Source organism: Streptomyces sp. NPDC001194, assembly GCF_042896985.1.
Lineage (GTDB): Bacteria > Actinomycetota > Actinomycetes > Streptomycetales > Streptomycetaceae > Streptomyces.
In genome coordinates this window covers 1-56,657 of the sequence record NZ_JBIAXU010000021.1, presented here as the reverse complement: position 1 = coordinate 56,657, position 56,657 = coordinate 1, and the positions used below count along the sequence as shown (strand labels likewise).

46 protein-coding genes and 4 pseudogenes are annotated in these 56,657 nt (G+C 73.1%); 20 read left to right on the top strand and 30 right to left on the bottom strand.

The features are described 5' to 3' along the window. The first annotated feature begins 60 nt into the window (after nt 1-60). A complete protein-coding gene (locus ACFY1T_RS30520) occupies nt 61-2,607 on the top strand; it encodes an ATP-binding protein (RefSeq protein WP_390791021.1) in 2,547 nt (848 codons plus the stop codon). A gap of 19 nt (nt 2,608-2,626) precedes the next feature. Here ACFY1T_RS30520 and ACFY1T_RS30515 read toward each other — a convergent pair whose 3' ends face one another. The 15 genes and pseudogenes from ACFY1T_RS30515 to ACFY1T_RS30445 all read right to left on the bottom strand — a co-directional run bounded on the left by ACFY1T_RS30515 (nt 2,627) and on the right by ACFY1T_RS30445 (nt 20,640). After that, nucleotides 2,627-2,980, bottom strand: a complete 354-nt coding sequence (locus ACFY1T_RS30515; RefSeq protein ID WP_390791020.1) for a VOC family protein — start codon at nt 2,978-2,980, stop codon at nt 2,627-2,629. A gap of 9 nt (nt 2,981-2,989) precedes the next feature. After that, a complete protein-coding gene (locus tag ACFY1T_RS30510; protein ID WP_390791019.1) occupies nt 2,990-4,195 on the bottom strand; it encodes a PP2C family protein-serine/threonine phosphatase in 1,206 nt (401 codons plus the stop codon). Nucleotides 4,196-4,313: 118 nt separating this feature from the next. Beyond that, nucleotides 4,314-7,151 (bottom strand): hypothetical protein, encoded by a 2,838-nt coding sequence (locus ACFY1T_RS30505; protein ID WP_390791018.1) that lies wholly within the window; start codon nt 7,149-7,151, stop codon nt 4,314-4,316. Continuing rightward, nucleotides 7,148-8,260, bottom strand: a complete 1,113-nt coding sequence (locus ACFY1T_RS30500; protein WP_030861054.1) for an AAA family ATPase — start codon at nt 8,258-8,260, stop codon at nt 7,148-7,150. Before ACFY1T_RS30500 ends, ACFY1T_RS30505 begins: the two co-directional genes overlap by 4 nt. Nucleotides 8,261-8,323: 63 nt before the next feature. Then, nucleotides 8,324-9,724: a VWA domain-containing protein gene (locus ACFY1T_RS30495; protein ID WP_390791017.1), complete on the bottom strand. Its 1,401-nt coding sequence runs from the start codon at nt 9,722-9,724 to the stop codon at nt 8,324-8,326. Continuing rightward, nucleotides 9,721-11,119, bottom strand: a pseudogene (locus ACFY1T_RS30490) (hypothetical protein). The gene ACFY1T_RS30495 and the pseudogene ACFY1T_RS30490 overlap by 4 nt, the downstream one beginning before the upstream one ends. Nucleotides 11,120-11,142: 23 nt before the next feature. Next, a pseudogene (locus ACFY1T_RS30485) lies at nt 11,143-11,659 on the bottom strand (hypothetical protein); the annotation flags it as partial. A 118-nt stretch (nt 11,660-11,777) separates the two neighbouring features. Then, on the bottom strand, nt 11,778-12,044 hold the full coding sequence (locus tag ACFY1T_RS30480; protein WP_030861050.1) for a hypothetical protein: 267 nt from the start codon (nt 12,042-12,044) through the stop codon (nt 11,778-11,780). A 105-nt stretch (nt 12,045-12,149) separates the two neighbouring features. After that, on the bottom strand, nt 12,150-12,488 hold the full coding sequence (locus ACFY1T_RS30475) for a helix-turn-helix transcriptional regulator (protein WP_030861048.1): 339 nt from the start codon (nt 12,486-12,488) through the stop codon (nt 12,150-12,152). 158 nt (nt 12,489-12,646) lie between these two features. Next, complete coding sequence (locus tag ACFY1T_RS30470) at nt 12,647-13,021, bottom strand: hypothetical protein (RefSeq protein ID WP_030861046.1); 375 nt, start codon at nt 13,019-13,021, stop codon at nt 12,647-12,649. 186 nt (nt 13,022-13,207) lie between these two features. Then, nucleotides 13,208-15,736 (bottom strand): aldehyde dehydrogenase family protein, encoded by a 2,529-nt coding sequence (locus tag ACFY1T_RS30465; protein ID WP_390791016.1) that lies wholly within the window; start codon nt 15,734-15,736, stop codon nt 13,208-13,210. After that, nucleotides 15,733-16,929: an acyl-protein synthase gene (locus ACFY1T_RS30460; RefSeq protein ID WP_390791015.1), complete on the bottom strand. Its 1,197-nt coding sequence runs from the start codon at nt 16,927-16,929 to the stop codon at nt 15,733-15,735. Before ACFY1T_RS30460 ends, ACFY1T_RS30465 begins: the two co-directional genes overlap by 4 nt. Continuing rightward, entirely contained in the window at nt 16,926-18,062 is a 1,137-nt protein-coding gene (locus ACFY1T_RS30455; protein ID WP_390791014.1) for a GNAT family N-acetyltransferase, read from the bottom strand. The genes ACFY1T_RS30460 and ACFY1T_RS30455 overlap by 4 nt, the downstream gene beginning before the upstream one ends. Further along, nucleotides 18,059-19,369 (bottom strand): MFS transporter, encoded by a 1,311-nt coding sequence (locus tag ACFY1T_RS30450; protein WP_390791013.1) that lies wholly within the window; start codon nt 19,367-19,369, stop codon nt 18,059-18,061. Before ACFY1T_RS30450 ends, ACFY1T_RS30455 begins: the two co-directional genes overlap by 4 nt. Continuing rightward, nucleotides 19,366-20,640, bottom strand: coding sequence for a phenylacetate--CoA ligase family protein (locus ACFY1T_RS30445; protein WP_390791012.1), 1,275 nt, complete (start codon nt 20,638-20,640; stop codon nt 19,366-19,368). The genes ACFY1T_RS30450 and ACFY1T_RS30445 overlap by 4 nt, the downstream gene beginning before the upstream one ends. A 449-nt stretch (nt 20,641-21,089) precedes the next feature. Here ACFY1T_RS30445 and ACFY1T_RS30440 point away from each other — a divergent pair, with 449 nt between their 5' ends. Next, nucleotides 21,090-21,668, top strand: coding sequence for a molybdopterin-dependent oxidoreductase (locus tag ACFY1T_RS30440; RefSeq protein WP_390791011.1), 579 nt, complete (start codon nt 21,090-21,092; stop codon nt 21,666-21,668). Nucleotides 21,669-21,743: 75 nt separating this feature from the next. Then, a complete protein-coding gene (locus ACFY1T_RS30435) occupies nt 21,744-22,076 on the top strand; it encodes a hypothetical protein (protein WP_390791010.1) in 333 nt (110 codons plus the stop codon). Nucleotides 22,077-22,098: 22 nt separating this feature from the next. On the opposite strand, the gene ACFY1T_RS30430 is transcribed toward ACFY1T_RS30435, so the two are convergent. Both ACFY1T_RS30430 and ACFY1T_RS30425 read right to left on the bottom strand, forming a co-directional pair. Then, nucleotides 22,099-23,067 carry an alpha/beta fold hydrolase gene (locus tag ACFY1T_RS30430; protein ID WP_390791106.1) on the bottom strand — a complete coding sequence of 323 codons (969 nt, stop codon included), beginning with the start codon at nt 23,065-23,067 and terminating at the stop codon, nt 22,099-22,101. 92 nt (nt 23,068-23,159) lie between these two features. Beyond that, the gene (locus tag ACFY1T_RS30425; RefSeq protein ID WP_390791009.1) at nt 23,160-24,611 is read right to left on the bottom strand and encodes an MFS transporter; all 1,452 of its coding nucleotides are present in this window, start codon (nt 24,609-24,611) and stop codon (nt 23,160-23,162) included. Between the two features lie 139 nt (nt 24,612-24,750). Between ACFY1T_RS30425 and ACFY1T_RS30420 the strand changes: the two genes are divergently transcribed. Next, the gene (locus ACFY1T_RS30420) at nt 24,751-25,572 is read left to right on the top strand and encodes a helix-turn-helix transcriptional regulator (protein ID WP_390791105.1); all 822 of its coding nucleotides are present in this window, start codon (nt 24,751-24,753) and stop codon (nt 25,570-25,572) included. 66 nt (nt 25,573-25,638) lie between these two features. On the opposite strand, the gene ACFY1T_RS30415 is transcribed toward ACFY1T_RS30420, so the two are convergent. Further along, a complete protein-coding gene (locus ACFY1T_RS30415) occupies nt 25,639-26,025 on the bottom strand; it encodes a hypothetical protein (RefSeq protein ID WP_390791008.1) in 387 nt (128 codons plus the stop codon). A gap of 334 nt (nt 26,026-26,359) precedes the next feature. Here ACFY1T_RS30415 and ACFY1T_RS30410 point away from each other — a divergent pair, with 334 nt between their 5' ends. Both ACFY1T_RS30410 and ACFY1T_RS30405 read left to right on the top strand, forming a co-directional pair. Beyond that, nucleotides 26,360-27,805: a glyceraldehyde-3-phosphate dehydrogenase gene (locus tag ACFY1T_RS30410; RefSeq protein ID WP_030159005.1), complete on the top strand. Its 1,446-nt coding sequence runs from the start codon at nt 26,360-26,362 to the stop codon at nt 27,803-27,805. Between the two features lie 141 nt (nt 27,806-27,946). Further along, complete coding sequence (locus ACFY1T_RS30405; protein WP_390791007.1) at nt 27,947-28,678, top strand: hypothetical protein; 732 nt, start codon at nt 27,947-27,949, stop codon at nt 28,676-28,678. 540 nt (nt 28,679-29,218) lie between these two features. On the opposite strand, the gene ACFY1T_RS30400 is transcribed toward ACFY1T_RS30405, so the two are convergent. Further along, complete coding sequence (locus ACFY1T_RS30400; protein WP_051805181.1) at nt 29,219-30,103, bottom strand: methylenetetrahydrofolate reductase; 885 nt, start codon at nt 30,101-30,103, stop codon at nt 29,219-29,221. Between the two features lie 112 nt (nt 30,104-30,215). On the opposite strand from ACFY1T_RS30400, the gene ACFY1T_RS30395 reads away from it, so the two are divergent. The 5 genes from ACFY1T_RS30395 (at nt 30,216) to ACFY1T_RS30375 (ending at nt 34,138) form a co-directional block, all read left to right on the top strand. Beyond that, the gene (locus tag ACFY1T_RS30395) at nt 30,216-31,145 is read left to right on the top strand and encodes a DNA-binding protein (RefSeq protein ID WP_390791006.1); all 930 of its coding nucleotides are present in this window, start codon (nt 30,216-30,218) and stop codon (nt 31,143-31,145) included. A 57-nt stretch (nt 31,146-31,202) separates the two neighbouring features. Continuing rightward, nucleotides 31,203-31,955 carry a response regulator transcription factor gene (locus tag ACFY1T_RS30390; protein ID WP_390791104.1) on the top strand — a complete coding sequence of 251 codons (753 nt, stop codon included), beginning with the start codon at nt 31,203-31,205 and terminating at the stop codon, nt 31,953-31,955. Then, nucleotides 31,952-33,397, top strand: a complete 1,446-nt coding sequence (locus tag ACFY1T_RS30385) for a sensor histidine kinase (protein WP_390791005.1) — start codon at nt 31,952-31,954, stop codon at nt 33,395-33,397. The genes ACFY1T_RS30390 and ACFY1T_RS30385 overlap by 4 nt, the downstream gene beginning before the upstream one ends. A gap of 115 nt (nt 33,398-33,512) precedes the next feature. Beyond that, on the top strand, nt 33,513-33,929 hold the full coding sequence (locus ACFY1T_RS30380; protein ID WP_390791004.1) for a hypothetical protein: 417 nt from the start codon (nt 33,513-33,515) through the stop codon (nt 33,927-33,929). Beyond that, nucleotides 33,926-34,138, top strand: coding sequence for a hypothetical protein (locus ACFY1T_RS30375; RefSeq protein ID WP_390791003.1), 213 nt, complete (start codon nt 33,926-33,928; stop codon nt 34,136-34,138). The genes ACFY1T_RS30380 and ACFY1T_RS30375 overlap by 4 nt, the downstream gene beginning before the upstream one ends. Nucleotides 34,139-34,212: 74 nt before the next feature. Here the strand turns inward: ACFY1T_RS30375 and ACFY1T_RS30370 are convergent, their stop codons facing one another. Beyond that, nucleotides 34,213-34,917, bottom strand: coding sequence for a TetR/AcrR family transcriptional regulator (locus tag ACFY1T_RS30370; protein ID WP_390791002.1), 705 nt, complete (start codon nt 34,915-34,917; stop codon nt 34,213-34,215). Nucleotides 34,918-34,992: 75 nt separating this feature from the next. Here ACFY1T_RS30370 and ACFY1T_RS30365 point away from each other — a divergent pair, with 75 nt between their 5' ends. After that, nucleotides 34,993-36,567 (top strand): monooxygenase, encoded by a 1,575-nt coding sequence (locus ACFY1T_RS30365; RefSeq protein ID WP_390791001.1) that lies wholly within the window; start codon nt 34,993-34,995, stop codon nt 36,565-36,567. Here ACFY1T_RS30365 and polX read toward each other — a convergent pair. Next, nucleotides 36,512-38,236, bottom strand: a complete 1,725-nt coding sequence (polX, locus tag ACFY1T_RS30360; RefSeq protein ID WP_390791000.1) for a DNA polymerase/3'-5' exonuclease PolX — start codon at nt 38,234-38,236, stop codon at nt 36,512-36,514. The two genes, ACFY1T_RS30365 and polX, sit on opposite strands and share 56 nt — an antisense overlap. A gap of 171 nt (nt 38,237-38,407) precedes the next feature. Here polX and ACFY1T_RS30355 point away from each other — a divergent pair, with 171 nt between their 5' ends. Both ACFY1T_RS30355 and ACFY1T_RS30350 read left to right on the top strand, forming a co-directional pair. Further along, nucleotides 38,408-39,781, top strand: coding sequence for a GH1 family beta-glucosidase (locus ACFY1T_RS30355; RefSeq protein WP_390790999.1), 1,374 nt, complete (start codon nt 38,408-38,410; stop codon nt 39,779-39,781). After that, nucleotides 39,778-41,034 (top strand): MFS transporter, encoded by a 1,257-nt coding sequence (locus ACFY1T_RS30350; protein WP_390790998.1) that lies wholly within the window; start codon nt 39,778-39,780, stop codon nt 41,032-41,034. The genes ACFY1T_RS30355 and ACFY1T_RS30350 overlap by 4 nt, the downstream gene beginning before the upstream one ends. 88 nt (nt 41,035-41,122) lie before the next feature. Here the strand turns inward: ACFY1T_RS30350 and ACFY1T_RS30345 are convergent, their stop codons facing one another. Continuing rightward, nucleotides 41,123-41,359, bottom strand: a complete 237-nt coding sequence (locus tag ACFY1T_RS30345; protein ID WP_030861001.1) for a chaplin — start codon at nt 41,357-41,359, stop codon at nt 41,123-41,125. Nucleotides 41,360-41,768: 409 nt separating this feature from the next. On the opposite strand from ACFY1T_RS30345, the gene ACFY1T_RS30340 reads away from it, so the two are divergent. The 3 genes from ACFY1T_RS30340 to ACFY1T_RS30330 all read left to right on the top strand — a co-directional run bounded on the left by ACFY1T_RS30340 (nt 41,769) and on the right by ACFY1T_RS30330 (nt 45,884). Beyond that, nucleotides 41,769-43,631 (top strand): ABC transporter ATP-binding protein, encoded by a 1,863-nt coding sequence (locus tag ACFY1T_RS30340; protein ID WP_390790997.1) that lies wholly within the window; start codon nt 41,769-41,771, stop codon nt 43,629-43,631. Further along, nucleotides 43,628-44,545, top strand: coding sequence for a serine/threonine-protein kinase (locus ACFY1T_RS30335; RefSeq protein ID WP_390790996.1), 918 nt, complete (start codon nt 43,628-43,630; stop codon nt 44,543-44,545). Before ACFY1T_RS30340 ends, ACFY1T_RS30335 begins: the two co-directional genes overlap by 4 nt. A gap of 67 nt (nt 44,546-44,612) precedes the next feature. After that, a complete protein-coding gene (locus ACFY1T_RS30330) occupies nt 44,613-45,884 on the top strand; it encodes a pyroglutamyl peptidase (protein ID WP_390790995.1) in 1,272 nt (423 codons plus the stop codon). Nucleotides 45,885-45,891: 7 nt separating this feature from the next. Here the strand turns inward: ACFY1T_RS30330 and ACFY1T_RS30325 are convergent. Further along, nucleotides 45,892-47,266 (bottom strand): annotated as a pseudogene (locus tag ACFY1T_RS30325) (DUF885 domain-containing protein). A gap of 187 nt (nt 47,267-47,453) precedes the next feature. Here ACFY1T_RS30325 and ACFY1T_RS30320 point away from each other — a divergent pair. The 3 genes from ACFY1T_RS30320 (at nt 47,454) to ACFY1T_RS30310 (ending at nt 48,882) form a co-directional block, all read left to right on the top strand. Next, a complete protein-coding gene (locus tag ACFY1T_RS30320; RefSeq protein ID WP_390790994.1) occupies nt 47,454-47,873 on the top strand; it encodes a hypothetical protein in 420 nt (139 codons plus the stop codon). A gap of 82 nt (nt 47,874-47,955) precedes the next feature. After that, a complete protein-coding gene (locus ACFY1T_RS30315; RefSeq protein WP_390790993.1) occupies nt 47,956-48,606 on the top strand; it encodes a hypothetical protein in 651 nt (216 codons plus the stop codon). 57 nt (nt 48,607-48,663) lie between these two features. Beyond that, nucleotides 48,664-48,882: a hypothetical protein gene (locus ACFY1T_RS30310; RefSeq protein WP_390790992.1), complete on the top strand. Its 219-nt coding sequence runs from the start codon at nt 48,664-48,666 to the stop codon at nt 48,880-48,882. A 21-nt stretch (nt 48,883-48,903) separates the two neighbouring features. Here ACFY1T_RS30310 and ACFY1T_RS30305 read toward each other — a convergent pair whose 3' ends face one another. The 7 genes and pseudogenes from ACFY1T_RS30305 to ACFY1T_RS30275 form a co-directional block, all read right to left on the bottom strand. Further along, nucleotides 48,904-49,332, bottom strand: coding sequence for a hypothetical protein (locus tag ACFY1T_RS30305; RefSeq protein ID WP_390790991.1), 429 nt, complete (start codon nt 49,330-49,332; stop codon nt 48,904-48,906). A gap of 91 nt (nt 49,333-49,423) precedes the next feature. After that, nucleotides 49,424-50,719: an MFS transporter gene (locus ACFY1T_RS30300; RefSeq protein WP_390790990.1), complete on the bottom strand. Its 1,296-nt coding sequence runs from the start codon at nt 50,717-50,719 to the stop codon at nt 49,424-49,426. Nucleotides 50,720-50,805: 86 nt separating this feature from the next. Then, entirely contained in the window at nt 50,806-52,830 is a 2,025-nt protein-coding gene (locus tag ACFY1T_RS30295) for a prolyl oligopeptidase family protein (protein WP_390790989.1), read from the bottom strand. Nucleotides 52,831-52,918: 88 nt separating this feature from the next. Next, a complete protein-coding gene (locus tag ACFY1T_RS30290) occupies nt 52,919-54,538 on the bottom strand; it encodes a glutamate synthase subunit beta (protein WP_390790988.1) in 1,620 nt (539 codons plus the stop codon). Nucleotides 54,539-54,582: 44 nt separating this feature from the next. Beyond that, complete coding sequence (locus ACFY1T_RS30285) at nt 54,583-55,449, bottom strand: alpha/beta fold hydrolase (protein WP_390790987.1); 867 nt, start codon at nt 55,447-55,449, stop codon at nt 54,583-54,585. Nucleotides 55,450-55,640: 191 nt separating this feature from the next. After that, nucleotides 55,641-56,417, bottom strand: a complete 777-nt coding sequence (locus tag ACFY1T_RS30280) for a DUF4037 domain-containing protein (protein ID WP_390791103.1) — start codon at nt 56,415-56,417, stop codon at nt 55,641-55,643. Nucleotides 56,418-56,552: 135 nt separating this feature from the next. After that, nucleotides 56,553-56,657: pseudogene (locus ACFY1T_RS30275) on the bottom strand (IS5/IS1182 family transposase); the annotation flags it as partial.

Here is a 56,657-nt window from a genome sequence, read left to right as displayed (position 1 = left end):
AGGCGGCGCATCGAAGAGAACACCGAGCGGAAATCGAGCGGAACGAGAAGTCGGCACCAGATGAGACGCGGAAAGCTCAGGATCTACCTCGGCTCGGCACCGGGCGTCGGCAAGACGTACGCCATGCTGTCCGAGGCACACCGCAGGATCGAGCGCGGGACCGACTGCGTCGTCGGCTTCGTCGAGCACCACCACCGGCCGCGCACCGAGGTGATGCTGCACGGCCTCGAGACGACCCCGCGCCGGGAGATCGCGTACCGCGACAGCACGTTCACGGAGATGGACGTGGAGGCACTGCTGGCGCGCAGGCCCGCCGTCGCGCTCGTGGACGAGCTCGCGCACACCAACGTCCCCGGCTCGCGCAACGCCAAGCGCTGGCAGGACGTCGAAGAGCTGCTGCGGGCCGGCATCGACGTCGTCACCACGGTCAACATCCAGCACCTGGAGTCGCTCGGCGACGTGGTGGAGGCGATCACCGGTGTCCGGCAGCGCGAGACCGTTCCCGACGAGGTGGTGCGGCGCGCGGACCAGATCGAGCTCGTCGACATGTCCCCGCAGGCCCTGCGCCGGCGGATGGCGCACGGCAACATCTACAAGCCCGACCGCGTCGACGCCGCCCTGTCGAACTACTTCCGGCCCGGAAACCTCACCGCGCTGCGCGAATTGGCGTTGCTGTGGGTCGCGGACCGGGTGGACGAGTACCTCCAGGAGTACCGGGGCGAGCACGACATCCGATCCACCTGGCAGGCCCGCGAGCGCATCGTCGTGGGCCTCACCGGCGGGCCGGAGGGGCGCACGCTGATCCGGCGCGCCGCCCGCCTCGCGGAGAAGGGTGCGGGCGGTGAGGTGCTCGCCGTCTACATCGCGGCCAGCGACGGCCTGTCCTCGGCCTCCCCCAAGGAACTGGCCGCCCAGCGCACCTTGGTCGAGGATCTCGGCGGGACCTTCCACCACGTCATAGGCGACGACGTGGCGCACGCCCTGCTCGAGTTCGCCCGAGGGGTCAACGCCACGCAGATCGTCCTGGGCGTCAGCCGCCGCCGGCCGTGGCAGTACGTCTTCGGGCGCGGAGTGAGCGCCACCGTGGCCGTGGAGTCGGGCCCCGACCTCGACGTGCACATGGTCACCCACGACGCCGCGGCCCGGGGGCGACGCAGCCTGCCGGTCGCGCGGGGCGCCCGGCTCGGCCGCTCCCGCCTCATCTGGGGGTGGCTGACCGGCGTCGTCGGTCCGGCGCTGCTGGCGCTGCTGCTGCACGAAGTCGTCCCCGAGCTCGGGCTCGCGAACGACATGCTGCTCTTCCTCACCTTCACCGTGGCCGCCGCGCTGCTCGGCGGGCTGCTTCCCGCCCTCGCGTCGGCGGCGTTCGGCTCCCTGTTGCTGAACTACTTCTTCACGCCGCCGCTCTACCAGCTGACGATCTCCGACCCGCGCAACATCGTCGCCATCTCGATCTTCGTCGGCGTCGCCGTGTCCGTGGCCTCCGTCGTGGACCTGGCCGCCCGCCGCACCCACCAGGCCGCCCGCCTGCGCGCCGAGTCCGAGATCCTCTCCTTCCTGGCCGGAAGCGTCCTGCGCGGTGAGAACTCGCTCGAAGCCCTGCTGGAGCGGCTGAGGGAGACCTTCTCGATGCAGTCGGTGACGCTGCTCGAGCGCGCGGACGAGGTGGCGCCCTGGACCACGGCCGCCTGTGTCGGCAGCCATCCCGTCAGCCGTCCCGAGGACGCCGACGTGGACATGCCGATCGGGGAGAACATGGCGCTGGCCCTGTCCGGGCGGGTCCTGCCGGCCGAGGACCGCCGCGTGCTCGGCGCCTTCGCCGCGCAGGCGGCCGTCGTGCTCGACCGCCAGCGCCTGGTCGACGAAGCGGGCCGGGCCCGGGAGCTCGCCGAGGGCAACCGGATCCGTACGGCCCTGCTCGCCGCGGTCAGCCACGACCTGCGCACCCCGCTGGCCGGCATCAAGGCGTCGGTCACCTCGCTCCGTTCCGACGACGTCGAATGGTCCGAGGAGGACAGGGCCGAACTCCTCGAGGGCATCGAAGAGGGCGCCGACCGCCTCGCCGCGCTCATCGGCAACCTCCTCGACATGTCCCGCCTGAACACCGGTGTGGTGGTACCCCTGATCCGGGAGACCGACCTCGACGAGGTCGTCCCGATGGCGCTGGGCGGCGTACCCGACGGCAGCGTCGAGCTCGACATCCCCGAGACCCTCCCGATGGTCGCCGTCGACCGCGGTCTCCTCGAACGGGTCGTGGCCAACATCGTCGAGAACGCCGTCAAGTACAGCCCGCACGGCCAGCCCGTCCACGTCTCCGCGAGCTCCTTGCCCGACCGCGTGGAGCTGCGGGTGGTGGACCGCGGGCCCGGTGTGCCGGACGAGGCCAAGGACCGGATCTTCGAACCCTTCCAGCGCCACGGCGACGCACCCCGCGGCGCCGGGGTCGGCCTCGGCCTCGCGGTGGCCCGCGGCTTCACCGAGGCCATCGGCGGCACGCTGACCGCGGAGGACACCCCGGGCGGCGGGCTCACCATGGTGCTCACCCTCCCCCCGGCCGCCGACGCCCCGTCCCCCACCCCGGAGCTCCCGGCCTCGGCGGTCACCTGAGACCGGCCGAAGAGACCCTCTAGCGGCGGGAGGAGAGGACGCAGAACTCGTTGTCCTCGGGGTCGGACAGGACGACCCAGGTGACGTCCTCGCCCTGGCCGATGTCGGCGGGGCGGGCTCCGTGGGCGAGGAGGCGGGCGACCTCCGCCGCCTGGTCGTCCGGGCGGAAGTCCAGGTGCAGGGGGCTCTTCGCGCGCTTCGGCTCCGCCTCCCGTACGAAGAGCAGCCCGGGCGTCCGGTCCGGTTCGGGGCGGATCTCGTACTCGTCCGGCGAGTCGTCGACGACCACCCACCCCAGTGCCTGAGCCCACCAACGGCCCAGCGCGGCAGGGTCCCTGGCCTCGACGATCGTCTGTTCCCACTCCAGCGGCATGGGGGGATGCTACGGCCTGCGCGGCCGGATGCGGGCGGCGAGCACCGCCACGTCGTCCTCCGCGTGCCGGGCGTCCAGGGCCGACACCACCGCGTCCACCATCTCCTCGACCGTCTCCCCCACCGGCAGCCGCAGCCCGGCCAGCCGGGCCAGCGAGACGTCGATGTCCTCGCCGCGCCGCTCCACCAGCCCGTCGGTGAACATCAGCAGGGTCTCCTCGTCGGTGATCCGCCGGGTCACGCCCTCGTAGCCGCCCACCCCGGTGCCCAGCGGCGGACCCACCGGGACGTCGACCAGGACCGCCCTGCTGTCCGCGCCGAAGACCACCGGCGGCAGATGGCCGGCGCTGGCGAAGTCCGCGACCCCGCGCGTCGGGTCGACCCGTACGAGCAGGCAGGTGGCGGGGCGCCGGGCCGGGTCCTCGGCCACGAGCGCGTCCAGCTGGCGCAGTACGCGGTGCGGGGCCAGGTCCGTCGACGCCACCTCGCGCAGCGTGGAACGGTAGGCGTTCATGTCGACGGCGGCGTCGAGCCCGTGGCCCATCACGTCCCCGACGACCAGCAGCGTGCGGCCGAAGTGCAGCCGCACCGTCTCGAACCAGTCCCCGCCCACCAGGGCCCGGGAGCCGACCGGCAGGTACCGGCTCGCCATCTGCAGATTCGGGTGCGGCCGGCCCGGCTCCGACACCAGCGCCCGTTGCAGGTGCAGCGCCGTGTCCTCGGTGGCGGCCAGCTCACGGGCGTGGCCCAGGTGCACCGCGGCCAGCCGGGCCGTGAAGTGGACCGTCGCCGCCTCGTGGTCGCTGAAACCACCGTGGGCCCGTACGGCCAGCACCGCGCCGTGGACCCGGTTCCGGGCCAGCAGCGGAACCGAAACGAGGTGCACCCGGGTGTCGCCGGAGACCACCATCCACTCGGACAGCGGGTGTCCGCCGTCGATGGCGCGTACGGACGGCGACCCGTCGGTCCGCGCGGTCAGCAGCCCGACGGCCCCGGCCACCGCGACCCGGCGCAGTGCGCCGTCCTCGGCCCGCAGGTCCACCGCGACGGCGTCGCACAGGTTGCGGAACAGGAAGCCGGCCAGTTCCCGGCAGGTGGCGTTCTCGTCGAGCCCCGTCCCGATCTGCTCGGCCGCGGCCTCCATCGCCCGCAGCCGCGCGCGCAGCGCCTCGTACTCCCCCGGCGGCCCGGTGGACCTCCCGTCATGCTCCGACAAGACACCTCCCCGGCCCCTGACAGCCGCAGAGGCCATTCCACCAGCACCACCCGCCGCCCGCACGCGCGCCGCGCGACCGCCCGGCGGGTGACCTCCCGACGCGTGGCGCCCACCGGGTTCAGCAGGCGGCCAACAGCGCCTCCAGAGCCCGGGCGGCGTCCGGGTGGCGCGCGATCAGGGCCGCGCCCGACGGTGCCGGGGCCTGCCCGCTCCACGCACCGTCGCAGCCCAGCAGGGCGGCGACGGCGTCGCATGTCGCGGGGTGGGCCGTGAGCAGCGCGGCGGTTCCGGCCCCGCCGGCCGCCGACGGGGCCGCCGCCGGCGGCTGCTCCAGCCACGGCGGCACCCAGGTGTCCAGCGCGGCCAGCCGGCCGGGGAAGATCCGCCCGGCCTCGCGGATCAGCAGCGGGACCGACTCGGCTCCGCCGGACCGCAGCGTCGTGATCAGGGTCGGCAGCCACGGCAGCAGCACCGGATCCGGCAGCCGCGCGAACGCGTTCGACACCGCCTCCACGACGAAGTCGGCCAGCTGCGGCACCGGCTCCAGCGCGTGCAGGAATCCGCTGAGGTAGCGCGGATAGGCGGGTACGACGAGGGGGTTGCCCAGCAGTGCGTCGCACCGCGCCCGCAGTTCCGTACGGGAGAGCCGCCCGAGGTGCACCTCGGCCGCCCACAGCAGCGCCGCCTTGGCCGGCTCCTGCGGATGCGACTGCGCGAAGGCGAGCTCCAGCTGGGTCCGGTCGCATCCGAGCGACAGGGCCAGGCCCTCCATGCTGAACAGGAAGCCCAGCATCGCGCCGACCTGCCGGACGGTGGCGTCCTCGTCGGTGAACGCCGTCGGCAGCAGGGTGCAGTAGTGCGCGTAACCGGTCTTGACGAACGACTCGATCCACGCGGGCAGCGCCGGTTCGCTCGTCCGGTAGTGGCCCAGCAGCCTGCGCACCCGCCGCAGCACCTCCGGCGCTCCGTCGACGCTGCGCTCGGTCGCCAGGACCTCCAGGGCACGCGTGCCCAGTTCGTCGGCGAGGCGGCGGCTGCGCAGGTACAGCGTCGCGTCCTCCACCGCCTGGAGGACCGTCGCCGTCGTCGCCTGTGGTCCGTACGCGGTGCGCCGCAGGCGCTGCTCCAGGACCTGTTCGATGCTGACGCCCTCGTATCCGAGCTCGATCAGCGCCCGCTGGTGCGTGCCCAGCGCGAGGTCCCACGACTCCTGGATCGGCCGCTCCCCGAGCCGCCGCTCGCCCATGATCGGCCGCGCCGTGCCCGGTGGCATCAGGTGGCGCAGCATCCACAGGACGTCGGAGCACTTCTCCAGCTCGGGGCGGGAGGCCATGTCCAGCAAGGCCCGCTGCACACCGCGCTGCTGGAGCCCCAGGCCGATCGGTGCGAGCCGGTCGTGTACGTCACGGGCCAGCGGCGGCAGCGCGTCGTAGCCGACCTGGCCGATCCGGTCGCCGCCCATCATGATCTCGACGAGGCGGCGCACGTCCCGCCGGCCCGGCACCGCATCCTTCTCGATGCAGGTGATCGCCGCGTCCTGGAAGTCGTACGGTGTGGGCCTGGCCCGGTCGCGCATGCCGGCCAGCAGGATCGACGTCTCGAAGACGGCGATGGCGTCGGCGGTGGAGGCGAGGTAGCCGCTCCGGCGCGCGGCGCGCACGATCTCCACGGACCAGCCGAGCAGTTCGGCCTCGTCGAGGCGGTCGAGCACGGGCGGACGCTGCAGGAACCCGGAGAGCATGTCGGCGGCCGGATCGGACGGGTCCGGTACCGCGGCGGCCGCCACCGCCTTCCGCGGCTTCGCCGCCTTCTTCGTGCCCGCCTGCCCCGCGAGCCGGAACGGCTGGATCCGGGTCCGCTTGAGGTTCTTCGCCCATTGCGTGGCCGCGATCGACACGGAACCGGCGGCCAGGCCGAACTGCGCCTCGATCGCGGCATGGCTGGACGGGATGAGCCCGTACTGCCACGTACTGGCGCTGGGCGGGCTGATCTCGAAGGTGTCGGCGCCGTGGACGCCGAACTCGGCGACACGGCTGGCCGCGTGGAACGCTCCGCAGACGTACAGGCACTCCGCGGGATCCGTGCCGGACGCGGCGAGGTGCTGTCGCATCCTCGTCCACATGTGGCGCTCGCGGTCCTCGTCCACGCGCACCCGCGCCGGGTCCCCGGGCGCCAGCCGCCGGAACAGGCTGCCGATCAGCAGCATGACCTGGCGGTACGTGTCGTGGTCGCTGTCGCCGAGGGGCAGTTCGACGTACTGGTGCCACCACTCCGACCAGTGGCGCACCCGGCCGTGGTGGAGCAGGTGCTCCTCCAGCTCGGCGAAGCGCGGGCGCAGGTCGCCGATCTCCACCCCGACCGCGTCGCCGTGCAGCGCGGCCTCCTCCTCGGCCGGCGGCGCGTCCGGGTCGCCCGGCTCCCCGGGCGACTGCGCCCCGTCGTCCGCCTGCCACTGGAACACGTGGTCCGAGGAGCGGTCGACGAGCACCAGTTCGACGCCCGGCGTGTCCAGCGCGTACGCGATGGCCTGGTACTCGGCCGAGGCCTCCGTGATCGGTGCGACGACCGACAGCGGCGCCCATTCGGCCGGGAAGCCGTCGATCTCGCTCGCGAACGCCTGGACCGCCACCGGGAGCCGGCAGTTGCGCAGCTCGGTCAGGAGCGGCGCCATGTCCTCGCAGAGCTCCAGGTAGACCACCTTCGGCTGCTTCTCCCGCAGGCGCCGGGCCATCGCGACCGCCGAGGCCGGCGAGTGGTGGCAGACGGGGAAGACCTCCAGCGGTTCGCGTACGGCGCGGTCTACGTCGTCGACGATGCCGAGGAGGATCCCCTCCAGCGCGTCGGGTCCGTCGGCGAAGGCCGTGGCGGCTTCCTGGAGCTGCGTGCGCAGCGCGTCGAAGGTCGCGCCGTCCCGCGCGGGGGTGCCGGGTACGCGGCTCTCCTGTCCCGTGCTCATGACAGGGTGGCGATCGCGTCGCGGCCGCCCTCCAGGAACTCCGGCCAGGAGCCGCCCTCTTCCTTGCTCCGCGGCTCGACGACCCCGTGCAGGTACTTGTTGAGGATGGCCAGGTCCTCCGGCTCGCGCCGCGCCAGCGATCCGACGAGCGAGGAGGCCAGCGTGTGGGCGGTCAGGGTGCGCTCGCCGAAGAAGTTGGAGTGCAGGATCGCGTCCTCGAGCACGCCGATCTGCTCGGCGGTCGACAGCGCCGATTCCAGCTTCTCGTCGTCGCTGCCGGCCGCGGCCGCCGAGGCCCGCAGATCGGTGAAGCTCTGGAGCAGTACGTCGAGCAGGGTCGGCGGCACGTCCAGCTCGATCCGGTGCCGGCGCAGCAGCTCCTCGGTGCGGAAGCGGACGATCTCCTCCTCGCTCTTCTTGTTCGTCACCACGGGGATGCGGACGAAGTTGAAGCGGCGCTTGAGGGCGGAGGACAGGTCGTTGACCCCGCGGTCGCGGCTGTTGGCCGTGGCGATGATGGAGAAGCCGGGCTTGGCGAAGACGATGTTCTCGCTGTCCAGCTCGGGGACGGAGATGTACTTCTCCGACAGGATCGAGATCAGCGCGTCCTGGACGTCGCTCGTGGAGCGGGTGAGCTCCTCGAAGCGGCCGATCGCGCCGGTCTCCATCGCGTTCATGATCGGCGAGGGGATCATCGACTCCCGCGACTGGCCCTTGGCGATCACCATGGACACGTTCCAGGAGTACTTGATGTGGTCCTCGGTGGTGCCGGCCGTGCCCTGCACCACCAGGGTGGAGTTGCGGCAGATCGCGGCGGAGAGCAGCTCGGCCAGCCAGCTCTTGCCGGTGCCGGGGTCGCCGATCAGCAGGAGGCCGCGGTCGGAGGCCAGGGTGACGATGGAACGCTCGACGAAGCTGCGGTCGCCGTACCACTTCTGGGAGATCTCCCGGTCGAGGCCGTCGGAGCGCTCGGAGCCGAGGATGAACAGGCGGACCATCTTCGGGGAAAGGCGCCAGGAGAAGGGCTTCGGGCCGTCGTCGACGGACTCCAGCCAGGCCAGTTCCTCGGCGTACTTGATCTCGGCGGGGGCGCGCAACAGGTCGGACATGACAGGGCCTTTCTCGGGATGTCGAACGTCGTGAGGTCGTGAGGTCACGTGGGTCTTCGACGTCTAGGTGAGGAACGTCTTGAGTTCGTGGACGAGCTTGCGGATGTGGCCGGAGAGCACCGGCGTGCCGAGGTCCTTGAAGCGCTCGCGGAACCACGGATTGACGCTCCCGCGGCCGGAGCTGGTGACCGAACCGACCGGGATGAACTTGGCGCCCGAGCGGTGGATGGCGGCCATGCTCTCGAAGAGCGGCTCGGTCCGCCATTCGTAGAAGTCCGAGATCCACACCACGACGGTGTTGCGCGGTTCGGCTATCTTCGGCTGGGCCAGCGCCATCGCGACGGTGCCGTCGGTGCCGCCGCCGAGGTTGGTGCGCAGGAGGGTCTCGAACGGGTCGTGCACCCACGGGGTGAGGTCGAGCGCCTGGGTGTCGTACGCGATGAGGTGGACGTCCACCTTCGGCAGTCCGGCGAAGATCGAGGCCAGGATGGTGCAGTTGACCATCGAGTCGACCATCGAACCCGACTGGTCGACGACAACGATCAGCCGCTGGGGGGTCGTCTTGCGCGCGGTGTGCCGGTAGTAGAGGCGGTCCACGTACAACCGCTCCTCCTCCGGACTCCAGTTGGTGAGGTTCTTCCAGATCGTCCGGTCGAGGTCGAGGTTGCGGAACACCCGCTTGGGCGGGATCGAGCGGTCCAGGGCGCCGACCGTGGCCTTCTCCACCTGCGTGCGCAGCACCTCGGCGACCTCGTCGACGAAACGGCGGATCAGGGCCTTGGCGTTGGCCAGGGCCACCCCGGACAGGTTGTTCTTGTCGCGCAGCAGCTGCTCGATCAGCGACATGCTCGGGGTCAGCCGAGCGGCGAGCCCGGGGTCGGCGAGCACCTCGCGCAGGCGCATCCGCTTGACCAGGTCGGCCTCGATGGAGCCGAGTTCCGGTCCGATTCCGCCGGCCCGGGCCCCGCGCAGCTCGCCGGGCTTGCAGCCGAGCGAGCGCTCCAGCCAGCCCGCGTCGGACTGCCAGCGCGACAGCTGCCCGGCGGTGACCGTGCCGGAGCCGGTGGAGAAGACGTTGAGCAGCACCTTCGAGACGAGGGCGGCGCACCGTACTTCGGCGGCCCGATCGCGTCCGTCGTCACCGGCGCCCGCCGAACCGGAGTCCGCGCCGGACTCGGATTCGGATTCGGATACGGGCTCGGGCTCGGGCTCGGGCGGCGCCATCAGGCCGTCGAACTCGGCGGCCAGCTCCGGGTGGCGCTGCACGATCGAGTCGACGGAGGCCAGCGGGTCCAGCAGGGCGGCCGGCAGGCCGATGTCCTCGACCACGGCCAGGCTCGCCGACTCCAGCGTCGCCTGTTCCTCCGGGTCGAAGAGGCGGGAGAGGAGCCGCCAGTACAGGACCTGCCTGCGGTTGTCCTCGGGGGCGGGGAGCGCCTCGGCTCCCGGTTCCTGTCCGGTCATTTCCGCAGCAGCCTTCCGGCTCGTTCCCGCAGCACCGCCGCGGCGTCGGTGGCGGCCTTCTCGGCCTTCACCCCGGCCTTGTCCGCCGTACCGCCGGCCCACGCACCGGCGTGCACCGCGACCGCCTTCTTCCGCACGGTGGTCTCGACGGCGAGCGGCTGGACGGCGAAGGCACCGGCGTCCCAGCGGAGCAGCCCGATGCACGCGCTCGACGCGGCGACGGCTTCCGGGGTGAGCGGTCCGGCGGTGGGGATGCGGTCCGTGTCGACGGCGAAGTCGGCGCCCGCGACGGTCAGCGTCAGCGCGCCCTCATCGTCCGTACGGGTGGCATAGCCCTCCAGGAAGACGGGCGCGGCGATCCGCGCCGGGTGCCGGTCCAGCGGCGCGGTCGCGGGGGCACCGGCGGCGGGCAGAGACACCCGCGCGGCGGTGAAGGGGTCGACCGCCTCGCCCGGGCGGGCGTGGGCGTCGCTCCAGATCAGGTCGCCCCCGGCCGTGACCGGCATGTCGGCGAGGTCCATCGAGCGGCCTTCGCTGACCGCCGCCAGGAGCGACATGTGCGGGCGCAGCAGCTGCCACAGGCCTGCCCCGACGACCGTGTCGGGCTTCGGCGCCGAGACGGCGGCCCGCACCAGCCGGGGCGCGGACCCGTCCGCGGGCTCGAACACCGCGTGGACCTCGGCCTGTACGGCGGTCGCGTGCTCGTGCAGGTCGACGCCGAGCGGCAGCAGACGGCCGGTGGCCGTCCCGGTCGCGGCCGCTGCCGCGTCGGCGGCGCCGGGCAGCGTCAGCAGCAGCGCACGCGACCAGAGGTCGGCCCAGCGGCGTACGGGGACACGGTCCAGGGTGGCCCCCGGACAGGAGGCGGCCAGTTCGGCCGCGAACCCGTCGAGGAGCGTCGCCAGGCGGCGCAGCGCCGGATCGGGAAGCATCGCGGAGACGACCGGCGCCGACGCGGACACCAGGTCGTGGTCGATGCCCTGCCAGCCGGTGCGGGCGAGGTCGCAGAGCCAGGAGCGGGCGGCGACGAGCAGGTTGGGCGCCTGCGCCCCGCCGGAGGGCCCGACGCCGTCCGTTCCGTGGGGCCGGCCGGTCACCTCCTCGACGCGGGTGGTCAGGGCGTCGTGGACGGAGCCGAGCAGGGCGGTACGGGCGGCGGCGAGGGCCACGAAGTGGTCCTCGCCCGCGGCTCCGGCCACCGCCTTCTCCGCGGCTTCGGCGACCCTGGCGGCCAGCGGGCTCCCCGCGACGGCACCGGCGAACGCGGTCAGGGCGGCGGCCCGCTCGGACCGCGGCCGCAGCAGGCCGCAGACGAGGGCCTCGTCGAAGCCGTCGACGGCGGCCAGCGCTTCGTCGAGCCCCGCGACGACCTCGGCGGGCGCTTCGCCGGGCGATTCGGTGCCCTCCCCCGCGCCCGCCGCCTCCGCCCGGGTCGGCGGGAACCACTGCATCTCGGGCAACGGCGCGGTGGTCGGGGCCAGTTCCAGGTAGGCCAGATGGCGCAGGAACCGGCTGAACACGGGCGCGGCGGCGGTGCCGTCCCCCTGCGGAGGACGGGCCGCGACCATGTCGGCTGCGATGCCGGGCGCGGTCGGCTCACCGTCGGCGGCCTCGACCCGCAGGTAGCGGGCGACGCGCGGGGCGCCGTACTGGAGCACCGCCTCGTTGATCAGGGCCCGTATGTGGTTGCAGAACGAGCCCCGCGCGCCGCCGCAGGGCCGGTTGTTGTTGGTGCTGCAGGCGAAGGCGTAGGTGCCGGCCGCGACCGACGAGACGTAGACCCGCTCGATGTCGGAGCCGCTGGACACCACGCCCTGCAGGCGCCCGTCGGCAAGCTCGACGAAGGGGACCTTGGCGAGTTTGCGCGGCCGTGCGGGTGGCACCACCCGGGCCGTGCTCGACCTCTCCCAATCTGACAACGCACCCATCTCCCATGCAGCAAGGCGAGTTCCGCGCCGTTCGGCGGGACACTGCTGAACATAGGTGCGAGCACTGACAACGCCCTGGTCGCGGGCTGATCGAGGCGGTCGGGCCGCTCCGGACGCGGGCCGTCCTATCCGTCGGCGAGCTGTGCCACCCAGCCGTACGGAAGCTCCGCGCCGTCGAGCGTCACCGCCTCGACGGTGCGCGTGCGGGGGTCGATGTCGGCCTGTACTCCCTCGCCCGCGTACCGCGGATAGCCGGAGGCCCCGAATTCACCGGTGGCCTCGACCAGGGCGGTGCGGAGCACCCCCCGCCGGGCGGAATCACCGGGCTCGGCGAGCCCCGGGCGCAGGACGACGGTGTAGCTGGCGGGGTGGGACGCGGGGGTGGATTCCATGCGCCCAGGCTAGCCACCGACCGGCCGCCGGGCCGGTATCCCCGGCCTCGTGGCCCGTCCGCGTCCCCCACCGCCGCGAGCCCGGCATGATCGGCAAGACGCCCCCTAGTGCCGCGGGTCCACCTGGCGCAGTTCGGCCAGGAGTTCGCTCTGCCCCGCCAGGAGTTCGGTCAGGATGCGGCGGGCCGCGCGCAGCAGCTCGGCCACGTCGCCCCCGGCGAGGGCGTAGGTGACGGTCCCGCCGTCGCGCGTGGAGACGACGATGCCGGATCGGCGCAGGACCGCCAGCTGCTGGGACAGGTTGGACGGCTCGATGTCGATCTCGGCGAGCAGCTCGCGTACGGGTCTCGGACCGTTCTGCAGGAGCTCCAGGACACGGATCCTGACGGGGTGTCCGAGCATGCGGAAGAACTCGGCTTTCGCCTGGTACAGGGGTACCTGCATGCCCACGCACGCTCCCGCCTTCGGTTGGACCTTGCTTGCGGCTCCATCATTCCGCCCGATGGGCCCACGCACGCCCCTGCTTGACCAATTTCGGATGTGCCGGATTGAAGACTTCTTCAATTCATGGGCATGCGTGGGCCCAAGGGAGCGGACACTCCCTAGATCTCGAGTGCGGATTCGATGCGCTTCAGCTGGTGCCGGGCCATCGCCAGATTCGAGTTCGCCTTGTTCAGTACGACGTACAGGAACAGTCCGTCGTTCCCGCGACCCCTGAGCAGCCGGATGAGGTGGTATTGACTCCCCAGGGTGATCAGCAGGTCCTCGATCTCGTCTTTCAGACCCAGCATTTCCATGGTGCGCACCTTGGCCCGGATCACGTCGGTGTTTCCCGCCGCGGCGACCCCCAGGTCGAGATCCTTGCCGCCGCCGAGGGCCCCCAGGGCCATTCCACTGGTGTAGTCGACGAGCGCGACTCCCAGGGTGCCCTCGATCGAGGTCATGGTCTCCTTCAACGAGACTTCCACATTCGCCATTGGCGTCCGCTCCTCAACTCTCCGTTCGGGGCCGGCGCCCGCCTGCTTCCGCGGTACGCCTGACCTCTCGTGAGACCGACGCTACTGAGCGTGCGTGAGAACGGGAGGAGAACGGGAGATTTGACGGAAAACCTCCCATCCCTCGTCTAAGATCCGCCCGGCACGCGCGTGGTCGCGCCGACGGGGCTACCGCCTGCGGTCCACCACCGCCAGCAGCTTCCCGCTGGTCGCCGTACGGGAGAGATCCGCTCCGTCCACCGCCTCGACCGCGAAGTCGAGCAGCTTTTCCGCCACCGCCGACCGCACCTCCGGGTACGCGGAGAGGAAGGCCTCCCGGGCCCGGTCCGGATCCGGGGCGTGGGCGCTCTCCAGCCGTACGGTGAGGCCCTCTCGGGCCGCCCCGGCGGTCAGGACGGCCTGGAGCTCGCCGCCGTACCCCAGCCGCTCCCCCGCGATGGCCACGAAGCGGCGGTAGTTGAGGAAGTACGTCGCCACCCGCATCACCTCGCCCAGCCGGCCCAGCAGTTCGAAGCGCGGGGCGTGGCTGCCGCAGGGGCAGCGGCCGGGCAGCGCGCGCCCGAGGTCGCCGATCACGTACCGGTCGAGGTGCTGTCCGCGCCGGGCCCGGGTGGTGAAGACGAGCCGGCCGGTCTCCCCCGGTGCCACGGGCCGGTCCTCGTCGACGTCGACGATCTCCAGCGTGTGCAGGTCGGCGTGGAGGTGGTGGACGCTGCCGCCGCTGTGCGCGCACTGGTAGCCGAGCGGGCCGAGGTCCGTGCTGCCGTAGGTGATCGAGTGGATGACCTCGATGCCGAACGTCTCGGTGAGCGTCCTGCGCTGCTCCTCGGTGAAGTGCTCGCCGCCGTAGTAGACCTTGCGCAGGCCCCCGTACGAGCGCAGCAGGTCGGCTTCCTCGTGCAGGAGCTGCCAGAGGTAGGAGGGCATGCCGAAGAGCGTGTCCACCTCGTACGCGGCGATCATCTCCGCGGTGGCCCGGTGGTCGGCGCCGGCCGCCATCGGCATCTGGACGCCGCCGAGCCGCTCCAGGATGGAGAAGAAGCTGATGAACCCGCCGTACATGCCGCCGCAGTAGAAGAGGTTGGCCGTACGGTCGCGGGCCGGGTCGTAGCCGGCGGCGAGCAGGCCGCGGGCGGCGGCGTGCATCTGCGTGTCGTAGTCCTCGTACGTGAACAGCGACAGGGCGGGCGTACCGGTGCTTCCGCCGCTGCGGAAGTACAGCTCGGCGTCGCTCCGCTCGACCCCGCGGTTGAGGTCCTGTACGGCGGCCTTGTCGAGCAGCGGCCCCGTCGGCGCCGGGAAGGCCACCGGGCGGGCGAGGTCGTCGAGGCAGGCGGTGGCGGCGAAGCGCGCGTCGGCCTGGACCGCGACGCGGCGGCTGTAGCGCTGGAGGGCGTAGACCCCGTCGTGCGGTTCGCCGGCGTATCCCGCGGTCATGGCCCCGACGGGGGTGACACGGGTGGCGCCGGCGGCCAGCACCAGCGCGGAGAGCTCGGCGACGTCGGTGCGGCTGCCCGCGACGGCGGCCGTCTGGAGGTAGCGGCGCATGGGGCGCAGCGTGGCGATGACGTCCTTGCGGGGCAGCGGCTTGACCCAGACGCTGCGGTGCAGCGGCGAGGCGGTGAGCGCCGGGCGGGTGTCGGCAATGACGCGCCAGGTGCCGTCGGGGGCGGCCAGGACGCGGGTGAGGCCGAGGTGCTCCTCCAGACGGGCGAGGTGCTCGGTGGTGGTCAGTTCGGCGTATTCGGCCGGGTCGAGGTCGCGGGCCGGCGCGGCGGGCCCGGGCTGCGCGGCCAGGGCCGCGGCGAGGCGCTCGGCGAAGGCGTGCAGGACCTCGGTGTTCCCGGCGTCGGTGTCGAGGTAGACGACCTGGGGGCTGGAACAGGCCTGCTGCTCGAAGAGGCAGACGTCCCCGGCCAGGGCGGTCGCCGTCGCCTCGTCCGCCCAGGCGTCCTCGGTGACGTACGCGAAGGAGATCTTGTGCCCCCACTCCACCAGGCGGCAGCCGGGCGGGACATGGGCGGCGACGCCCTCGACGGCGCTCTCGCCGCCCCAGACCGCGACCGCGTCGGCGGGTGCGCACATCAGGCGCAGCCACTCCTGGCGGGAGGAGGGGAAGCGGAGCACGATGATGCGCTCGGCGAGGGCGCCGGTCGGGTCCTGCGCGGCGAGTTCGGCGAGGAGGTGCTGGGCGAGGAAGGTGTCGGCGCTGCTGGTCTTGAGGACGTTGACGTTCCCGGCGAGGAGTCCCTCGACGAGGCTGAGCGGGGCGACGGTGGCGGCGTTGCCGGGGGCTATGTGGGCGACCAGGCCGACGGGCGCCCAGGCCTCGTAGACCGTCTCCTTGGCGTCGGGGCGGTTCAGCCGCTGGGGGGCGGTGCCGCCCAGTTCGCGGCGGAGCTTGCGGGTGAGGGAGGCGCGGCCGAGGAACTCGGCCAGTTCGGCCAGGAGTTCCTCCCGCTCCGCGTCGCCGCCCTCGGGCAGGTGCGGGGCCAGCCGCTCGCGCACGCGGTGGCCGGGGGTGGTCAGGGCGCGCGACAGCGCGTCGCAGGCCGCCAGGACCGTCTCGGTGTCCAGCGGCGCGGCGAGCGCGGACTCGACGGCCGCGGGCAGGGTGGCCAGCCGGCGGGCGGCTTCCTCGTCCCCGATGAAGGTGCCCTGCCAGTAGTGGTGGTTGAGGTTGATGGTGTCGGTCACGACATTCCCTTCATCAGTTCGGCGGCGGCCACGGCGCAGCTGCGGTTGCGGCTGACCCCGGCGCGGCCGTGGATCGTGAACCACGGGGTGGTCAGCTCGCAGCCGCACTCCTCGCCCGGGTGGAGCGAGGCGAGGTCGCCCATGACGACGCTCTGCGCCGGTACGGAGGTGATGTACGGGGACACCAGGTGCAGGTAGCCGCGCTCGCCGTACGGCAGCGGTTCGAGGGTGCGGGTCGAGCGGATGAAGACGCGGGACCAGACGGGTGCGTGGAGGTTGTGGTGGGCGCACTCGATGTACGGGATGCAGTGCTCGACCGAGCCGAAGGTGTCCCGGATCCGCTCCGAGGGGACGCCCAGCTGCTCGGTGACGCGGGCGTACAGCTCGTGCTTGCCGATCTGCCGGTCGGTGTGGCCCTTCCAGCCGCCGCCGAGGATGATCAGCGAGCCTTCGGGCAGCCGCAGCGGCGGGAGGCCCATGGCCCGCATCCGCTCCAGCGTGAACCAGAGGAAGGCCGGGAAGCCGAGGATCCGGACGGGCAGGCCTTCCCCGGCGAAGCGGCGCAGCGCGGCGACGCAGCCGAAGGGGTCGAACTCGTGCCCGTTGCCGGTGTTGCGCAGGGCGTACTCGACCTGGCGGGCCGGGGCGAAGTCGCACAGGTAGTTGTCGGTGAACGAGGTGCCCAGGTTGAGGTCGCGGGCCGGCTCGTAGCTGTAGAGCAGGTAGTTGACCGGCTGGTCGGGGGTGATCCAGCCGTTGTGGTCGAAGATGCGGGCGACCATGCGCTGCGCTGAGCGGATGGTCCACTCGTCGAAGAACATCTGCGACTTCTGTCCGGTGGTGCCGGAGGAGGTCAGGTGGAGGTGGACCCGGTCCTCGGGTATGGACAGGACCTCGTGGCGTTTGAAGAAGTTGGCGTGCACCAGGGGCGCCCGGTACGGGGTGTCCGGCCGCGCGCCGTCGTCGTAGAGCCTGCGGAAGAAGGGGGAGCGGTCGCGGTGCCAGGCGTTGATCTCGGCCATGGCGGCGGTGAACAGTTCCTCCTCGGCGGGGCCGGAGGTGTAGGGCCCGGTCAGGTCGCAGAGTTCCTGCACCCGTCCGAGGGCGGCGGCGTCGGGGACGTCGACGGGGGCGAGGTGGGGTTTCGAGGGGGTCGTGGACGGGGTCACGGAAGGGGCCGTGGAAGGGGTCATGAAGCAACCTCACGTACGGGCAGATGTGTCGACGTCCAGGCCGACACGTAGGAATCGAGGAAGGGCCGCAGCGGCGGGTCGACGACCAGCCCGCGGAAATCGATGTGCTCGGCGGTCCGGGACATCACCACGTAGTCGTGGAAGCCGTCCCCGTCCCGGCGCATGGCCGGGTACAGGGCGCCGGCGATGAAGCCCTGGGCGGCGAAGGCGGAGAGCGCGGCGTGGTGTTCCAGCGGTACGAGCGCCTCCACGTAGCCCGCTCCGGCGCGGGTCAGGGTCCGGGTGACCGGCTCCAGCCAGCCGGCGGCGGCCGCCGGGTCGGGGTGGGCGGTGACCAGGGCGCAGTAGCCGCCGGTGCGGTTGAGGTAGGCGTACACCTCGAACCCGCCGTCGTCGGGGGTGAGCAGGATGTTGGGGGTGTGCAGCGGGTAGAACCAGCGGCCGGTGTCGGGGAAGTGCTCCTGGAAGCGGCGGCGGACGAAGGCCGGCGCCTCGATCATCTCCAGCCGGCGGGGGGCGGGCCCTTCGGGCACCGGGAGCGGCGGGGCCGGCCGGGCCTGCGCGTAGCTGATGCCGAGGCTGGCCTCGGCGGTGCGCAGCAGCGGCAGCAGGGAGGCGGGGACCTCGGTGACGGGGACCCGGCGGTCCAGGACACCGGGCGAGTGACGCGCGTAGAGTGCGAGGCTTTCGCGGCTGCTGAGATCCACGGCGTTGGGCAGGATGCCGAGCGGGCGGAAGCCGTTGCGGGCCACGACGCGCTGGGGTCCGGCGCTGACCGTGCGGACGGTGGCGTACACCGAGTCGAGCTTCCCGGCGTCGAGGGTGCCCGCGCACACGGCCTCGGTCAGCTGCCCGGCGAGCCCGGATCCGCGCTGGTCCGGGTGGACGGCGAGCCCTTCGAGGCGGCCGATCCGGCTGCCGGGTTCGCCGTGGACCGCGGCCGATCCGGCGAGGGCGCCGGTACGGGGGCAGCGCGCGACGAGCCAGAGCGTGTGCGGGTCCTGGATCAGCCGGGACATCTCGGCGGGGTCGGTGCCGAGGGCGGTGGGGTAGTGCGGGCCGTAGACGGCGTAGTAGAGCTGGCGGAGATCGGCGATGTCGGCCGGGGCGGCCTGCTCGATCGCTGCGGTCATCGCACGCCTCCTGCGGGGGTGGGCTCCGGGGCGGGGGCCGTTTCGGGTGCGCCCGCCGGACGGGCGTGGCCGGGCAGCAGGGCCAGGGCGAGGGCTGCGGGGACGAGTCCGGCCGCCTGGATCAGGCACAGCGTCCGGGCGCAGAGGTGGTCGCCGAGGAAGCCGAAGAGCAGCGAGGCGACGGGGAAGGTCGCTCCGAGGACGGCCTGCATGACGGCGAAGAACGCGGGCTTGTCGGCGGCCGGGACCAGCCGCTGGAACAGGGCCACGAAGCGGACGCCGATCACCCCGACGCACCAGCCGGTCAGCAGCAGGGACCCGGCGATGACCGGCCGCGCGGCGATGAGGCCGGGGACGGCGAGGGCGGCGGCCATCGCGCCCAGGCAGGCGGTGCCGACCACGGCGGGCCGGCCGGGCACCCGGGCGCCGGTGAAGGAGCCGACGAGCGTGCCCACACCGAGCGAGGCCTCCAGGAGGGCCACGGTGGCGCCGTCTCCGTGCAGTACCGAGGCGGTGTACAGCGGCATGACGACGAAGACGGCCGTGGTGAAGAGGTTGGCCGCGGTGAAGCAGAGCAGGATGCCGCGGACGTACGGCATGGAGCCCAGCAGCCGGCGCAGGGTCCGGCGCGGCGCGCCCTGCTCACCGCCGGCTCCGGCCGCGCCGGAGGGGGCGTCGCCGTCGGAGGGTGCGGCGGTGCGGAACCGTACGGTCGCGATGAGCAGGGCGGCCGTGGCGTAGGCGGCGGCGCAGCCCGTGGCGAGACCGGCCACCCCTGCGGCGTCCACGACGACGGCGCCGAGCAGGGCTCCGCCGAGGCTCGCCAGAGACTGGGTGGACAGTTCGAAGCCCGTCGCGGCCTCGATGTCCGCGTCGTCGACGAGCTCGGGCACGGAGGTGGTCAGGCAGGGGTCGAAGAAGGCCTGGCAGGTCGCCAGGGCGAGGGCGGCGCCGTAGGCCGCGGCGACGGGGAGGTCGCTCGCGCCGGCCCAGACGGCCAGCGCCGCGGCGGCCGCTCCCGCTCCCGCGGCGGCGGTGCGCAGCAGCGAGCGGTGGGCGAAGCGCGCGACGGCACGGGCGACGAGCGGGGCCAGGACGACGGCGGGCAGCGTGCTGACGGCCATGAACAGTCCGGCCGCGAGACCGCCGTCGCCGGATACGGCTTCGCTGATGAGCCACCAGGAGATGCCCACCTGGAACATCCGCACGCCGGCCTGGGCGAGGACCTGGCCGAGCCATACGGTGCCGAAGGCGCGGTTGCGCAGGACGAGGGGCAGCCGGCGGGCGGGCACGGTCGGGTTCGTCATGCCGTCGGCCTCTCGTCGAGGACGCGGACGAGCTTGCCGGTACGGGAGTTGACCACCAGGTCGCGGTGGCGGGCCCACTCGACGCGGAGCGGGTGCACGAACCCGGCGGCGACGCTGTCGGGGTAGAGCGGCCGGGCGGTGTTCAGACCGGCGACGACCTCCTCGGCGAGGACCTCCAGGCCCGCCGGGTCCTGGCCGGGGGCGGTGGCCAGGCGCAGCACGAGACCGTCGCGGCCCTCCCCGCGGCGTACGACGAGCTGCGTGCCGATGACGCGGCAGGCGGTGTCGGCCTCGGCGACGGCGTTCGTGACGTCCTGCCAGTACAGCGATACGGGGCCGACCCGTACGCCCTCCTCGGCGCGGCCGAGGATGCGGAAGGCTCCGCCTTCGGTGTCGGTCCACTCCGCGCGGTCGCCGGCGGGGTAGCGGATGACGGGCATGAGGCGGCGGTAGAGCTGCGTGACGACGACCCGTCCGGGGCGTCCCGGCTCGCGGATCGGTTCGCCGGTCGTCTCGTCGAGGATCTCGACGAGGGTGTGCGGGGCGAACGGGCGGTGCGTACGGGTGTCTTCGCCCGCGCCGGCCACCGGCCTCCCGAGGAGACCGCCGTCGACGCTGGCATAGCCGAGCGAGCGGGGCGTGGCCCGGGGGAAGGCGGCCGCGAGGAGGCGGCGCTGGTCCTCGAAGAGGGCTTCGCCGCCGAAGAACAGGAACTCCACGCCGTCCAGCCGGCGGCCGGCGGAGATCACGTGATCGGCGAGGCGGCACAGCGTGGTCGGCGTGCCGGCGAGGACGTCGGCGGCGAAGTCCTCGATCGTGGCGAGCGTCGAGTCGAGCGGCGCGCCGCCGCCTATGGGCAGGCGGACGTTGGCGACGGGGGCGTGGGCGAGCGAGTCCAGGATGAACAGGAAGCTGGCGTAGAGCTCACCGGCGTAGAAGAGGTCGGCGACGCGGTGCCCGGGCCGCAGGCCCGCGTCGACCATGCCGGAACCGAAGGTGGTGACGAACTCCCGCCATTCCTCGCGGGTGTAGCAGGAGAACCGCGGCGTGCCCGTGGTGCCGCCCGTCTTGAACACGACCGCTTCCCCGAGGGGGGCGGTAAGGACCCGGTTGTCGTGCAGGGTGTTGGCGGCCCAGAACGCGTCCTGGTCCACGACGGGCACGTCCGTGACCCGGCTCACCCGGGGTGGCAGGTCCGCGTAGAGCTCGGCATAGAAAGGGGAACGGTCGCGGGCGAAACGCACGAGGTCTGAAAACTGCTGGACGGGCATGCTGCCTTTACCTCGAAAGATGAAAGATGAAAGTTGGAATAGGGGGAAGACAGGCGGCGCGCGCGTCGGGGAGTGGTGGAACTCACACCACTCTCATCCGTTGATCAGTCAACAATGCGTACGTTGCGCACAGTTGACGAGCGCGGCGACAACCTGATGTCTGTTCACATGATGAGACAAGAGGAACGCACCGCCAAATCGATCGATGGCGGAACCACGGACTTCCGGCCCCGGGGGCCGAAACCGAACAGCCGCCGCCGCGAGTCTCCATTCGCGGGGGATTCGGCGCCATTGCAAAGAGCCGATTCCGTGGAACGCCAACGGGCGCACGCGTCGTTCCCGGCCGGTCTGCCGAACCGGAAAGCGCGGCGGGGCTGGCAGGATTCTCCCGTGGGCGGTGTCCTTGCCGCCGTGACGTTCCGCCGGCTGACGAACAGGACGACGACCTCGTGGGAACCCCACCCCTGCCTCCGGGCCAGCGCCTCGCCAAGGGCTGGCCCGTCTCCCACTACGGCCCGGTCCCGAAGTTCCGTCCCGAGCGCTGGTCCCTCCAGGTCTTCGGCGCCACCGCCACGGGCGACAAGTACACCTGGTCGTTCGACGAGTTCTCGGCGCTGCCCTGCGTCACCGTCGAGACGGACCTGCACTGCGCCTCGGGCACGACGTCCACGGACCACGAGTTCTTCGGAGTCGCCGCCCGGACCATCCTGGAGCTCGCTCCCCCGGCCCCGCAGGTCACCCACGTCATGGCCTGGGCGGAGTACGGGTACAGCGCCAACCTGCGCCTTGGCGACTTCACCTCCGGGAGGACCGTTCTGGCCACCCACCACGACGGCGAGCCCCTCACCGTCGAGCACGGGTTCCCGCTGCGCCTGGTCGTGCCGCACCTCTACGGCTACAAGGGGCCGAAGTGGCTGCGCGCGATCGAGTACATGACGGCCGACCGGCGCGGCTTCTGGGAGGAGCGCGGGTACCACAACATCGCCGACCCCTGGACGGAGCAGCGCCACTCCTACCAGGAGGAATGACCGGCCCGGTCGGGCGTTGCGCCCCGGCGCGGGGCCGTGCGTGTCCCCGCCGCCCAGCGAATCGTTTGCCCGGGCATGACGACGACGCGCTCCACGCTCACCACCACGGCGCGACACCGGGCCGCCGCGGATGACGGTGGCCGCCCCCTGTACGTCCCCACCCCACGGCAGCCGGCGCACGCGGCCGCCTCCGCCCCGCTGTTCGAGCAGCTCGCCCGGGAGTGGGCGGCGCGGGGCGCCACCGTGCCGGGGCGGCCGGATCCGGCCTGGCGGCGGCTGATCTCCTGGGAGCACTTCGAACGGGAGACCGCGGCCACCGTCCGCGACCTGCACCTGCGCGGCCCGGAGCCCGTACCCGCGCCGGTGCCCGCCTCCCCGGCGAACCCGCCCCGGTGGCAGCGGGCCTGAGCCCCGAGCGGCGGGCGGGTGGTCAGCGGCCGGCGCGGATCCGGCCCGCGACCAGGCGGACGGCGCTGATCGTCAGGTCCGGGTCGTGCACCTGCACGTAGTGGTCGCTTCCGGTGGCCAGCAGGTGCGGGGTCTGCTCCCCCAGCTCCACCAGGGCCTGCTGGACCGCGGGCCACGCGTGCTCCAGCGGTGCGAGGAGGTCCTTCGGGCTCCCCGGCGGGGCCGCGAAGGGCTCCGTCTTGCTGAGTACGGCCATCGGCACCCTCGGCAGCGGCCCGGCCGCCCGCACCGCGGCGACCGCGCCGTCGATGTCGGCCTTCTCGAATCCCGGGTCGGCGTCGAAGGGCGTACCGGGATCGTTGAGCAGTTTCACGTACGCGGGCCAGCGGGCGCCGAAGTACGGCCGCATGTTCGTCCCGAACGCGTCGACGAAGACGAGGCCGGCCGTGTTCCGCGGATGCCGCTGGGCGTACAGCCGGGTGATCATCCCGCCGAAGGAGTGGCCGACGAGCAGGTACGGACCGGGCACCCGTCCCGCCGTCAGCACCCGGTCGAGGTCGGCGGCCATGGCGGCGAGGGAGCGCGTGCCGGTCTGCGGCGTACTGCGGGTGGTGAGCGCCGGCGGCTGCGTGTGGCGGACGGTCCCGGGGCGGTCGTAGGTGCACACCCGGGCGAAGGCCGCGACGCCCGGGAAGACCGCGGGCGATGCGGGGACGGGCGGGCGGGTGTCGGTGAGGGTCCAGGTGTCGGAGGAATCGTGCAGCCCCGACTCCAGGACGACCGTGGGGCTCCCGCTCCCCCGGCAGCTCAGCCAGAGCCTGCGGCCGCCGCCCACGTCGACCTGGCGGGAGAAGTCCTGCGGGGCCCGGCTCTGCCCGGGGGCGGACGCGGCCGGGGCGCCGCGCAGGGGCGAGGGGCCGGCGCACCCGGGCAGCGCGGCCAGCGCCGTCGCCACCAGGGCGGCGCTCAGGAGCGGAACCCTCAGTCGCATCGGCACTCTCCGCTCCCTCGCTCCGCCCGTGCTCCGTGATCATCCGGTACGGGCGGCCCGGGATGCGGGATCGCCGCACGGGCCCGTCCCGGTCAGGCCTTCCTCGTACGGCCGGCGCCGAGGCCGACGCCCACCAGGACCGCCGCCGCGACCACGATCGCCGCGTCGGCCAGCAGGACCGTGCGGACCCCTCCGAACAACGAGGTCTGCGTGGTGGCGAGGACGCCGAGCAGCGGGATCCCGATCGTCAGGCCGACCTGCTGCGTGGTGGTGACCAGGCCGGTCGCCAGCCCCTGTTCCGCGTCCGGCACGCCGCTCGTCACGGTCAGCCCGTACGAGATGATCGCGCCGAGGTGGAACATGCTGGCCACCGACACGGCGACGGTCGCCACCAGCGCGCCCGAGTCGGCGCCCACGGCGAGCAGCGCCGCGGTGAACAGCCCCTGGCCGAGCAGGGAGCCGGTCAGGGTGCGGCGGGCGCCGAACCGGCCGATGACCCTCGGCGCGAACGAGCCGGCGAGGGCGGAGGCGACGCCCTGGACGCCGAAGACCAGACCGGTCCGGAACGAGGACAGCTCCAGCGTCTCCTGCAGGTACAGGGTCAGGACGAAGACGACCGTCGACATCATCGAGAAGGTCACGAGACCGGCGAAGTTGCCCCAGGCGATCGTGCGCCGCTTCAGCATCGGCAGCGAGACCAGCGGGGCCGGGGTCCTGGACTCCACCACGGCGAAGGCGACGAGCAGCGCCAGGCCGGCGAGCAGGGTGCCCCACACGTCCACGCCGCCGAAACCGCGCTGGGCCGCCGAGGACAGGGAGTAGATCAGCGCGAGCAGACCGCCGGTCACGGTGACGGCGCCGGGTACGTCCAGACGCGGCCGGTCGGGAGTGCGCGACTCCGGCAGCAGCCCGGGGGCGAGGGCGAGCACGATCACGGCGGTGACGGAGAGCAGCCCCATCGTGGAGCGCCAGCCGAGGGTGTCGGTCATGACGCCGCCCAGCACCATGCCGATGGTGAAGCCGAGGGAGAGCAGGGTGCCGGAGATGCCGACGGCCTTGTCGCGCAGCGGGCCCTCGGGGAACGTCGTGGTCAGCAGGGACATGCCGGTCGGCACGATGACGGCCGCGCCGAGGCCCTGGAGGGCGCGCCCGGCCAGGAAGGACGCCGGGTCCCAGGCCAGGGTGGCCAGCAGCGAGGCGGCGCCGAAGAGGGCGAGGCCGAGCAGGAACAGCTTCTTCCTCCCGTACAGATCGGCGATCCGGCCGAAGAGGAGGAGGAAGCCGCCGGAGGGGAGGGCGAAGGCGGTGACCGCCCACTGGAGGGCCGACCGGTTCAGGCCCAGGTCCTTGCCGAGCACCGGCAGGGCCACGTTCAGCACGGAGAAGTCGAGGGCCACCATGAACTGGGCGGCGCAGAGCACGAAGAGGACCAGCTTGGCCCGGCCGGTGAGCCGCTCGCTCCCGGGGGTCCCGGGCCGAAGGCCGTCGGCGGGTCCGGTGGTTGTGGGTGTGGGTGTCGTCGCTGTCTGGGAATCGATCGCCATGGACACACCCTCGCGGCACGGGAATGCCCGTGGAGAGTGGGAACTTATCCTGTTGGTGGCACCACCAGGCAGCCGACAGGGGGAGTGAGTGGCTACACCGATCGACAAGCACCGCCGTTCCGAGCTGCGCGAGTTCCTGATGAGCAGACGGGCGCGGGTCACCCCCGTCGAGGCGGGCCTGCCCGACGGCGGGGCCCGCCGCCGCACCCCGGGGCTGCGCCGGGAGGAGGTCGCCGTGCTCGCCGGGGTCGGGGTGTCCTGGTACCAGTGGCTGGAACAGGGCCGCGACATCACGGTGTCCCCCCAGGTCCTCGACTCGGTGGGGCGGGTCCTCAAGATGTCCAGCGCCGAGCGCCGGCACCTGTACGTACTGGCGGGGCTCAACCCGCCCGCGCTCGAAGTGGCCCCCGCCGACCGGGACATGTGCCAGGGGCTGAAGCGGCTGATCGACGCGTGGATGCCGTTCCCCGCGCACATCATGGACGTGTACTGGAACACCGTGCTCTACAACGACGCGGCCGCGCTCGTGCTCGGCATGCGCCCGGAGATCGTGCAGAACTGCCTCATCGCGTTCTTCACCGACCCGATCTACAAGGCCCGTTCGCCGCACTGGGCGGAGATCGCCTGCAACGTGGTCGCCCAGTACCGGGCCGCGAGCTCGGAATGGCCCGAGGACGAGGGGTTCCGCGCGGTCATCGAGGAGGCGCGCGCGCTCAGCCCCGAGTTCGCCGCGCTGTGGGACCAGCGGGACGTCCGGCCCGGCGGTCAGCTCCGCAAGGAGATCGAGCACCCGGTCGTGGGGACGCTGTTCGTCGAGTCGACGCAGCTGCGCGTACCGGCCCGGCCCGACCTCTCGATCGTGCTGCACACCCCGCTGCCGGCCACCGACACGGCGCAGAAGCTGGAGTGGCTGACCTCGGCGGAGGGGCGCCGGGGAAGCATGTACCCGATCGCCGGCTGACGCCGCACGCGCGTGCCCGGCCGGCCGGCCGGGCACGCGGCGGCCGGCCGGGCACGCGGCGGCCGGCTACCGCTCGCCGGACGCCACGCGCGCGAGCTCTTCCTCCACCGCGCACAGCTCTTCCCGCCGGTCCATGAGGATCAGCAGTTCCCGGTGGTTGGTCAGTGCGGTGACGAGGAGATCGCTCCAGCCGGGTTCCAGCTCGCACATGCGCCGCGCGGCGGCGACGGACTCGGCGCGCAGGGCCAGCGCGATCTCCGGCTGGTGGGCGAACTCGTAGCGGCTGTACTTCCACAGTGCGGCGGACAGCAGGGGCAGGTAGGCCAGGGGGCTGACCTGGACCAGGACGCGGTAGGCCGCGACCCGCTCGCGGACGGACGGCTTCCCCGATCCGAGGAGGGCGACCCGGGCTCGGAGGACTGCGTCGTGATTGATGTTCGCCGAGTGATTCATGACGCTGATTCTCAAAGCCGCACAGGGGCCCGAACAAGGGCAAACGACTGTGCCCTCGGTCCTACGAAAACCGCCTCTGACCTGTCATGATTGGTACGTCTTCACCCCTGCGCCCCCCGGACGGCCCGCCCGCCTCCGCGACGGGATGCCGCCCTCCCGCTCCTCCCCCGCCCTCCCCTTCCGCCCTCGTGCGCGCGCACCCGGGGCACTCGGAGGATCACCCAAGCGCAAATCAGACAGATCGCCGCGAAAGGGTGCTCCGGCGGTACCCCTTGAGTGCCCAAAGTGGCGTGGGGTTAGCATGTGAGCGCCGCCTAGCTCGAAAGATAAACCTGTGACTGTCAATGACGACTCGTTCACCAACTGGAAAAACCGCGAGGAGATCGCGGAGTCGATGATCCCGATCATCGGGAAGCTGCACCGCGAGCAGGACGTGACGATCCTGCTGCACAGCCGCTCCTTGGTGAACAAGTCGGTGGTCAGCATCCTGAAGACCCACCGATTCGCCCGTCAGATAGCCGGTGAGGAGCTCTCCGTCACGGAGACCCTGCCGTTCCTGCAGGCGCTCACCACGCTGGACCTGGGCCCCTCCCAGATCGACATCGGCATGCTCGCCGCCACCTACAAGGCCGACGACCGCGGCCTGTCCGTGGAGCGCTTCACCGCCGAGGCCGTCGCCGGTGCCACCGGCGCCAACAAGATCGAGCGCGGCGAGGGCCGCGACGTCGTCCTGTACGGCTTCGGCCGCATCGGCCGCCTCGTCGCCCGCCTGCTGATCGAGAAGGCCGGCTCCGGCAACGGGCTGCGCCTGCGCGCCGTCGTCGTCCGCGGGGGCGGCGAGGCCGACCTGGTCAAGCGTGCCTCGCTGCTGCGCCGGGACTCCATCCACGGCCAGTTCCAGGGCACGATCACGGTCGACGAGGCGAGCAGCACGATCATCGCCAACGGCAACGCGATCAAGGTGATCTACGCCAACGACCCGAGCGAGGTCGACTACACGGCGTACGGCATCAAGGACGCCATCCTCATCGACAACACCGGCAAGTGGCGCGACCGCGAGGGTCTCTCCAAGCACCTGCGCCCCGGTATCGACAAGGTCGTCCTGACCGCTCCGGGCAAGGGCGACGTCCCGAACATCGTCCACGGCGTCAACCACGACACGATCAAGCCGGACGAGCAGATCCTGTCCTGCGCCTCCTGCACCACCAACGCGATCGTCCCGCCGCTGAAGGCCATGGACGACGAGTACGGCGTGCTGCGCGGCCACGTGGAGACCGTCCACTCGTTCACCAACGACCAGAACCTGCTGGACAACTACCACAAGGCCGACCGCCGCGGCCGCTCCGCGCCGCTGAACATGGTCATCACCGAGACCGGTGCCGCCTCGGCCGTCGCCAAGGCGCTGCCGGACCTCAAGGCGCCGATCACCGGCAGCTCGATCCGCGTCCCCGTCCCGGACGTCTCGATCGCGATCCTGAGCCTGCGCCTCGGCCGTGAGACGACCCGCGAGGAAGTCCTCGACTACCTGCGCGACGTCTCGCTGAACTCCCCGCTGAAGCGCCAGATCGACTTCACCACGGCGCCCGACGCCGTGTCGATGGACTTCGTGGGCTCGCGCCACTCCTCGATCGTCGACGCCGGCGCCACCAAGGTCGACGGCGACAACGCGATCCTCTACCTCTGGTACGACAACGAGTTCGGCTACTCGTGCCAGGTCATCCGGGTCGTCCAGCACGTCTCCGGCGTCGAGTACCCGACGTACCCGTCCCCGGCGGTCTGACCTCCTCGCACCGCGCGGCACCCACGGCCCGTCCCACCGCCCGCTCCCGGGCGGCGGGGCGGGCCGCATGCGTTGCCGGGGCGGACGCGCGGCCCCGAAACCCAGGTGTGCGGTGGACTGTTGTGCTGTTACGTTCCTCGTGTGCCGAAGTTGAATCAGATCATCGCAGTGGAGAAGGGCGTCAAGTCCAAGTCTCTCCAGGAACTCACCCAAGCCCATCAGGACGTCCAGAAGCCCGCGTTGCTCGCCGGCATCTCCCGGACGTACCAGCCCAAGGACGAGGAGGGCGAGCAGCTGCCGCCCGAGTCCACGCGGGTGCAGATCAAGGCGGAGGACGTGCTGCGCGCGACGGCGGGGACGCTGACGCGACTGTTCGACGTGACGGCGACGAAGGACTGGGCGAACCGCACGGCGGCCGCGGACGTCGTCGTCGACGGCACGGTCCTGCTGCCCCAAGTGCCGGTCCCGTACCTGCTGTTCCTCGAGAAGCAGCTCACCGACCTGCACACGTTCGTACGCAAGCTCCCGGTGCTGGACGCGTCGGAGGCCTGGAACCTCGACCCGTCCACGGACGCGTGGAAGACCGACCCGGTCCGCACGATCCGCACCAGGAAGGTGCCCCGCAACCACGTCAAGGCCGAGGCCACGGAGAAGCACCCGGCCCAGGTCGAGGTGTACTACGAGGACGTCCCGGTCGGTTACTGGACGACGGTGAAGTTCTCCGGAGCACTGCCGGCCCGCCGGGTCAACGAGCTCCTCGACCGCGTCGAAAGGCTCCAGCAGGCGGTCAAGTTCGCCCGCGAGGAGGCCAACGGCACCGAGGTCACCGACCAGCGGGTCGGGGACGCGGTGTTCGGCTACCTGTTCCGGTAGCCTCAAGATCGCCCCTTGTGCGAGCGAGGGGGTGCGCGCACAGCGCGCAAAGCTGAAACTGATGTTGAAGCTGACCAAGGGGTGTCAGTTGGGGGTTCGAATCCCTCCCCCGGCACACGTGCCGGGGTGGCCCAAGCCGGAAGAGGCGGCCCCGTGAAACTCAGATTCTCGCTCCAGTCTCAGCATTCGCCGCCGAACGCCGGATCGACCGAGCGCGGACGATCATCGACGGATGGGGGTTCAAGTCCCCTCTGCGCCTCTCTCGTGGCGCGGTAGTTCAAAGGCAGAACACGTCGATCTCAGAATGATCCGCGACTCTTAAACGCCGCCGGTGTGCGCAAATGGGTGGCAAGCTGGAGCCCGGGAGCTGGATATGCTCCCGGGCTCCGTCACGTTCCGTCACGCGTAGGGGTTGAAGGGGATCGAGGCTTCGAGGCGTTCAGGGCGTCGTCGAAGCGGCCGTCGGAGATCTTGATCGTGGCCGAGCCGAATTCGGCGTTCATGAGCTTGTCGCGCAGGCCCGCCGGATAGCCGGCGTGCTCAGCCGCCGATGCGGTCCAGCATCGCGCGGCGCCAGCGCTCCGTCTCGGCGATCTGGTTGAACGTGAACAGGTGCAGGCCGGCCACCGCGGACCCGGGCGCATCGAAGGCGGGGGCGCCCCGCCGCAGCAGCCGCTCCGGGGAGTAGCCGCCGGGCGCCGCGAAGCGCAGGAACCACGAGGGGTGCCGGGTCAGGAACTTGGCCGACTCCCCCACGCCGATCTTCGTCGCCATCGACAGCAGCTTCGCGCGCTCGACGGGACCGGCGACACCGACGTGCACGGGCAGCACGATCTGCCGACTCCGTACCCGTACGAGCCACTGCCGCAGGGTCGCCGGGTCGAAGCACAGGTTGCTGACGATGTACGTCGCGTGCGGCTGCTTGTCGGCCATCGCCCGCACGGTGACCTCGTCGGGGATGAGCGGATGGCTCTCCGGGTACCCGGTGATGCCGACGTGCGCGAACGGGCTGCCCAGCTCGCCGAGGCGGCGCAGTACGGGCAGGGCCGCGTCGTACGCACCGGCCGGCGGGTCGGCGTCGCCGGCCGGTACGAAGACGTCCTCGATGCCGGCGGCGACCAGCCGGTCCACCACGTCCGCGAGGTGACCGGCGTCGGTGATCTGCCGGGCCGGGAGGTGCGGGACGACCCGGTAGCCGTGCCCGGCCAGGCGGGTGGCGAGGTCCAGGGTCGGGCCGATGCCCTTGGCCGGGGATGCGGTGACGGTGACCGGCACGTCGGCCGGGACGTGCGCCAGGACCTTGTCCTCGGTGGCCTTCGCCGGCAGGACCTCGTAGCGGACCCTGCGCAGGAGCTCCGCGAGGCCGCCCCCGGTGACCGGGGCCTGGGCGGGGCGTTCGGGATACGGCGTGGGCCGGGCGGACATGCCGCTCCTCCTGGGGTGGCGGGTGGCGCCGCATCGGCGGCTTCTCGGCCACCATCATGCCGGGTGCCCGAACGCCTCCGTCCGCCGCGTCCGAAGGGCGCAGGCTTGGACCGTGGAACACATCACCGCGCTGACCGCGCAGCTCCTCGAGACGGACCGTACGGCGGGGGCCCGCCGGGCCGCACCGGCGGCCCTGCGGGCCGTCAGATCCGTCACATCCGTCACATCCGTCGAAGCCGCCGGGCACGGCGCGGCCGGGCGGTCCGCGCTGATGGAGCTCTTACAGGTCGCCGCCTGGATCCTCTTCGACGCCGAACGGCACGGGATCTCGCGGCGGCTCAGCCTCCGCGCACTGGCCCTGGCCCCCGGCCTGCCCGAGGGGGCCGCCTCCGTCGAGCTGCTCGTCCTGTCCGTGCTGTGCCTTCAGGAGGAGCACCTCGGGCGCCCCGCCGAGTCGCTGCGCATCTCGTCGTCCGTGCTGGCCGGCCGGGACCTCCCGGCGCGGGTGGCCGCCGTCTTCCACGTACGGGAGGCACGCGCCCGCGCCCGGCTCCGGCAGGGCCGGCGCGCGCTGCGCTCCCTCGCCGCGGCCCGGGAGCTCCTCGCGGACGGGCCCGGCGAGCGCGATCCGTCCTGGACCTGGTGGTTCGACCGGTCGGAACTCGACGGCCACCACGGGCTCGCCCTCGCCGACCTGGGGGACGCGGACGGGGCCGCGGAGCTGCTCCACGCGGCGACGGCGGCGGGTGACGCGCCCGCCTACCGGTCGTTGTTCTCCACCGAGCTCGCCTGCGTTCTGGCCCGGGCCGGCGCCTGGCGCGAGACGGACGCCCGGCTGTCCGGCCTGGTCGACTCCGTCCCGGACATCGGCTCCGTCCGCGCCCTGAACGCCCTGGCGCGCACCGTCCGCACCATCGGGCGCGGCCCCCGCGTCCCCCGCGCCCTGCGCGACACGAGCGGGCACCTCGCGTCGGCCCTGCGGAAGGAGACCGGCCGGCCCCACCCCCCGCACCCCGCCTTCCGGGCGGTCCGGCGGCCGTGAGATGGTCGCCCCGGCCTCCGCGACGGGGCCGTGCGCAAGGAGGGCATCGTGACCGGCATCGGCAGTGCGTCCGGCAGTACGTCAGGCGTGACGTCCGGCAGTCCGCCCACCGGGCGGGTACTGGTGGCGGACGACGACGCCGCCATCCGCCGCTCCCTGGAGCGCGGGCTGCGGCTGAGCGGCTTCACCGTGCTGCTCGCCGAGGACGGGCCCGCCGCACTCGCGCTGCTCGCCGACCGGACCCCGGACGTCCTCGTACTGGACGTCTCCATGCCCGGCCTGACCGGCACCGAGGTCTGCCGCGGCCTGCGCGCCCGCGGCGACGAGACCCCCGTCCTGATGCTGTCGGCCCTGGACGAGGTCACGGACCGGATCGCCGGACTGCAGGCCGGCGCCGACGACTACCTGGTCAAGCCCTTCGCCCTGGAGGAGCTGGTCCTGCGCCTGCACGCCCTCCTGCGGCGCCGCCCGGTCCCCGAACCCGCCTCGGATGTCCTGCGCGCCGGCCCGCTCGTGATCGACGAGGCCCGCCGCCAGGTGCGTCACGGGGAGAGCGAACTCCACCTCACGCGGCGTGAGTTCGAGCTGCTCCTCCAGCTGGTGCGCAACGCCGGGATCGTCCTCACCCGGGACCAGCTGCTGGACCGGGTGTGGGGCTACGACTTCGAGGTCCGCAGCGACGCCGTCGACACCTTCGTCAGCTATCTGCGCCGCAAGCTGGAGGAGGGCGGCCGCCCGCGCCTGATCCACACCGTGCGCGGCGTCGGCTTCGTACTGCGCGTCCCCGGGGCCCGGGAGGACGGGTCGTGAAACTCGCCACCCGCATCGCCCTCTCGGTGACGGTGGTGGTGCCCCTGCTGGTGCTCTCCGCGGGGCTGCTGGTGCTGGGGCTGGTCAGCCGCGATCTGCACCAGCAGCAGGACACCCGGCTCCAGGACCGGGCCTCCGCCGTCCTCCCGGACGTCAAGACCCTGCTCACGGCGGACCGCAACGGGAAGCCGAAGGTGGAGCAGAACCAGCACCGCAAGGTGCTCGGCGACGTGCTCGACGCCGGCATCCGCGTCCGTACGGCGGACGGTTCCGTCGTCCTGGAGGGCGGTCCGCAGCCCGCCGACCCGGTGCGGCTGCCCGATCGGACCCCGGAGGGGCCGGTCACCGTCCGGGCCAAGGGCCGCGCCTGGCGGGTGCTGACCGTCCCGGTGGCAGGCCCCGCCCCGGGCACGCTCTGGCTGTTCACCCCGGCCTCGGCCGCCGACCCGCAGGTCGTCGCCGTACGCCGCCGGGTCCTGCTGGTGGCCCTGCTGGCCGCGCCGGTCTCCGGGCTGCTCGCGTACGGCCTGGCCGGCCGTGCCACCGCCTCCGTGCGGAGGCTGAGCCGCCGGGCCGCCGCACTCGACCCGGGCGCGGGCGCGGCCGCCTTCGCCAGTGCGCCCGTGAACATCGCCGAGGTGGATGAACTGTCCTGCGCCATCGGCCAGTTGCTGGACCGGTACGAGGAGCAGGCGGCCCGCACGGCGCAGGCGCTGGACACCGCGCGCTCGTTCTCCTCCGCCGCCTCGCACGAGCTGCGCACCCCGCTGATGAGCATGCGGACCGACCTGGACGTACTGGCCGCCCATCCCGACCTCTCCCCCGCCGAACGGGCCGAGATCGTACGGGACTTGCAGCGCGATCACGCCCGGCTGCTGGACCTGCTCACGGCCTTGCGGATGCTCGCCCGGGGCGATCTGGTGGAGGTCTCCGCCTTCTCCCCGCTCGACCTGTCCGAGCTGGTGGACACCGTGGCCGCAGAGACCGCCCGCCGCCACCCCGAGGCGCGGGTGGAGGTGGAGACCCCGTCGGAACTGGTGGTGTTCGGCTGGGATGCGGGGCTGACCATCCTGCTCGCCAACCTGCTGGGCAACGCGGTGGTGCACGGGCGGGCGCCCGACGGTCCGCCCAGGATCGCGGTGCGGCTGCACGCGGAGGGCGGGTACGCGGTGCTCAGGGTGGACGACGCGGGGCCGGGCATCCCGCCCGGCGACCGGGAGGCCGTCTTCCGGCGCTTCCACCACCGTCCGGGCAGCCCCGGCTCCGGGCTCGGGCTGACGCTGGTCGCCCAGCAGGCCGCGCTGCACCGGGGTTCCGTCGTGATCGGGACACCGCCCGGCGGCGCGGGCACCCGCTTCGAGGTACGCCTGCCCCTGTCGGCGGCGGACGCCCCGACCCTGCGGCTGCCCAAGCGGCGCGACTGGATCTCCCGGGGCGACTGAGGGCTCCGGCCGACGGCCCGCGCGGACTCACAAAGATTCCACAAAGACGATCCCTATCGTCCTGACGCGTCGGCCGCCTGTGAGCCGGCCCGTTCACACCGAAGGGGATACAGCCATGCTCCCGATCCGTAGGACCGCCGCCGCCGCGATCGGCGCCCTCGCGCTGGCCGGCGCCCTGATCTCCGCCGCTCCCGCCCAGGCCGAGTCGGCCAGTCCCGCCCCCGCCGCGCCGAAGACCGCCAAGTCCGCGCCGAAGGGCGACGGCGCCAAGGCGATCTGCAAGCGCCTGCCCAAGACGCAGAGCCGTGTCGGCACCGCCATCGACAGGCTCAAGGGCGACGCCACCGTCCTCGGCTCCGTCGCACGGCTGGAGCAGCGCGTCGCGAACGCCCAGACCGCCGGCCACACCGAGGTGCACACCTACCTCAACGACCGCCTGACCTTCCGCAAGAGCCTGCTGCCCACTCTCCAGAAGCGGCAGGACGACCTGAAGGCCGTCAGCACCTGGTGCTCCGCGCAGGAGTCCAAGTGACCCCGGTGACCGTGCCCCGCCGCGCCGCCGCGGCTCTGGCCGCGCTGGCCGCGGCGACGGCGCTGCTGCTCACCGGCTGCACGCCGGGCGCGAGCGCCAAACCGACCGGCACGGCCGACGACGCCACGGTCAAGGACATGCAGCAGAAGCTGGACGACGCCGAGAGCGCGGCAGCCCAGGCGGACACGGACGCCACGCAGAACAACTGACCCGACCCGACCCGCGCCGGCCCGCCCGCGCACGCCCGGCCCGCCCCGATCCACGGGGCGGGCCGGATCCGTTTTCAGGCGGCGGGTCCGGACCCGGCCCGGTGCAGGGCGCGCAGCCCCTGCACCAGCAGCCCCAGGCCGAACTCGAACTGGGCCGTGAAATCGGCGCCGGTCAGCACCGGCAGGGCCGCGGTCAGGTGCGGGAGGCCCGCCGCCGTCACCGCCTCCCGGAGCTGCTCGGGGTCCGCGGGTCCCCGGTCTCCGGGCTGGAGGGCGGCCTGCTCCTCCAGGGTGTGGCCGACGGTGTAGTGGACGACGGTCAGCGCGGTGCGCGCCGCCTCCCGGGGGCCGAAGCCCGCCTCGCCCAGGACCCCGATGAGGGTCTCGGCGAAGCCGAGGGTGTTCGCGCCGGTCGAGTGGGTTCCGGCGTAGACCCGCGCCCCGTCGCGATGGGCGAGGAGCGCCCTGCGCATGCGACGGGCCAGGACGGTCAGGCGTCCGCTCCAGTCGGGATCCGCGGGCGGGGCGGAGCAGCCCGCCAGCATCCGTTCGGCCATGGCGGTGAGCAGGTCCTGCTTGGTGGCGAAGTGCCGGTAGAGCGCCCCGGCCTGGACTCCCACCGCGTCGGCCAGCCGCCGCATGGTGAGCGCGTCCAGTCCGGATGCGTCCAGCAGCACCAGGGCGGCGTCGACGGTACGGGTCTGGTCCAGCCGAGGCGGCCTGCCCCGGGCCGGCGGGCGGGCGGCGTCGGCGGAGGGCGGGGTTGACGGTGAGCTCATGGGCCCCACTATAGTGAACAGCGTTCACGTGAACGCTGTTCACTAAATAGGGGACATCCCGGAAAGAGGCAGCCGATGGAGACCGATGTGATCGTCGTGGGCGCCGGGCCGACCGGCCTGATGCTCGCCTGCGAGCTCGCGCTGGCCGGCGTACGGACCCGGATCGTGGAGCGGCGGGACGCTCCGCAGCCCGATTCGCGGGCGCTGACCCTGCACCCGCGCAGCGTCGAGCTCATGGACCAGCGCGGGCTGGCCGACCGCTTCCTCGCCCTCGGCCGGACCGTTCCCGGCTGGCACTTCGCCGGCCTCGACACCCGGCTGGACTTCGGCGCCCTGGACAGCCGCCACGGGTACACCCTGTTCCTGGCCCAGGCCCGTACGGAGGCCCTGCTGGAGGAACGGGCGCGCGAGCTCGGCGTGGAGATCCACCGGGGGCGCGAGGTCACCGGGCTGCGCCAGGACCCGGACGGCGTGGAGCTCGGGGTACGCGGCCCCGACGGGCCCGAAACCGTACGCGCCTCGTACGCGGTCGGCTGCGATGGCGGCCGCAGCATCGTGCGGCAGGAGGCGGGCATCGGCTTCCCCGGCACGGACGGGACGCTGACCGGCGTCCTCGGCGACTTCGCGGTGGCCGACCCCGAGGGCCTCGGGCGGATCCGGGCCGAGGGCGCGCTGGCCGTTCCGCTGGAGGACGGCCTGACCCGGTTCGTCCTCATCGACCCGGAGCGGATGCGGACGCCGGCCGACGAGCCCGTCACCATCGAGGAGTTCCGCGAGTCCCTGATCCGGATCTGCGGGAGCGACTGCGGGGTGGACCGGCCCCGCTGGCTGTCGAGGTTCGGCAACGCCACCCGGCTCGCCGAGCGCTACCGGTCCGGCCGCGTGCTGCTGGCCGGGGACGCGGCGCACATCCACTTCCCCGCGGCCGGCCAGGGGCTCAACACCGGGCTCCAGGACGCGATGAACCTGGGCTGGAAGCTGGCCGCCGAGATCCGCGGGTGGGCGCCGCCCGGGCTCCTCGACACCTACCACGGGGAACGGCACCCGGTGGGCGCGGCGGTCACCGAGAACACCGAGGTGCAGACCCTGCTGGCGGAGCTGGCGCTCGTCCCCTCCTACCGCCGGCCCGCCACCGCCCTGCGCAGACTGTTCGACGAGCTGCTCGGCATCGAGGAGGTCAACCGCCGGCTCGCCGGACGGGTTTCCGCGCTCGCCGTCGGTTACCCGGCCGCCGATGCCGACGCCGATCCGCTGGTGGGCACGCGCATGCCGGACGTCCCGCTGAGCATCGCCGGCTCCGCCGCTTCGCGGGTGTACGAGCTGCTCCACGAGGGCCGATTCGTCCTGCTGAACCTCGCCGAGGAGCAGGGCTTCGACGTCGGGGAGGCATGGGCCGGCCGGGTCACGGCGGTCACCTCGTCCCCCACCGGCCACGCCGGCCTCGACGAAGTGGCCGAGGTCCTCGTCCGTCCCGACGGGCACGTCGCCTGGGCCACCCGTACCACCGCCGCCGCGGCCCGCCGCACCGAGCGGTACGGGGCGCTCGCCGCCTGGGCCGGCACGCCCCGAAGGGGGTCGGAGGGGGTCGAAGGGGTCAGCCCCGCTTGTCCTTCAGGAACCGCTGCAGGCGGGTCCACGGCCAGGTGTTGACGACGTCGTCCTTCGTCAGCCAGCCGCGCTGGGCCGTGCCCACCCCGTAGCGCAGGTACGGCAGGTGCGTGGTGGCGTGCGCGTCCGAGTTCACGGCGAACTTCACCCCGTGGCGCCTGGCGCGCAGGATGTCCTCGTCGCCCAGGTCGAGCCGCTCCGGATGCGCGTTGATCTCCAGGGCGGTGCCCGTCCGCGCGCAGGCCTCGAAGACGGCCTCGAAATCGGCGTCCACGCCCGGACGCCGGCCGATCCGCCGGGTGGTGGGGTGGCCGATGACCGAGACGTACGGGTTCTCACAGGCCCGGATGAAGCGCCGGGTCATGGCCGCCCGGCTCTGGCCGAAGTGGGAGTGCACGGAGGCCACGCACAGGTCGAACCCGGCGAGGAACTCGTCGGGCCAGTCCAGGCCGCCGTCCGGGCCGATGTTGAGTTCGGTGCCGTGCAGCAGCCGCATCCCGCGCACCGTGCGGTCGAGCGCACGCACCTGCCCGCGCTGGGCCAGGATCTTCTCCTCGGTCATGCGCTGCATGGCGAGGTCCGGCGCGTGGTCGGTGACCGCGTAGTACGCGTAGCCGCGTGCCGCGGCGGCGGCCACCATGTCCTCCAGCGAGGCGAGTCCGTCGGTGAGGTCGGTGTGGGTGTGCAGGTCGCCCCGGATGTCGCCCTCCTCGACGAGGGCGGGCAGTTCGCCCCGCAGCCCGGCCGCGACCTCTCCGCGGTCCTCGCGCAGCGTCGGCGGGATCCAGGGCAGGCCGAGCCGGGCGTACACCTCCTCCTCCGTCTCCGAGGCGAGGCTCTTGCCGCTCTCCGCGTCGAAGAGCCCGTACTCCGAGAGCTTGAGACCCCGGCGCACCGCGAGGGCGCGGGTGCGGATGTTGTGCGCCTTGGACCCGGTGAAGTACTGAAGTCCGGCCCCCCATGAGGCGGGCGGCAGGACGCGCAGGTCGACCTGGAGGCCGGCCGCGGTGCGGACGGAGGTCTTCTTCGCGCCCTGCGCGATGACGTCGGCCACCGGCGGGAGCCCGGTGAGGGCCGCCATGAAGGGTGCGGAGGTGCCGGCCGCGACCAGGATGTCGACGTCGCCGATGGTCTCGCGCATGCGGCGCAGCGAGCCCGCGTACGTACAGCGCACGCAGCCCGGGATCCGCTCCATCTCGGCGACGATCTGCTCGGCGATCTCCGTCGCGGCGCCGAGCAGGATCCGGCCGTCGGCGTTGCGGAGCACGGAGATGCCGTGGAGGATGTTCCGCTCGCTCTGCTCGCCGAAGCCCTTCAGGTCGCGCAGCCGCTCCTCGCGGATGGCCTCCTCCAGCTGTTCGACGGAGGAGACGCCCAGCTCCTCGTACAAGGCGTGGGCCTTGCGGGGGCCGAGCCCGGGGATCGCGGTCAGGGCCCGCACCCCCGCCGGGACGGCGGCCCGGCGCGCCTCGATGTCCGGAACGTGCCCGGTGCTCAGGTAGGCGACGACTTTCTCGGCGATCGACCTGCCCACGTTCGGGATCTCCCGCAGGCCCTTCGCGTCCAGCCCGGCCACATCGGCCGGATGGCCGCCGATGGCGCGGGCGGCCTTCTCGTACGCGCGCGCCTTGAAGGCGTCGCCGCCGCTGATCGAGATCAGGTCGGCGTACTCCCGCAGCAGTGCCTCGACCCTCTCGTTGGCCCTGGCCATGCCTCCAGGGTGCCTCGTGCGCCGGGGCCCGGCGCGGTGCACCGGGCGGGGCGCGGGCGCTGCCGGCGAAACAGAAGTTGAGGATTGTTCACTTTCCATTGACAGGGCGGGCGCCGCGGGCCAACAGTGTGCCGTCAGCGCCCTCGCACGCCTCGACCGAAGTGAGCCCGTATGACTGCGTCCGTACCCGCGTTCCCCGCCGATTTCCTCTGGGGCGTATCCGCCTCGGCGTTCCAGATCGAGGGCTCGCCCACCGCCGACGGCCGGGGTCCCTCCTCATGGGACGCGTTCACCAAGGAGCCCGGGCGCATCAAGGACGGCTCGCACGCGGACGTGGCCACCGACCACTACCGCCGCTACCGCGAGGACGTGGCCCTGATGGCCGGACTCGGCGTGGGCGCCTACCGGTTCTCGGTGTCCTGGTCCCGGGTCCTGCCGGACGGCCACGGGCAGGTCAACCGCAAGGGCCTGGACTTCTACGACCGGCTGGTCGACGCGCTGTGCACGGCCGGCATCGCCCCGGCGCCGACCCTGTTCCACTGGGACACCCCGCTCGCCCTGGAGGAGAAGGGCGGCTGGCTGAACCGCGACACCGCCGAGCGGTTCGCGCAGTACGCGTCGGTGGTCGCGGAGCGGCTCGCGGACCGCGTCCCGATGTGGATCACCATCAACGAGCCCGCCGAGGTCACCCTCCTGGGCTACGGCATCGGGGAGCACGCCCCCGGCAAGGGCCTCGTCTTCGACGCCCTGCCGGCCGCGCACCACCAGCTCCTGGCCCACGGCCTGGGCGTACAGGCCCTGCGGGCCGCGGGCGCCCGGCAGATCGGCATCGCCGCCTCGCACAGCCCCGTGTGGCCGGCGAGCGACAGCGCGGAGGACCGCGGCGCGGCCGAGCTGTACGACCTGCTCACGAACCGGCTCTTCGCCGACCCGATCCTGACCGGCGCGTACCCGGACGAGGGCCTGGCCTCCCTGCTGCCCGGCCCCGTGGACGAGGACCTCAAGACGATCTCGGCCCCGCTGGACTGGTACGGGATCAACTACTACAACCCGATGCTCGTCGGAGCCCCTCAACCGGCCGCCGCCGCAAGCGGGTTCGGCGGCATCGAGATACCCGCCGACCTCCCCTTCACGTTCCGTCCGATCGAGGGGTGCGAACACACCGACTTCGGCTGGCCGGTGGTCCCGGAGGGCTTGCGCGAACTGCTCGTCTCCCTGCGCGAGCGCCACGGCGACCGGCTGCCGCCGCTGTACATCACCGAGAACGGGTGTTCGTACACGGACGCGCCCGACCCCGTGACGGGGCGCATCGCCGACACCCGCCGGATCGACTACCACGCGGGCCATCTGGCCGCCCTGCACGCGGCGATGGCGCAGGGGGTCGACGTCCGCGGCTACTTCATCTGGTCGATCCTCGACAACTTCGAGTGGGCGGAGGGGTACCGGCAGCGGTTCGGGCTGGTCCACGTGGACTACGAGACCCTGGAGCGGACCCCCAAGGAGTCGTACGCCTGGTACCGCGACGTGATCAAGGGCGGCAGATGACCGTCGGGGGGACGGCCGCGAAGGCCGTCGGCCCCGCCGACCCCGCGGGCCCGGTCGGCGGCCGGTTCGTGGGCGCCCTGTCCCTCGCCAACCTCGGGGTCTGGGTCGGCTGGTTCGGCCCGCTCCAACTGCTCCTGGCCCGCCAGGCGGAGCAGCTCGCCCCGGACCACAAGGCGGCGACGCTCGCGCTGGTGACGGGGGTGGGGGCGGCCGTCTCGATGGTCGCGAACCCGGTCTTCGGGGCCCTGTCGGACCGCACGACGGCCTCGGTGGGCCGGCGGATCCCCTGGGTGGTGGCGGGGTCCCTGGGCGGGGCGGCCGGGCTGCTCGTCCTCGCGCGGGCTTCGAGCGTCGCCGTGGTCGTCGCGGGCTGGTGCCTGGTCCAACTGGCCCTCAACGCGGCCTTCGCCGCGCTCACCGCCGCCGTGCCCGACCAGGTCCCGCCGCGCCGGCGCGGGCTGGTCGGCGGCTGGCTCGGGGTCTCGCAGGTCGGCGGCATCCTGGTCGGCACGGCGCTGGCCACGCTCGCGGGCGGCGTCACCGCCGGATACCTCGCGTGCGCGGCCTTCTCGGTGCTCGCGGCCGTCCCGTACGTGGTGATGCGGCGCGACACCCGGCTGCGGCCCGAAGCCAGGCCCGTCTTCCGGTGGCGGACCTTCCTCACCGGCTTCTGGATCGACCCGCGCCGTCATCCCGACTTCGGCTGGGCCTGGTTGACGCGGTTCCTGATGAACCTGTCGTACTCCGTCAGCACGATGTACCTGCTGTACTACCTGACCGACGCGGTGCACTACGGGGGCGACGCCGACACCGGCGTCCTGATCCTGACGGCGCTCAACGCGCTCACCCTGCTGGCCACGGTGGTGGTCGGCGGTGTCCGGTCGGACCGCACGGGCCGCCGGAAGGTCTACGTCATCGGGTCGGGGCTGGTCATCACGGTGGCCACGCTGCTGCTCGCCGTCTGGCAGACCTGGACCGGGGCGGTCGTCGCCTCGCTGGTCCTCGGGGTCGGCTTCGGCGTCTACACGTCGGTGGACTTCGCCCTGCTGACGGACGTGCTGCCGACGGCGCAGGACCGGGGCCGGGACCTCGGCGTCATCAACATCGCCAACGCTCTGCCCCAGGTGCTGGCTCCGGTGATCGCCGCGCCGGTGGTCACGCACTTCGGCGGGTACACCGCGCTGTACGCGCTGGCGGGCGCTCTGGCGCTGGCGGGATCGGTGCTGGTCCGCCGCATCCGCGGGGTCCCGTAAGCGCCGGGGGGAACGGCGGGTCGCGCCGTGGGACCGAGCGTGCCCGCGGCGGCGCCGGACGGACCGGTGGCACCGCGGGCACGGTGGATCAGGAGTTGACGCAGACGTTGCCGGCGGTCGGGTTCAGCAGGCCGATGAGGTTGATGCTGTTGCCACAGGCGTTGAGCTGGAGGTGGATCGGGATCTGGACCACGTTGCCCGAGAGGATGCCCGGCGAGCCGATGGCGTAGCCCTCGGCCCCGGCGTCGGCGGAGGCGCTGCCGATGCCGCCCAGCGTCGCACCGACGACCAGAGCGGCTCCGGCGACCAGGGTACGGATCTTCATGTGGGTCTCCCATCGCAATGAGTGATGTGCGTGGGCCATCCCATACCAGTCCGGCCCGAACCTGTCCGATTCACCCGGTCGTGGGCCCCGTCCGCGGGGCGCCGCCGCCGTCCGCACGACGCTCCCGCGGGCGTCCGGCACCGCGTGGAAGGTGAATTTTTCCGGAAAGGGCAATCTCCCGGGCCCTCTGGAGCGTATGTGCCTGTGGAAGCCTCTTCAGTGAGACAGCTCATGGAGGAAAACTCATGGCCATCTTCACTCACCTGATTCCCGCAAAGCACCGGCGTCGCGGCAAGAGGGACATGACCTCGGGACGTGACGACACCACCGGGAGGCGCCGTCACCGTCGCCGTCACTGCACCAACGACAACGGCCACAACGGCCACCATGGGAACAACTGGTAAGCACCATGGGACGGGTCGCGCGGCATGCCCTGCGACGACTGCTGTCGGTGGCGGAAGACCCCGACGCGGTCGTCGCGGCCGCGCCGCCCGTCACACCGCGCGAGGCGTTCCGCCGGTTCTGGCCCTACACCCGGGGCGGCCGGCGCTGGCTGGTCCCGATCCTGATCTTCAGCATGATCGGCCCGCTGCTCGACGCGGCCGAAATCTGGCTCTTCAAGGTCGTGGTGGACGAGGTCCTCGTTCCGCGCGATCTGAGCCCCTTCCTCTGGATCGCCCTGGCCTACCTGGGGCTGGTCCTCGCCTCGGGGGTTCTCTCGTTCGCCGACGACGTGCTGTCCACGTGGGTCGGCGAGCGCTTTCTGCTGGCCCTGCGGTCGGATGTCTACCGGCACGTCCAGGGGCTCTCCCTCGGGTTCTTCGAGCGACGACGGCTGGGTGACGTACTGTCACGCATCACCGGCGACGTGGACGCGATCGAGACCTTCCTCCTCTCCGGCGTTGCCAACGCCCTCTACTACGTCATCCAGTTGGGCGTCTTCCTCGGGCTGCTGTTCTACCTGAGCTGGGACCTGACCCTCCTCGCGCTCGTCATCGTGCCGCTCTTCTGGGGCGCGGCGCTGCGCTTCTCCCGGCTGATCAAGTCCGCCTCGCGCGAACGCAGGCGGCGCAGCGGCTCGATCAGCGCGATAGCCGAGGAGTCCCTCGGCAACATCGCGCTGGTACAGGCCTACAACCGGCAGGGGACGGAGGAGGGCCGGTTCGAGCGCGAGAGCGTGGGCCGCTTCCGCGCGGCGATGGTCTCGGCCCGCATCCGCTCCGTGTACGGCCCGATCGTGGAGGTCATCGAACTGACCGGAGCGCTGGCCGTGATGGGCCTGGGTACGTGGAAGCTGGCACAGGGCCAGCTCACCCTGGGCGGGCTGCTCGTCTTCGTCGCCCTCCTGGGCCGCCTCTACAGCCCGATCCGCGACCTGTCGCAGCTCACCAACACCTTCTACGCGGCGTCCGCGTCGGCCGAGCGGATCATCGAACTGCTCGACCAGCACCCGCAGGTCGCCGAGGTCGAAGCCGCCCGTGCCCGGAGGATCGGACGCGCCCGGGGCGATGTCGAGTTCCGCGGCGTCTCGTTCCGGTATCCGGGCACGGCGCGATGGGCCCTGCACGACGTGTCGTTCAACGTGCGGCCCGGTACGACGGTGGCGCTGGTCGGGGCGAGCGGCGCCGGCAAGTCCACGGTGGGGAAGCTGCAGTTGCGCTTCTACGACCCCGACGAGGGGGCGGTCCTCCTCGACGGCACCGACCTGCGGGAGCTGCGGCTTTCCGAACTGCGCGAGAACGTGGCGGTGGTGCTGCAGGAGACGCTCGTCTTCCACGGCACGGTACGGGAGAACATCGCGTACGGGCGGCCCGGCGCGACGGAGGCGGACATCGTCGCGGCGGCCCGCGCGGCCGACGCCGACGGGTTCATCCGGCTCCTGCCCGAGGGCTACGACACCGTCGTCGGCCAGCGGGGCCGGACCCTGTCCGGCGGGCAGGCCCAGCGCCTGGCGATCGCCCGCGCCATGGTCAGGGACGCACCCGTACTGCTCCTGGACGAACCGACCACCGGCCTGGACGCCGAGTCGGCCCGCCGGATCATGGAGCCGCTGCGCCGGCTGATGGCCGGGCGGACCACGGTCGTGATCTCCCACAACCTGCTGACCGTCCGCGACGCCACCTGCACGGTGGTGCTGGACCGGGGCCGGGTCGCCGAGCGCGGTACGCACGAGGAACTGCTCGTCCGGGGCGGGGTCTACGCCCGTCTGCACCGGATGAACGGCGACGCGCCCGGCTCCGGCCCCCTCTCCCCGCTGAAGGTCCTGTCATGAGTCTCGCGACCACCGCCCGGCCCACCGGCCCGCCCCCCGCGCCCGGCCCGCCGCTGGCGCCCGGGACGAGACCCGCGCCCGGGTACGAGGTGCTGGCCCACCTGGACCGCACCGGCTGGCTCGATCTGTACGACGCCTGGAGCGAGGAGCGGGAGTGCCGGTGCGTCGTGAAGCTGCTGCGCCCCGACCGCCGCGGTGAGGCGCGGCTGACCGAACGGCTGGTCCGCGAGGGCCGCTGGCTCCGGCACTTCACCCATCCGCACCTGGTCCGCGCGTACGAGACCTTCGAGTCCCCCGAGCCGCTCGTCGTCCTCGAGACGCTGACCGGCGAGACGCTGTCGCACCTCATCGACCGGCTGCCGCGGCGGGCGGCCGCCGAGGACGTGGCCGTCCTGGGCGTTCAGCTGTGCTCCGCGCTGCACTACCTGCACGGCCAGGGGCTGCTGCACCTGGACCTGAAGCCGGCGAACGTCGTGGTGGAGTGCGGCCACGCGAAGGTGCTCGACCTCAGCACCGCCCGTGCTCCCGGCACCGCCCCGCCGGGTGTGGGCACGTTCGGCTACATGTCCCCCGAACAGGCCCGCGGCGGCGCCCTGTCGGCGGCGGCCGACGTCTGGGGCATCGGCATCACCCTGTACGAACTCGCCACCGGACAGCTCGCCTTCGACATCGGCGACACCGTGGACGGCACCCTCGGCGCCGCCGCGGACGGCGGGGACGCGGACTGGTACCCCCAGCTCGAGGAGCCGGCCCCGCCGGTCTGCGCGCACCGGCGCCTGCCCGCGGCGCTGGCGGCGGCCGTCGACGGCTGCCTCCGGCCCGATCCGGCGGACAGGCCGACGCTCCCCGAGCTGTCCGCCGCCCTGGACGCGACGCTGCGCCGTCGGCGCCGCGACACCGCCGGGCCGGGGTGACGGGAACCGGCCAGACCGGTGAAAGAGCCTGGTGAGGCGCGGGACCAGCTATGTAATGTCACATTGCATGATGCTCTTACGGCGTACCGCCGCGCTCGCTGTCCTCCTTGCCACCGTCCTCCCCGCGGCCGTCTCCGCGCCGGCCCACGCGGACGACGCCTCCTCCTGCCGGACGGCGCCCTCCGCGCCCCTCGACACCGAACAGGCGCGGCTCGCGGACCCGCGGACCGCCGCGCTCGCCGAACGCGCCGGGTTCGGCGACTTCGTACGGCGCTTCCCCGCCGCCCTGTGCTCGGTCCGCGGCCCCGCCGAGGCGGGGCGGCTGCTCGACGGCTGGGGCGAGGCGCTCTGGCAGTCCGCCGTACGCCGCGCCCAGGGGCAGCGGCCCGGCGGCGACCTCCCGGCCGGGGACGACCGCCCGCTGTACTGGACCCGGCTGGCCATGACCACCGCGCTCGCCCGCTGGGAGCCGGGATTCGCCGTGGACCGCGCCGCGCTGCGCACCCGCTTCGAGGACGCCTCCCGCGGCCTCTCCGACAACGCCTTCCAGACGCCGGCGGGCGTCCGGCACGTCTTCATCAGCGGCTTCGACCCCTTCGGGCTCGACACCGAGCTGCGCCGCGCCAACCCCTCCGGTTCCGCGGCCCTCCAGCTCAACGGGCGCCGCATCACCCTCGCCGACGGAAGCCGCGCCGAGATACGGGCCGTCGTCCTGCCCGTGCGGTACGCCGACTTCGACGCCGGCATCGTCGAGCGGGCCTTCGCCCCGCGCCTGACGGGCGGTTCCGGCGCGGCGGACGTCATCACCACGATCAGCCAGGGCTACCCGGGCATCTTCACCCTGGAGGCCTGGGCGGGCCGGTCCCGGTCGGCAGATCCGTACCCCGACAACACCGGCTCCCTCTCCGGCGGCACCCGCGAGCACCCCGTGACCGCCCCCGGTCTCGGCCCGGGCGCGGAGTTCATCCGGACCACGCTCCCGACCGAGGGGGCGACCGGCTCCGTGCGGAGCCCCTATCCGGTGCTGCTCAACACGGCCGTCACCGAGATCCCCGCGGGCGCCACCGGGCCGGTGGACCGCGAGGACGGCCCGACACCGGGCTCGCGGGCCGTGGAGGGCGGCGGGGGCGGCTACCTCTCCAACGAGGTGGCCTACCGCTCCAACCGCCTGCGCGGCGAACTCGCCCCCGGCCTGCCCGGCGGCCACCTGCACACCCCGGTCCTCACCGGCCTCCCGGCGGACCCGGGCCTGCTGACGGGCCCCGAGTTCGAGCGCAACGAGACCGCCATCACCGCGGAGGTCCGCGCCGTACTGGAACACACCGCAACCCGCCCCTGAACGCCGCCTACAGGGAGCCGAGCTCGTCGCTCAGATCCGTCAGACCGAGCGAGCCGAGCGAGAGGGCGGCCATGTGCCAGCGCTTGAGGTCGAAGTCCGGGCCCTGCTTGGCACGGGCCCGCTCCCGGCCCTCCAGCCAGGCCCGTTCACCGAGCTTGTACGAGATCGCCTGGGCCGGCCGGAGTAGCGGCCGAGGAACTCCCGCGCCAGCGCGGGAGTCCACCGCTCCCCCGGCCGGAACGGCGAGTGCGCGGGGATGGGCAGCCGCAGGTGCATGCCGATGTCGATCACCACGCGGACGGCCCGCATCATCCGGGCGTCGAGGTGGCCCAGCCGGTCCGCGGGGTCGGCGAGGAATCCCAGCTCGTCCATGAGGCGTTCGGCGTACAGGGCCCAACCCTCCGTGGTGGCACTGACCTTGCCCACGTGCGTCTGGTAGCGGGAGAGGCGGGAGGCGAGGAACGTCCAGTGGCCCAGCTGGAGATGGTGCCCGGGGAATCCCTCGTGGTACAGGCCAGCACGACCCAGGGGTCCTGCCCGCCGGGCAGGATGCGCCGCGCCTCGGCCCGCATCTCGGGCAGGAGCCGGTGGAACTCCTCCCAGCCGTACGCGTACGCCTCGTCGAGATCGGGATCCGCGCCGGTGTGGTGGCGGGCGAAGCGGCCGTATCGCTCGCGCCCGACGGCGTCCCCGGCTCCGGCGCCGGTGGCCTGGGCCTCGTACTCGCGGCGGAACCACTCCCCCAGCTCCGCGAAGGCGCCGGTCGCCACGCGCGCCGCGGCATCGACCTCGGCACGCTGGTGCGGCGGTGCAGCGGCGGCCAGCGGGCCGAAGCCACCGGCTCCGGAGCCGGTGGAACCCCCGGAGCCCAGCCACTCCTCCAGCTGCGCCACGTTGGCCCGTACCTGGCGCGGCGCCGCCGCCAGTCCGCGCCCCACGCCCTCGGCCAGCGAGGCCCGGTAGCCGCCCAGACAGTCGGGAACGGCCCGCAGCCGCTGCGCGATCGCCGCCCAGTCCTGCGGCGTACGGGTCGGCATCACCGCGAAGACCTTGCGGACCCGGTGCAGCGGCGAGGAGGTGTCGTTCACCGCGCGCAGGTGCTCGCCCGCCTCGTACTGGGCCAGTTCCGCGTCGAGCCGCTCCCGCAACAGCCGCGCGCACCGCCGCTCGACGTCGGCGTCCGCATGCCCCCCGGCGAGCCGTACGAGGGTCTCGCGCGCGAGCTCGGCCCCGGCGGCGGCCCCGTCGGGCGAGAAGTCCGGCAGTCTGCCGGCGCCGACGGAGGTGCCGAGGTACGTGCCGGTGATCGGGTCGAGCCCGACGAGCGCGTCGACATGCGCGTCGGAGATCTGACGGGGCAGCTCACGCCGGGGCCTCAACATGCCCGGACCTCTGCCCAGCCCCGCCCCCGGACAAGCCCCGTGCCCGCGCCTTTGGCCGGTATCCCGCGCCCGGCCGCCCGCCCCGCTCACGCCCCGACGTGCGGGGTGCGGCAGTGGTGCGCACGATGGGGACGGGACCGATGTGGCATTCGGAACGGGGTCCCGCATCCGAGAGAGAGGCGGCGCGATGAGCAGCACGCCGAGTACCACGCCGAGCAGTACCAGCAGCGGCTGGGCCGCGGGCGGCACGATGTTCGCCGGCGTCGTGATGGTCGTCACCGGCGTCTTCGGCATCATCGAAGGCATCGTCGCGATCGCCAACGACGAGGTGTACCAGCGCATCGGCGCCTACACCTTCAAGTTCGACCTCACGGCCTGGGGCTGGATCCATCTCGTCGTCGGCATCCTCGTCGTCGCCGCCGGTGCGGCGATCCTCAAGGGCTGGGAGGCCGGCCGGTATGCCGGTATCGCTCTGACCAGCCTGTACGTGATCCTGCACTTCATGTGGCTGCCGTACCAGCCACTCTGGTCGATCATCGCCATCGGCCTCGGCGTGTTCGTCATCTGGGCCCTGTGCACCGACGTCTCCCGGACGGCGAAGCACTGACGGCGCGACGGCGGCGGCCGGACTGCGGCCGATACCCTCGTGCCGGTACGCGTACGCCACCGGCACGAGGAGCAGGAACAGCATGACGATTCACCGGCCGGGCCGGCCCGGAGACCTTCCCGCGGCGGAACTGCTCTGGGCCCGGTGGGCGTTGGTCGCCGTACTGGAAGCGACGACCGGGGCGGAGAGCCGCGGCGTCCACCGCACCGGCCACTGGATCGACGGCTCCGCTCTCCGTCTCGACGACTGCGGCAGCACGTGGTGGGCCCTGCGCCGGATGGGCGGGGGCCGCTTCGTGCTCTACGGCGAGGACGAGTCGAGCGGCGTCAAGTGGCACCGGCCCACCATCGACATGCTGGCGCAGGGCCCGGACTGGCTCCCGTACGAGAGGCTGCGCGACCTGCTCGAGGGCTGGGAGCTGGGCTGCGTCTACTGGTACGAGAACGGCGTCTGGGCCCGCGCCCCCTACCCGGACGACCTCCGGGACGACGGTCTGGACTGCGGTCTGAGCCGCTTCGCGGACCGGCGGGAGGTACTCGGCCTGCTGGCCGGGCACAGCCCGGCCGCGAAGGATCTCCTGGAGGCCGCCGAGGAGTACCGGCTGGCGCCCCGGGCGCTGGATTCCCTGGTCGCGGTCGCCGGCAACGACGGCCGGGACGAGGACTGGGACCTGCCCGCCATGCACCGCGCGCTCGAGCTGGCCGGTCTCGCCGGGGAGCCCGTCACCACGTAGTGCACGCGATCCCGAAGTGTTCTAGCGTCGTATGAGTGCCCGCACCGAGGTGAGGACGTGGAGGTGAGCAAGGTGGCGACTCCGACTCCGGCCCAGTTCCGGGCCGTCCACGGCGACATGGGGCGGTGGCAGTCCGTCGACTTCGAGGTGTACGAGCACCTCGTGGAGAACCAGTACGTCGTCCGCCCGCTCCCCCGGCCGGGACCCGGCGACCGCCTGCCCCGCCGTGCTCCGGACCCGGCGACCCGACCCGCATCGCCGGACCAGGGCGGCTAGGGCGGCCAGGGCGGACACGCCCTACCCGCCCTGGACCGGGGTCCGCCCCCGACGCGGGGCGGCGAGCCGCCGGGCTCCGCGGACCAGGCCGTACGCGCACAGCGCCGCCACCGGGACGGCCGTGAGGGCGACGGCGGCCCACTCCTGCGCGTAGTGCACGGCCTGGGTGGGCGTCCGCTCGAAGGTGATCATCGGGCCGTAGCTGTAGTAGCCCCAGATCATGAGCAGCTGGGAGAGCACGGCGCGCAGGACGGCGTGCACCGCCGTCGGCGCCGTGGCCGAGACCAGCAGCACGACGGCGGCGTACGGCACGTAGCCGGAGGCGAAGCGGCTCGCCGCGGTCACGTTCAGCCCGTCGCCGTCGCCCGCGACGGCGATCCACGCGGACAGGGCCCCGGCGGCCAGCGCCACCGCCACGGTGACGGCCGCTCGCTGCGCGCCCCTGTTCATCTCGTTCTCCTCACCTGCCGCGTACGTTCCCGGTCTCCTCCACCCTCCGTCGCCGGTTTGCGCGGACAATGACAGGAATATGACCGTTTCGTCACGAGGAGGGCGTGGGGAACGGCTCCGCCTCCTTCTCGGCGCGGTCCTTCTCGGCTCGGCGCCGCAGCGCGTCCTCGTCCGTGTCCGCGTCGTACGTCACCAGCTTGGGCAGCGCCACGGTGAGGGCCGCGACCGCCGCCACGCACATCAGACCGCCGCTCCAGAACGCCGGACGCGTACCCGTCCAGCCCGCGACCGTGCCCGCACGGACCTGGCCCAGCTGCGGACCCACGCTGTACGAGAGCACCTCGATGCCCGCCAGCCGTCCCCGCAGCTCCTCGGGGATGGTCTGGTTCCAGATCGTCGCCCGGCCCAGGCCGCTCAGCATGTCCCCGGCTCCCGCGACCGCCAGGCACAGCAGCACCACCCGGATGTCGGTGAACCAGCCCGTCGCCGCGATCGCCGCGCCCCAGACCGCGGCCCCGCACACCACGAACAGGCCGTGCCGCCGCACGCGTGAGGTCCAGCCGCTGGTCATCCCGAGGACCAGGGAGCCCACGGCGCCCGCCGAGTACATGAGGCCCAGCGCCCACACCGCGTCGAGCTCGTCCGCGAGGAAGGGGAAGATCGTGTTCGGGAAGGCGAAGAACATGGCCGCCAGGTCCACCGCGTAGGTGCCCAGCAGCACCGGCCGGCTCCACGCGTAGCGCGCGCCCTCGGCGATCCCGCGCAGCGAAGGCCGTTCCGCGTCGGGCGAGGGCGGTGCCGGGGCCAGCCGCGCGCACAGGATCACGGACAGGACGAAGCCGGCGAGGGTGATGCCGTAGGCGGCCGGGTAGCCGGCGTAGGCGACGACCAGGCCGGCGAGCGCCGGTCCGGCGATCGCGCCGATCTGGTAGCGCAGCGCGTTCAGGGCGGCGGCCGCGGTCATCTGCTCGTGGGGCACGATCCGCGCCATCATCGAGTCCAGGGCCGGACGCTGCAGCCCGGCCAGTGCCGAGACGCCGGCCGCGACCACGTACAGGGGCCACAGCAGCGGGTTCGGCAGCAGGGAGTTGACGAGCAGGACCAGGGCCAGCACCCCGAGCCCGGCCTCGCTCAACATGATCATCCGCCGCCGGTCGATCGCGTCGGCCAGGGCCCCGCCGTACAGGCCGAAGACGACGAGCGGGACGAGTTCCACCGCGCCCATCGCACCGACCGCGAGCGGCGAGTCCGTCAGGTGCTTGATCTGGAGCGGGAGCGCGATCATCGCCATGAAGGACGTGAAGAACGTGACGGCGCCCTGGAAGAAGAGCAGTCGGAAGTCGCGGCTGGACCGCCACGGCGACAGGTCGGGAAGCAAACTGGACAAACGGGTGGTACTCACAACGGATCATCGTGAGGGAACCGTCCGCGCCCGGGCAACGCATTTTCGGTCCCCGGGCGCGGCCGGGCCGGTCAGGCCCCCTCGACGCCCAGGTGCTGCCACAGGAAGGTGTACGCGAGCGCCTGGTTGACGGCCGCCTGTTCGTTGTCGCTGGCTCCGCCGTGGCCGCCGCCGGTGTTCTCGTGGAAGAGCACCCGGTGCCCCAGTTCCCGCAGCCGGGCGGCCGTCTTGCGGGCGTGGCCGGGGTGGACGCGGTCGTCGCGGGTGGAGGTCATCAGCAGCATCGGCGGGTACGGCCGGTCCGCGGCGAGGTTCCGGTACGGGGAGAGGGCCTCGAGGTGGGGCCGGTCCGCCTCGCTGTCGGGATCCCCGTACTCGGCGATCCAGGAGGCCCCGGCGAGCAGGCGGTGGTAGCGGAGCATGTCCAGGAGCGGCACCTTCGCGACGACCGCGCCGAACAGCTCCGGATGGCGCACCAGCATGGCGCCCATGAGCAGTCCGCCGTTGCTGGCTCCGGTGATGCCGAGCCGCTCGGGGGTGGTGATGCCGCGGGCGGTGAGGTCGGCGGCGACGGCCGCGAAGTCCTCGAAGGCCCGGACCCGGTTGGCGCCGAGGGCGGCCTGGTGCCAGGCGGGGCCGTACTCGGAGCCGCCGCGGATGTTGGCGACCGCGTAGGTGCCGCCGCGGGCGAGCCAGGCCCGGCCGGTGAGCGGGCTGTAGCCGGGGGTCTGCTGGTCCCGGAAGCCTCCGTAGCCGTAGAGGAGCGCGGGGCCGGGGGCGTCCTGGCCGGCGGGGCCGACGACGAAGTACGGGACGCTCGTGCCGTCCGCGGAGGTCGCGAAGAACTGCCGGACCGACAGCCCGCGGGCGTCGAAGCGGGCGGGAGCCTGCTTGAGCGGCTCGGAGCCGGCGCCGATGTGCCCGTAGGCGAGCGTGGAGGGCTGCAGGAAGCCGTCGATGTTGAGGAAGTACTCGTCGCTGACGTCCGCGTCGGTGTCGGTGACGGTCGCCGACGACAGCGCCGGCACCTGCGCGAGCGGCCGGCGGCTCCAGCCGTCCGGGCCCGGGGTGAGGACCTCGATGCGGGTGGCGACGTCGGCGAGGGTCTCCAGGATCAGGTGGTGGCGGGTCCAGCTGTGCCCGGCCAGCGCGGTGCGCTCGTCGGGCGCGAACAGCACGTGCGCCGTGCGGTCACCGGCGAGGAAGGCGTCGAAGTCGAAGGCGAGGAGCGAGCCGGCCGGGTGGCCGAGCCAGGAGGTCTTCGGGGTGACGATCAGCCACTGCCGGTGCGCGTACTTCCCGGCGTCGTCCGGGACCTCGATCTTCACGAGCCGGTCGCCGTCGGCGAGCAGGTACAGCTCGTCGTGGAAGAAGTCGGTGTGGCGCGAGACGAAGTCGCGCTCGTGGCCGGGGGTCGGGTCGTGCCAGCCGGCGGCGGACACGTCCCCGGGCTCGGCCTCGAAGACGACCGCGGCGTCCGTCACGGGGGTGCCCCGGCGCCAGCGCCGCACCGTACGGGGGTAGCCGGAGGCGGTCAGCGAGCCCGGTCCGAGGTCGGTGCCGAGGAAGACGGTGTCCTCGTCGATCCAGCCGATCCGGGTCTTCGCCTCGTCGACCCGGAAGCCGCCCTCCTCGTCCCGGACGAAGGCGCGCTCGCCGAGGTCGAACTCGCGGACCACGACGGCGTCGGAGCCGTCCCGGGAGAGCTGGACCAAGGCGCGGCGGTGATCCGGGTACCGCACGCGGGCGCCGGCCCACACCCACTCCTCGCCCTCCCGCGCGGCGAGGGCGTCGACGTCGAGGAGCACCTCCCAGTCGGGGTCGTCCTTGCGGTACTGCTCCAGCGTCGTACGCCGCCACACGCCCTTCGGGCGGTCCGCGTCCCGCCAGAAGTTGTAGAGGTGCGCACCGCGGCGGGCGGTGTACGGGATGCGGTCGGCGTCGTCGAGGACCTCGCGCAGTTCGTCGCGCAACGCCTCGAACCGCGGGTCGGCGGTGAGCGCGGCGGCGGTCTCCGCGTTCCGCTCCGCCACCCAGGCCAGGGCGCGCTCGCCCTCGACGTCTTCCAGCCACAGGAAAGGATCTTCAGCAGTCACCCCCCGATTGTGCAGCCCCGCCGGGCGGCCCGGAGCCGCATCGCCCGGAGCGGGGGCTCCGGGTCGTCCGGGTTCCGGCGGGGGCCGGTCAGGCCGACAGCGGCCGGTCGTGGGCGCCGACGGGGGCGGGCAGGGCCGTGGAACCGGTGAGGTAGCGGTCGACCGCGGCGGCCGTCGCCCGGCCCTCCGCGATGGCCCACACCACCAGGGACTGGCCGCGCCCGGCGTCGCCCGCGACGAAGACCCCGTCGGGGCGGCGGCGGGCGGGCCGCTGCTCCCTGGGCCGGCCCCAGGCCGGAGGCGCACCCGGCGTCGGGGCCTGGGCCCAGGGCGGCGCCTCGGCCCTCGCGGGACGGCCCGCGGGGGGCGCGGACGCGGCGGGCGGGCCGGACGCGCCGAGGGCCGCGTAGTCCGCGTCCCGGGCGAAGTTGCCCCGGTCGTCCCGGGTGAGCCCGAGCTGTTCGCCGAGCCGGCAGGCCCGCTCGGGGCCGGAGAAGCCGAGCGCCAGCAGGACCAGCCCGGCCTCGATGACGCGCTCGGTGCCCGGCATGGGCCTGCGCCCCACGGCCTCCACCGCCGTCAGGTGCAGGGCCCGCACCCGGCCGTCCGCATCGCCCTCGAAGTGCACGGTCGCGCTGGAGAACAGGCGCGGATCGCTGCCCTGCCGCCCGCGTGCCTCCTCGTGGGCGTGCGAGATCCGGTACACCTGCGGGTGCACCAGCGGCCACGGCTCTCCCTCGGGCCGGTCGGGGCCGGGCTCCGGCCGGATGTCGAGCTGGACCACGGAGAGCGCGCCCTGCCGCAGGGCGGTGCCCAGGCAGTCCGAGCCCGTGTCCCCACCGCCGACGATCACCACGTGCCGGCCCTCGGCGGTGAGCGCGGGCTCCGCGCAGTCGCCTTCGCCGACCCGGTTGGCGCAGGTCAGGTACTCCATGGCCTGGTGGATGCCGTGCAGTTCACGGCCCGGCGCGGCCAGTTCCCGGCGCTCCTCGGCCCCGACCGCGACGACGACCGCGTCGTGGCGGCGGCGCAGTTCGGCCGCGTCCACGCGGCCGCCGATGTCGGCGTCCGTGCGGAAGACCGTGCCTTCGGCCCGCATCTGGGCGATCCGCCGCTCCAGGTGGGTCTTCTCCATCTTGAAGGCGGGGATGCCGTAGCGCAGCAGGCCGCCGATGCGGTCGGCCCGCTCGTAGACGACGACGGTGTGCCCGGCCCGGGTCAGCTGCTGGGCCGTGGCGAGGCCGGCCGGTCCGGAGCCGATGACGGCGACGGTCTGGCCGCTGAGCCGGCCGGGCGGCGCCGGCGGGGCGTACCCGAGCGCCCAGGCCTGGTCGGCGATGGTCTGCTCGACGTTCTTGATGGTCACCGGATCGGCGTTGATCGCCAGTACGCAGGAGTCCTCGCAGGGGGCCGGGCAGAGCCGGCCGGTGAACTCGGGGAAGTTGTTGGTGGCGTGCAGCCGCTCGGACGCGGCCCGCCAGTCGCCGTGCGCGGCGTAGGCGTTCCACTCGGGGATGAGGTTTCCGAGCGGACAGCCGCCGTGGCAGAAGGGGACTCCGCAGTCCATGCAGCGGTTCGCCTGCTCGGACACCAGGGGCAGCAGCGTCTGCCCGGCGTGCACCTCGCGCCAGTCGCCGAGCCGCTGGTCCGCGGGGCGCGACGGCACGGGGTTCCGGGGGGTCCGGAGGAACCCGTACGGGTCGGTCATACGCCGCCTCCCTGGTCACGGGCGGACACGACGGTCAGACCAGGCTACGCCGGGTTCCCGGCCTGCGCGGCGGTGAGGAATTGCGTGGTCGCCGCGATGAACCGCCCGGGGTCGTCGAGCCACGGGGCGTGGCCGGCTCCGGGCTGGGCGAGCAGCCGGGCGTGCGGGAACAGGGCGGCGTACTCGGCTGCGGCGCACTGGGGCAGTGACACGTCGAGCCCGCCCGTGAGGAGGAGCACGGGGGCGCCGAGCCCCGCGAGTGCCTCGCGGGTGGTTCCGGGGTCGAAGGCCCCTTCGCCGGCGTAGGCGGCCGTGGCCTCGGCGTTCTTCTGTGCCTCGTCGGCGGCGTCGTGGGCGCGGGCCGCGTCGTCCCAGCGGCCGTGGAGGAACGGGGCGATCGCCTGCCGGCTGTCGGCGGTGCCCCGGCCGGCGGTGAGGGCCTCCAGGGCGGCGTACGCCTCCGGGTACCAGGGCTCGCCCCGGCGCAGGCGGGCCGTCTCGAGCCGGGCCTCGCCGGTGATCGTGATGCCGACGGCCATGACGCTCGGGGTGAGCAGGACGAGCTTGCCGACGCGCTCCGGGTGGCGGGCGGCGTACAGGACGGCCAGGTTGGCGCCGGCCGAGTGCCCGAGCAGGTCGATCCGGTCGAGGCCGAGGTGCGCGCGCAGTGCCTCGACGTCCTCGACCTGCCGGTCGCAGCGGTAGGAGCCGGTGTCGGCGGGCAGCTGTGAGCGGCCCGTGCCCCGCAGGTCGAGCATGACCAGCTGTCGGTGCGCGGAGAGCCCGCCGAGCTCGCCGAGGTAGGCGGAGTCCCGCATCGGTCCGCCGGGCAGGCAGACGAGCGGCGGCCCGTCCGCGCCGGAGACGCGATAGGCGAGCGTGGTCCCGTCGGGAGCGGCGAAGGTAGGCATGCCGCAGACCCTGTCAGCCGCTCCGGCCCCGGGCAAACGGGTTTCCCGGTGGGGTCGTGCCGCGCCGGGGGCGGCGGCCGCGCCGCGCGCGCGGCACAACACGAGGAGCGGGCCGCGAGCCGCCCCGTGCCGCCTCGGCCCCCGCCTCGGCCCCCGCCTCGGTCCGCCTCGGCCCGCCTGCCGAGAGGCGGTCAGAGGCCTTCGCGGGTTAGCGCGATCAGGGTGCGCGCCTGCGCGACGGTGGCCGTCAGCTCCTCGGCGGTGGTGCCGGGCGCGCCCAGCAGGCCGCGGACGCGGCGCCCGAAGTCGGCGGGTGCGCCGGGCAGCGTCTCGGCGACGGCCAGCGCGCCCTTCTCGTTGAGGCACCAGCGGCGGTCCGCGGCGAACAGCGCCTGCACCAGCACGCCCACGGCGCGGGACAGGCACAGCGCCACGTACAGGGCGTCCCCCCGGGCCGCGCCCTTCGCCGCGCCCTCGGCCAGGAACTCGGCCTCCCAGGCCGCCGCCGTCAGCGCCTCCCGCAGCGGTTCGGGGTAGTCGGCGGTCCGCCGCCGAAGCTCCGCCAGCTCGCCCGTCGGGTCGGCGAGCACCTGCCCGAGCGCCACCTCGCCCGCGTAGCACGGAGACCAGAACCCGAGCGGATGCCCGGCCTGCACGCCCGTCTCGTACCGGCCCTCGCGGCACTGCTCCCACACCTGCCCGACCCGGTCGAGATCCCGCAGGATCCAGTCCACTGCGGCGCCCTCGACCCGCAGCCACGCGCCGCCGTTGACCCAGGGGCCCCAGCCGCCGGGCGCGGCCACGTCCACTCCGGGCCCGGCGAGTGCGCGCAGTGCGTCGAGGTCGAGGGCGCCGCGGTAGTAGACGCCGAGGTCCCAGTCCGATCCGGGCCGGTGTTCCCCGCGCGCCCGGCTGCCGCCGAGCATCACGCCCACCACACCGGGCACCCGGGCCAGGCGCTCCGCCATGTCTTGGATGATCGTTTCCACGCCATGAGTCTCGCACCGCGGGTCCGCGCCGGGCCAGCGGATTCGCGCTGCCCCCTAAAGGCTGTTGCAGAAGGTCCGTCTCGGGCAGGTCGGAGTGGTGTTTGACCTGCTGGTTCACCGTGTCAGGGTGAGGTTGTGCATGGTGGCGACGGCCTGGACGGCGTGGTGGAGGCCGTCGCCCCTCTGGCGGCAGTCGCGGAGGATCTTCCAGTTCTTCAT

Excerpts from the sequence above, each read along its gene's own strand:
- ACFY1T_RS30520 (WP_390791021.1), top strand. The coding sequence starts at position 61 with ATGAGACGCGGAAAGCTCAGGATCTACCTCGGCTCGGCACCGGGCGTC.
- ACFY1T_RS30515 (WP_390791020.1), bottom strand. The coding sequence starts at position 2,980 with ATGCCGCTGGAGTGGGAACAGACGATCGTCGAGGCCAGGGACCCTGCC.
- ACFY1T_RS30505 (WP_390791018.1), bottom strand. The coding sequence starts at position 7,151 with ATGAGCACGGGACAGGAGAGCCGCGTACCCGGCACCCCCGCGCGGGAC.
- ACFY1T_RS30500 (WP_030861054.1), bottom strand. The coding sequence starts at position 8,260 with ATGTCCGACCTGTTGCGCGCCCCCGCCGAGATCAAGTACGCCGAGGAA.
- ACFY1T_RS30495 (WP_390791017.1), bottom strand. The coding sequence starts at position 9,724 with ATGACCGGACAGGAACCGGGAGCCGAGGCGCTCCCCGCCCCCGAGGAC.
- ACFY1T_RS30480 (WP_030861050.1), bottom strand. The coding sequence starts at position 12,044 with ATGGAATCCACCCCCGCGTCCCACCCCGCCAGCTACACCGTCGTCCTG.
- ACFY1T_RS30475 (WP_030861048.1), bottom strand. The coding sequence starts at position 12,488 with ATGCAGGTACCCCTGTACCAGGCGAAAGCCGAGTTCTTCCGCATGCTC.
- ACFY1T_RS30470 (WP_030861046.1), bottom strand. The coding sequence starts at position 13,021 with ATGGCGAATGTGGAAGTCTCGTTGAAGGAGACCATGACCTCGATCGAG.
- ACFY1T_RS30460 (WP_390791015.1), bottom strand. The coding sequence starts at position 16,929 with ATGACCCCTTCCACGGCCCCTTCCGTGACCCCGTCCACGACCCCCTCG.
- ACFY1T_RS30455 (WP_390791014.1), bottom strand. The coding sequence starts at position 18,062 with ATGACCGCAGCGATCGAGCAGGCCGCCCCGGCCGACATCGCCGATCTC.
- ACFY1T_RS30450 (WP_390791013.1), bottom strand. The coding sequence starts at position 19,369 with ATGACGAACCCGACCGTGCCCGCCCGCCGGCTGCCCCTCGTCCTGCGC.
- ACFY1T_RS30445 (WP_390791012.1), bottom strand. The coding sequence starts at position 20,640 with ATGCCCGTCCAGCAGTTTTCAGACCTCGTGCGTTTCGCCCGCGACCGT.
- ACFY1T_RS30435 (WP_390791010.1), top strand. The coding sequence starts at position 21,744 with ATGACGACGACGCGCTCCACGCTCACCACCACGGCGCGACACCGGGCC.
- ACFY1T_RS30430 (WP_390791106.1), bottom strand. The coding sequence starts at position 23,067 with ATGCGACTGAGGGTTCCGCTCCTGAGCGCCGCCCTGGTGGCGACGGCG.
- ACFY1T_RS30425 (WP_390791009.1), bottom strand. The coding sequence starts at position 24,611 with ATGGCGATCGATTCCCAGACAGCGACGACACCCACACCCACAACCACC.
- ACFY1T_RS30420 (WP_390791105.1), top strand. The coding sequence starts at position 24,751 with ATGAGCAGACGGGCGCGGGTCACCCCCGTCGAGGCGGGCCTGCCCGAC.
- ACFY1T_RS30415 (WP_390791008.1), bottom strand. The coding sequence starts at position 26,025 with ATGAATCACTCGGCGAACATCAATCACGACGCAGTCCTCCGAGCCCGG.
- ACFY1T_RS30400 (WP_051805181.1), bottom strand. The coding sequence starts at position 30,103 with ATGTCCGCCCGGCCCACGCCGTATCCCGAACGCCCCGCCCAGGCCCCG.
- ACFY1T_RS30380 (WP_390791004.1), top strand. The coding sequence starts at position 33,513 with ATGCTCCCGATCCGTAGGACCGCCGCCGCCGCGATCGGCGCCCTCGCG.
- ACFY1T_RS30370 (WP_390791002.1), bottom strand. The coding sequence starts at position 34,917 with ATGAGCTCACCGTCAACCCCGCCCTCCGCCGACGCCGCCCGCCCGCCG.
- ACFY1T_RS30365 (WP_390791001.1), top strand. The coding sequence starts at position 34,993 with ATGGAGACCGATGTGATCGTCGTGGGCGCCGGGCCGACCGGCCTGATG.
- polX (WP_390791000.1), bottom strand. The coding sequence starts at position 38,236 with ATGGCCAGGGCCAACGAGAGGGTCGAGGCACTGCTGCGGGAGTACGCC.
- ACFY1T_RS30355 (WP_390790999.1), top strand. The coding sequence starts at position 38,408 with ATGACTGCGTCCGTACCCGCGTTCCCCGCCGATTTCCTCTGGGGCGTA.
- ACFY1T_RS30350 (WP_390790998.1), top strand. The coding sequence starts at position 39,778 with ATGACCGTCGGGGGGACGGCCGCGAAGGCCGTCGGCCCCGCCGACCCC.
- ACFY1T_RS30345 (WP_030861001.1), bottom strand. The coding sequence starts at position 41,359 with ATGAAGATCCGTACCCTGGTCGCCGGAGCCGCTCTGGTCGTCGGTGCG.
- ACFY1T_RS30340 (WP_390790997.1), top strand. The coding sequence starts at position 41,769 with ATGGGACGGGTCGCGCGGCATGCCCTGCGACGACTGCTGTCGGTGGCG.
- ACFY1T_RS30335 (WP_390790996.1), top strand. The coding sequence starts at position 43,628 with ATGAGTCTCGCGACCACCGCCCGGCCCACCGGCCCGCCCCCCGCGCCC.
- ACFY1T_RS30330 (WP_390790995.1), top strand. The coding sequence starts at position 44,613 with ATGATGCTCTTACGGCGTACCGCCGCGCTCGCTGTCCTCCTTGCCACC.
- ACFY1T_RS30320 (WP_390790994.1), top strand. The coding sequence starts at position 47,454 with ATGAGCAGCACGCCGAGTACCACGCCGAGCAGTACCAGCAGCGGCTGG.
- ACFY1T_RS30315 (WP_390790993.1), top strand. The coding sequence starts at position 47,956 with ATGACGATTCACCGGCCGGGCCGGCCCGGAGACCTTCCCGCGGCGGAA.
- ACFY1T_RS30305 (WP_390790991.1), bottom strand. The coding sequence starts at position 49,332 with ATGAACAGGGGCGCGCAGCGAGCGGCCGTCACCGTGGCGGTGGCGCTG.
- ACFY1T_RS30290 (WP_390790988.1), bottom strand. The coding sequence starts at position 54,538 with ATGACCGACCCGTACGGGTTCCTCCGGACCCCCCGGAACCCCGTGCCG.
- ACFY1T_RS30285 (WP_390790987.1), bottom strand. The coding sequence starts at position 55,449 with ATGCCTACCTTCGCCGCTCCCGACGGGACCACGCTCGCCTATCGCGTC.
- ACFY1T_RS30280 (WP_390791103.1), bottom strand. The coding sequence starts at position 56,417 with ATGGCGGAGCGCCTGGCCCGGGTGCCCGGTGTGGTGGGCGTGATGCTC.